We start from the raw sequence: 57,671 nt of genomic DNA, 5'->3' as shown, positions 1-57,671 counted from the left end.
TTAAACGAAACAGGATATATGCATAATCGTGTGCGTATGTTAGTAGCCAGTTTTTTATGCAAACACCTCCTTATTGATTGGCGTTGGGGTGAAGCTTATTTTGCAGAAAAATTATTGGATTATGATATGTCAGCTAATGTTGGTAACTGGCAATGGGCTGCTGGCTCTGGTGTGGATGCTGCTCCATATTTTAGAATATTCAATCCCACAACCCAGGTAGCAAAATTTGATAAAGACTTACAATACATTCGTACTTGGATCAAAGATATCAATGAACTTACGTATCCGACTCCAATAGTAGAACATAAAATGGCCAGAGAGCGATGCCTCAAAATCTATAAACAAGCTGTAGGATAATCATAAATATAACATTTTTTTAAAATTAATGAATCCATGTTTTTTGTAATTTAACAATATAAATCAATAAATTTTAAAACGAATGAATACACAAGAAGTTGCTAATCGTTTAGTAGAGCTCTGCCGCATAGGTGAAAATATGCAAGCTATTAATGAATTATATGACCAAAATATTACAAGCAAGGAAATGCCAGGTGCTCCTAATCCTGTTGTCACAGGAAAAGATGCAGTCACAAAAAAAAGTCAGGACTGGTATACTACTGTAGAAGAATTTCACGGGAGCCAGATTTCTGATCCCATTGTAGCAGATACTCATTTTAGCTGTACAATGAAAATGGATTGTACCTTTAAAGAACAAGGTCGTATGGAAATCGAAGAACTTTGTGTATATCAGGTAAATAATGGAAAGATTACAGAAGAGCAATTTTTTTATAATATGCCTTCTTAAAATCATAATTTCAAAATCTAACTCTTATGACTTAACTTCATTATTCATATATATTAAGTCTTTATACTGAACTCATCTTGGCTTTTTATTTTTAACTGAAAATGAGTAGAAATTTGTCCAGATAAGACACTTTTTGTAGTCTATAGTAAGACTACAGACGAAAAAAGTAACGAAATATGGGCAAATTTTACCTATTTTTTAGGATATAGAAAAAGTCAAGATGGGTTCACCGACAAAAACTTACGGATCTTCTCTAAAACCGGATTCCTGTTATCTTCTTTCCAAATTGCAGACAATACTGCCTTTTGAGAAATATTGGGGATCTCCAGAAACTTTACATCCAGATCAAAACCATATTGTAGGGATGTAGGCACGATAGCAACCCCTAACCTATTCTCCACCAATTTAAAAATTGTATGCGCATGCACTGACTTATGAGAAACAATAGGTGTAAAACCCTGATCTTCGCAGATACTCATAATCTTATCGTAGTATATCGAACTATAATCTGAAGAAAACAAAATAAAGTGTTCCTCTGCTACTTGTGATACCCCTTTAAAATTATTCTCATTTAATTCGTGATCTTTTGGTACCACCAATGAAAAAGTATCTGTTTCTACTGGCATAATCTTTAGACCTTCTGGTACTCTGGATAATCTTACAAAACCTATATCCAGTTCATCTTTTATAATTCCTTTTACCTGATCATAATTAGACATTTCTTCCAGGCTAAACTTTATTTTAGGATATTCTTCATCCGTTCGTATCAAAAAATCCGGTATGACCGTCTGCATCGCTGAACCCAAAAAACCAATCCGCACCTCACCTTCGCTACCACTATCTATCAAATTTACTTGCCTTATCGTAACGTCAATATGATTAAAGATATAATCTACTTCTTTTTTCAGGTACTCGCCAGCTGCTGTTAAGCTAACCTTTCTTTTATTCCTAATGAATAGTGAAGCGCCAATAATTTGTTCCATTTGCTTAATCTGCCTACTCAGACCTGGTTGCGAAATAAATAGTCTTTCTGCAGCTTTTCTAAAATGTAATTCTTCTGCTACCGCCAAAAAATAAATAAAGTGTCTTAATTCTAATTGATACCTCATAGTTATTAATCATTGATAAAATAAGTATTTATAATTATCAAAAATACAAAGTATCTTTAGGCTGTACAAATAAAAAGTATAATGTCTAAAACGATACATCATTTCCTATACGGAGAACATCATCTCACAGCCGGGATAGCTTTAAAAATTGCTCGTGGAGAAATAAAAGGTATTATTTCTGCAAATGCACGTATAAAAATAAGTAACAATAGACAGGTGGTGGATAATATCGTAGACAAAGGCAATCCTGTATATGGAATCAATACTGGGTTTGGACCGTTATGTACTACTCTGATCTCTAAAGATGAGACCAAAATTTTACAGTCAAATATATTAAAAAGCCATAGTGTTGGTGTTGGAGATCCAATTGATATCGAAATCGCTAAGCTCATGTTAATTCTTAAATTACAGTCATTATCCAAAGGATACTCGGGCATCGCAGAAAGCACACTCGACAGGATACTTTGGCATATAGACAATAATGCAATTCCCATAGTTCCCTCACAAGGTTCTGTGGGGGCTTCTGGAGATTTGGCGCCTTTATCGCATTTATTTCTTCCTCTAATCGGCTTAGGAACAGTGTCATATCAAAATAAGGTGATTACCACCAGACAGCTTTTTAAAAATACAGGCTTAGACCACCTGAATCTAGGTCCTAAAGAAGGACTGGCACTAATTAATGGAACACAATTTATAGCTGCACATGCAGTCAAAATCATAGAAAAATTACATAGCTGTCTTTCGCAGGCAGATATTATTGGTGCGATGATGATAGAAGGTCTTCAGGGATCTGTAAAACCTTTTTTCAGAGAATTACATAAGTTACGCCCTTTCAAAGGAAATATCCACGTAGCCTCCAGAGTAAAATCATTACTTAAAGGTTCTGAAATTATGGAGGATCATATTGATTGTGATCGTGTTCAGGATCCATACTCATTACGATGTATCCCACAAGTACACGGAGCCTCCAGAAATGCATGGTTACACCTTAAAGAATTAGTAGAAATTGAATTAAACTCTGTAACAGACAATCCTGTTATTATTGATGAAGAATTAACGATCAGCGGTGGTAGTTTTCACGGACAACCCTTGGCAATGGCTATCGATTATGCCTGTTTGGCAGCTTCAGAAATAGGTAATATTTCTGATAGGAGAATATATCTTGCCCTGGAAGGTAATTCACCAGGAGTACCCAAATTACTAATGAATGATACCGGTATCAACTCCGGGTATATGATTTTACAATACACAACTGCAGCATTAGCAAGTGAAAATAAAGGATTATGTTTTCCTGCCAGTGCCGATAGTATCCCTACTTCACTAGGTCAGGAAGATCACGTAAGTATGGGATCTATTGGCGGCAGAAAGGCTCTCAAAGTACTAGAAAACATCGAAAAGATATTAGCCATAGAATTATTAACTGCTGCTCAGGCTTTTGAATTTAGAAAACCCTTGAAATCTGGTATTATATTAGATGAAATTCATAGAACTATCAGAAAAGAAGTACCTTTTGCTAAAGAAGATCGGGTTTTTGCCGATGATATCAAAAAAGGTATCAATATAATACAAGAAAAGAAAATCATTTCTATAGCCAATACAGTAATTAAAAAAGAGAATTTATCGTTAGAAACTAAATTCTCTCACGAATTCGAAACCTATTAATTATGATACAATATAAACTTATAGGACCAATTACTCAATTGGTTAGTATGGATAATCTTCCATTCAAAGGGGCGATTAGGAATGATGAATTATCAAGTATAGAAAACGCTGGAATAGTAATAGAAGGTGAATATATTTATGCTATTGGTATATATTCTGAATTAAAAGAATTCATAGTAAACCTAGGCGCAGAAATCATAGAACTATCTTCTGAGCATGTTTGCTTACCTGGTTTTATAGACGCACATACACATATATGTTTTGCTGGATCCAGAGCTAATGATTATGCCATGCGTAACGAAGGGAGTTCCTATTTAGAAATTGCAAAAGCTGGAGGTGGAATTTGGGATACTGTAACCCAAACCAGAAAAGCTACCCAGCAAGAGCTCTCTCACTGTATTATGAAAAGAGCAAATTTATTACTCAAAAATGGAATTACCACCGTTGAAGTAAAAAGTGGTTATGGCTTATCAATTGATGAAGAACTAAAAATGTTAAGAGCCATTAAAGAAGCTAATTTAAATCTGGAGTCTGATTTGATACCTACTTGTCTTGCTGCACATATGCTACCTAAAGATTATACCGGTACTCATGAAATGTATCTCAATGAAATAACCTCTTCATTATTTCCTATGCTAAAAATGGAAAACCTAACCAATAGAATAGATGCTTTTGTAGAACAAAGTGCTTTTTCTGCTAAAAGTATATATCCTTATTTTTATAAAGCAAAAGAAATGGGGTTTGATATCACAGTACATGCGGATCAATTTACTGCTGGAGGCAGCGAAGTAGCCGTAAAGATAGGAGCTGTAAGTGCTGACCACCTGGAAGCTAGTACAGATAATGAAATAAAAAAAATAGCAGAAAGTAACACAATATCTGTAGCATTGCCTGGAGCTTCTATTGGTTTAGGACACTCTTTCACTCCTGCTCGCAAAATTTTAGATGCCGGTGGATCTTTAGCAATAGCAAGTGATTGGAATCCCGGATCAGCGCCCATGGGAGATCTTTTATCACAAGCTAGTATTTTAGGAACTTTTGAAAAACTGAGCAATGCAGAAATATTTGCTGGCATTACGTACAGAGCTGCTGCAGCTCTTATGCTAAAAGATCGGGGAGTATTAGCACCAAAAATGTTAGCAGATTTTTGCCTCTTCCCAACAAACCACTACAACGAGATATTATACCATCAAGGTAAATTAACGCCATCACAAGTATGGAAACGTGGAGATTTAATATATGCAGAATAAAAAATGGACCTGACTATAGCAGCTCAAAAATTATTCTTTTTCCTTCTTTTTGTAAATAACTTATTTAAATGACTTTTAAAGAACAAATACTACTAGGCATTCCTAAAAAACTTCCTCCTAAAAAAAAAATGGACACCACACTAAATCGTGCCCCCAGGAGAAAACAAATATTGTCTAAAGCAGAAAAAAAATTAGCAATTAAAAATGCATTGCGATATTTTAAGGACACTTGGCATCAGGAGTTAGCAACCGAATTTTTAGAAGAATTAAATACAACAGGGCGTATATATATGTATCGATTCATCCCTGATTATATGATATATGCAAGATCTATAGATGAATATCCTGCAAAAAGCATACAGGCAGCAGGCATTATGTTGATGATACAAAACAATCTGGATCCTGCTGTGGCACAGCATCCGGCAGAATTGATAACCTATGGAGGCAATGGTGCCGTATTTCAGAATTGGGCGCAATACCTGCTTACAATGCAATATCTGGCTACAATGACTAATGAACAAACATTACATATATACTCAGGACACCCATTAGGGTTATTTCCTTCTTCTAAAGAAGCTCCAAGAATGATCATCACTAACGGAATGATGATTCCTAATTACTCCAAACCAGATGATTGGGAAAAATTTAATGCCTTAGGGGTTACACAGTATGGACAAATGACCGCAGGAAGTTATATGTATATTGGTCCTCAAGGAATCGTGCACGGGACTACGATTACAGTGATGAATGCATTTAGAAAAATACTAAAACCAGAAGAAAACCCCTCAGGAAAGATATTTTTAACCGCTGGTTTAGGTGGTATGAGCGGTGCACAACCGAAAGCTGGAAATATAGCCAAATGTATTACTGTATGTGCAGAAGTAAATCTTGATGCAGCAAATAAAAGACACCAACAAGGTTGGGTAGACGAAATAATCAATCATTTAGATCATCTCATACCCAGAGTAAAAAAAGCAATTCTATCTAAAGAGGTTGTGTCTATAGCCTATACCGGAAATATTGTGGATGTTTGGGAACGATTTTATGATGAAGATATTTTTGTGCATCTGGGATCAGATCAGACATCACTACACAATCCATGGTCTGGTGGTTACTATCCTGTTGGATTGAGTTACAAGGAATCAAATGAATTAATTGCTAATAACCCAAAGGCTTTTAAAACAAAAGTACAAGATTCTCTGAGAAGACAGGTAACAGCTATTAACAAACATACAGCCAGAGGTACCTATTTTTTTGACTATGGTAATGCTTTTTTACTAGAAGCCTCCCGGGCAGGAGCGGATGTAATGTCTCAAAACAAAATTGATTTCAGGTACCCATCCTATGTACAAGATATTCTGGGGCCTATGTGTTTTGATTATGGATTTGGTCCTTTCAGATGGGTTTGCACCTCAGGTAAAACAGAAGATCTGGACACAACGGATCAAATTGCTTTAAAAATACTACAAGAAATTAAAAACAAAGCTCCCGAGGAGATTCAGCAGCAAATGCAGGATAATATTACCTGGATCAAAGAGGCAAAACAACATGAACTTGTAGTGGGTTCGCAGGCAAGAATTTTATATGCAGATGCAGAAGGTAGAATAAAAATTGCAGAGGCATTTAATCAGGCTATAAAAACAAAAAAAATAACTGCTCCCATAGTACTAGGTAGAGATCATCATGATGTAAGTGGTACTGATTCCCCATATCGTGAAACCAGTAACATCTATGATGGCAGCAAATTCACAGCAGATATGGCGATACATAATGTAATTGGTGATAGTTTTAGAGGTGCAACCTGGGTTTCTATACATAATGGAGGTGGTGTTGGCTGGGGAGAAGTTATAAATGGTGGTTTTGGACTAGTATTAGATGGTTCTGATGATGCCTCCAGAAAACTTAAAAACATGCTGTTTTATGATGTAAATAATGGTATCTCCCGCAGAAGTTGGGCAAGAAATGAAGAAGCAATATTTGCTATCAAAAGAGAAATGCAACGCACACCACAATTAAAAATAACTATTCCTAATTTTGTTGAAAACATATTAATAGAAAAACTCAAAATATAATATTGAAGTTCATTTTTTTGATATTTTTAAATTAAATATTACTTAGTTATAAAAAATCATTACTATCTAATGTAATGATCACATTTAATCGTCATTATCTCAAAAATGAAAAATACCATAGAAAACCACAACAATCTTACTATAGTACTTGATGATTCTGCATCCAAGGATACTCATAAAAGCAACCTTGTTATTGATAAAAAACTCAAAAAAATAGAGCAGCTTAAAAAACAGATCTCAAGAATTAACAATACCATCAATACGGCAAAAAAATTATATGATCAATATATCGAGAAGGAAGACAAAAAGCTATTAGAACTAAAAGAGCAATTTATTATCAAACTTTATGAACGATTCAATCAAAAAGCATTCGCCTTGTGGCAAAAAGAAATGATAGAATCCAGAATATTAAATGAAGTAAACGAACTGTTTTCTCAAGGATATGAATCAGAAAAAATAGCTGAAATTCATGAAGAAATCACCCGATTGCAATCGGAAAATATGGATGATTTTGAAAAAGAAATGATGAATGAAATGGCAAAAGAGTATTTAAAGAATATGGGAGTGAACATTGATGAAGAGAATTTTAACTTTGAAGACTTTGCTAACCCAGAATTTAGAGAAAAATTCCAGCAAGATTACTCAGATCAACAGACACATGAATATCATAATTTTTATGAGCAGGAACAACAACAAAAGCATCGTGAACAACAGCAAAAAGTAAAAACGACTGATAAAGATTTTCAGAAGCTATATAAAACCCTGGTAAAAAAGGCACATCCGGATTTAGTAATTGATCCCTTAGAAAAAGAAAAGAGAGAAGAATGGATGAAAAAACTATCCTCAGCTTGGGAAGAACGTAATTATTATGAATTACTGGTATTACAAAAAGAGATAGATGCCGATAGTTCTACAGAAGTTTTTCTAAATAGTGGTCAATTAGAACCATTGATAAAACAGTTAAATGAAGAGATTAGTAAACTAGAAAGTGACAAATATCTATTAAAACATCACAATCCAGACACTTCATTTTATTATGAAAGTTTTCATGCACGATCAGAAAAAGGGATTCTGAAAAAAATTATGGAAGTTAAGGGAGAAATCCATAGTGAAATTGATGCTATAAAACAACAATATACCCGCTTAAAAACTCAAAAATCAACCAAAGAGTTATTATTAGAAATCAGAGATAGTATTAGTGGTTATCATTATGGAATGGTGAATACTCTGTTTCACAAAGGAGATATAGATGATGAATATCCATTCTAATGAACAATTATAAAAAAACAAACGCCACCCTATGGAATGGACGTACCTCTGGTAATCAATTGTATCTTCATGAAAAGATACAATTGATTGATCTCGAGAACGAGGAACTCCCTTATGCTGATGCTACATCCTTTTCTATTTTAGGGTATGCCTGTGATGAAGGCGTAAAAAGAAACCAAGGTAGAATTGGTGCGGCAGAAGGTCCGGATTGTATCAGAAAGATGTTATCCCCGCTCTCTAATCATTTTAGGGAGTATGTAAAAATTATAGATGCTGGAGACATTGTCTGTAATGTAAATGATCTGGAGTATACTCAAAGTTTTATGGCTAACAAAATAAGCCAACTGTTAACCAAAAAGTATTTTAATATCATTTTAGGTGGTGGTCACGATCTCGCATACGCGCACTATAACGGTATAAAAACATATACTCCCGATTCAATCATCGGAATTATAAATCTGGATGCGCATTTTGACTTACGAAAAATTACAACTCAAGGAAACTCAGGAACTCCTTTTTATCAAATTGCAAAAGAAAGTGATATTTTTAAATACCTCTGCCTTGGGATTCAACAAGAATCAAACACCAAAGAACTATACAAAACCGCAAAAGAGTATGATGTGAAATTTATAGAAAACACACACTATACATTATCAAATTCAGCAAGTATTAAAAAGGAGATTGATAATTTTGCGTCTGCTGTTGATTATCTATATTTAACCATTGATTTAGATGGGTTTTCATCTAGTCTGGCTCCTGGTGTGAGCGCACCATCTCCAATGGGGTTTTCGTTAGACATTGCATTAAAAAGTATAGCATGGATATGCGATACCAAGAAGCTTCTCTCTATGGATATTGTAGAATTAAATCCAAAATATGATATCGATCATTGTACTGCAAGACTGGCTGCAAGACTCATTTATTTTATTATGAACTCTATTTCTTCTAATTAATAAAGAGCTCTTGTTTTACTTATATCTTTCTATCTATCTGATCCTAAATAGACGATTTTCATAATTTGAAAGATTTTTGATGAGATTCAGACTTTATTTTTTGAAGTAGATACCATAGCATCAAATAATTAACAACAATACCAGTTGCGATTTGAATTTATACCATTTTTGCTTCAAAATCGAACTATTTTTTTATAATAAATACCTCGTGGGCTTGCCCCGAGCTAGTTTACTGGAATAACAAGTTCTTTTTTTACCTTAGTTTCAGAATAAAACTAAACCGTAGCCTTGCCATAAATTATATTATTTTTCATTGTTAAAAAGATGATAAAACCTGATAAACAAAACTTTATAATTAAGTTATAATTACTGTTTTGTTATCGATTTTATCTTTAGGTAAAGAATTATTTCGAGAACAAAAACTAGTGTATTTTTTAGATAATTTTGATATAAATATTAAGCAATTTTGTTACTAAAAATATAATTTGGATACTATGGAATATACCATTTTTTTAAGGAACTAAATCAAGTAAGCCAATTCACTTTTTTTGTGTTAATCGTGTACTGTATTCTATATTTTTCTTGCCATAATACAATGCACAATACCCCTGCGAGATTCCATCGCAGGGTTTCCTTGTTGTACCAATTCCTGCTTGAATTCAACTATTCAAATGTACTCTTTTCGCTTATGCTTCAAAATAAAAAGAGACCAGCTATGGATGCTTTAATTTTATTTTTTAGTCTAAAAAATAATAATACTGCCTTCTATTCAACTAATTTTAAAACAGAAATGATATAAACTGAAAATAAATTTCTATTTTAAGTAACTTTATGAACATTCTATAGTCTAACTATTACAAACTACTTGAATAATTTATGTTTTCACTGTTAAGAGAGAATATCCGTATTGCTTTGGATTCTATAAAAGGTCAGCTTTTAAGAACAATTCTGACTGTATTAATAATTGCCATTGGTATCACTGCCTTAGTTGGTATTCTTACATTTCTGGGAGCTCTGGAAAAGACAATTACTGGAGATTTTGCATCTATGGGAGCAAACACTTTTAATATACAGCAATATGAGTTTACAACGAGAGGTAACAGGAATCGAGAGAAAATAAATCCAATTATTAATTATCGTAATGTACGCCAGTTTAAGGACAAATTCAAGTATCCATTTTCTAAAACTTCTGTTTCTTTTACCGGTACCAGAAATGCCGAAGTAAAATATGAAAGTGAAAAGACAGACCCCGAAGTCTCTGTGCTGGGAATTAATGAAAATTATCTCGAGAATACAGGAACAGAGATTGAAAACGGAAGAAATTTCACTTTCTTTGATATTGAGAACAATAACAAAGTATGTTTGATTGGTTCTGACTTTAAAAAAAACTTATTTAAAAATACAACCTCAATCGATAAGACTATCAGTATCCGTGGGGTCAAATTCAGAATCATTGGTGTTTTAGAAAGCAAAGGTGCTACATTCAGAAATAATCAAGATCTTAGGGTGCTTATTCCTTTACAAGTAGCGCGTTCTATTTTTACCTTACCCAATATTAATTATAATATCAGTGTTAAGGTCGATGACAAACAATTTCTGGAAGGTGCTCAGGATCAAGCTATCGTTACGTTTAGAAATATTCGAGGATTGAATCCTGTAGAAGAAAATAACTTTGGGCTAGAGCGGAGTGATGACCTTATTAATAGAATTTCGAGCATCACAGGATATCTTTATTGGGCTGCATGGATCATAAGCATTATTACCATTTTTGGATCTTCTATTGCACTTATGAATATTATGTTAGTATCTGTTACAGAAAGAACTCGGGAAATAGGGGTTCGCAAAGCACTGGGCGCAAAAAAGCGTACGATTTCTGGTCAGTTTTTCTTAGAAACTGTTTTGATCGGACAATTGGGTGGGCTTATTGGTATCATACTTGGTATTATCGCAGGAGGCATTGCTGCGTATGCACTTGATTTTCCGTTTGCTGTTCCCTGGTTAGCTATTATCGCAGCCGTTATCACTTCATTCTTGACTGCGGTTGTTTCGGGGTCATATCCAGCTTTAAAAGCTGCAAAACAAGATCCCATCGAATCTTTACGGTATGAATAGATATTCAATTTTGTTGACAATAATATCATCTGAGAACTGATATTATTTGTATGATGACCGAATTGAATACACAAAAATTGACAACCATCAAACAATTACACTTTGCAAAAGCAAGTATTATAAGCTTGTTGAGTTTCATTGATCGTTGAAGTGGTAATATGCTAAGAAGCCTATTGTTCATATCACCCCTTTTCTCCAACGAGGTTCTTTAAATACATATATAATTCTCCCTGAGTGATAGTGGCACCCTTTACTATAAGCTTAAATTTATCTAAATTAGGATCTTCTCCATATGCCTTGGTAGCGTTATAAAAAACAACCTGATCATCTAATAGATTATTTTTTAACCAATCATATCCTTCTCTTGTTGTAATATCTATATCAGAGGCATTCACTTTTACTGCAATAAGATGCATTTCAGTTTCACCCAAATTAAAAAGATGTATCTGATCCTTAGAAAAATGTTCTAAAAATTTTGCTTTACCTAATACACCTTCCCAAACTAAATCACTAAAAACATCTAACTCTTCTTCTGCAACTTCTGGTTTATCTTTTTTAATTGTATCCCATTCATCTGCTGTAATCGATTGTGTTGCCAGGAAATTGATAAATTCCTGGTGTAACTCTTCTAATTGCTCTTTTGTTAGTCTTTGATATTTCATCCTCTAAATAAAATTGGCTGCAAAAATACTAATAAATAAAAATCCGTTCCTAATAAATCAAGAACGGATTTTCATCCAACGATATGTAATGCTTTAGTTAAAAATATATCGAAGCCCAACTTGTGCCTGCCATCTGGAATCCAGGCTAAAATCGTTTCCAAAAGTTTTTGTTTGCGATGTATCAAAAGTGTAGGTTGGTGTATTATCATCATCTACAGAAACTCCTATTGGTTGATCGTTCACAGGTATTTCAATCACTCCCCAATCAGAATTTAATAAATTACCCAAATTAAGAATATCGATACTCAATTGAATTGTATTTGTTTTATCCCCAATCAGTAAATCATAATCCTGTAGAAGCTTCATATCCCAACGCCCTCTCCAAGGGCTTAGAATCGCATATTTTTCTGCGTACTCACCTCTTCGATCGCTTAAATATTCATCTTGTTGAATATACGCTTCAAAAGCAGCGCGTTGATCCGCTTGTTCTACAGTTGTTCCACTAAAATTATAAGTGTCCAGTTCGTCTGCTGTGGGTATATATATAAGATCATTCAAATTAGATCCATCACTGTTTATATCGCCTGCATATGTATAATTAAAACGTCCTCCGCGAGCATATTCATAAAAAGTACCTACAGAAGTCCTCCACTGTTTTCGTTTACCATAACTAAAGGATTTATTTAGCTGTCCTACTATTCGATGCTTGTCACCATATCTTGATGATGTGCTTACAGCTTTGTTTACATTACCAAAAGCTGGGTTCCTGTTAAAAGCATCACTAGAAATTTCTGCATCCAGAGAACTTGCATCTTCTGCATCCAGATAATTATAGGCTACACTTGCAAACAATCCATTTTTAAAGTTTTTTTGTAGTTTGAAGGACCAATTGAATGAATGACCAACGCTGGTATTCGTAAAAACGTATGCATTAGTAATGTCGCCAAATTCATTAACTGCCCTATCAGATGCTAAATACACAGGTCTATCATCGGCACCTCCATTAAGAATACCAGTAGGAGTACCCAAACCAAAATCCCGAACGATTTGTGCATTTATATCTTCTGTATATATCAAATCAGTAGAAGCTATGATCCCGTTTTTAAACTTATAATCAATACCTAAACTATTTCTCCATACCTGTGGAAATTGAAAATCAGGTGCTGTAGTCGTATAAAAAAAGAAATTAGGATTTGCTACTTGATTTCCTATCCATACAAAAGGCAAACGACCTGTAAAAATACCTGTTCCTCCTCGTACTTGTATCGTTTTATCTCCTTTTAGATCATAATTAAAACCTACCCTGGGAGAAATTAATAGCTTTCTGGTGGGCAGATCTAAACTATTTAACTGAACCTCACTCCCATTTTCATCAAAATATGTAATTCCTGGCTGATAATTTCCATCAGGAAAAGTACCTCCTGCTGATCTTTCTATATTTTCTGCAATTTTATCTTCTGTATCAAAAAACAGGGGTTGATCTACTCTAATACCATAGGTAAATGTAAATTTCTCATTCATTCTCCATTTATCCTGTGCATAAAATGCTAATTGCCCCACATTAGTTTCTGCCAAGGCCCAATTATCAGTTGAATTATTAGTATCAAAAACACTCTGTGCGTTTGCCAAAGCTTCTGCAATAAGACCATTATTAATAGCTTGTTCAAAACTATTAGTAGAACCAGCTGTGATACGGACACTATCAAAATCAGGGGCAAAAAAGCCTACTCCACCATCGTCATTAAAAAAGCTATATACACCTAGATTAAATGAATTATCAAATTCAAAACGCTCAAAACTAGCTCCTATCGTGACGGTATGATTTCCTGTCACTATATTTAGATTATTTGTTACCTGATACACCTTTTGTTCTAATCTGTTGTTAATTGAAAACGGTTCATGACCTCCCACAATATATCTAACTCCATCTTGTAAAATATTAATGGGTGGTGCAGGTACAGAAAAAGGATCTCTGCTATCATCAAAAAAAGTATATCCAGCCTGAAACTTGTTTGATACATTTCCAGCAAAATTAGAATTCAATTCTACAAGAAATGAATTTATCTTATTGTTAATAGTATATCCCGCATTTCTAAACTGAAGTGTCGTTAAATCTGGTCCTCTGCGGCCGGCAGCTTCTGGATTGGCAGGTAGATCTCTTGAAGCATCAAGAAAATTATAAATAATTGCCATGCGATGATTATTAGTGATATTCCAATCTAGTTTTAGAATCCCTTTAGTAGATGCTGTATTATGAGTATACCCTTCATAAGGCCCGGTTTCATAGCCTAATAAACCTAGCTGCTGCGATACATAGTCTAAATCTTCTGCACTAACCCTTGAAACATTAGCTCCTGTTAATCCAGGCCTTGCTGCCAGAAAATTAGACCCAAGGTCTTCTCTATCGTCTATTTCAAAATTACCGAAAACAAATAATTTATTTTTGATAATTGGTCCTCCAACACTTAGTCCATACTGTGCTTGTGTTAAATCGGGAACAATGATATCATCATCACCCACTTTATTACCTGTTAAATCTTGATTACGATAAAAACCATAAGCAGTCCCTTTCCATTCATTTGTTCCACTTTTTGTAACTGCATTCACCGATGCTCCGGTAAAACCTGCCTGCGTAACATCATATGGTGCTGTGGACACCTGAATCTGATCAATCGCATCCAGTGAAATAGGTTGCGCATTGGTTTGACCTCCGGGAGTAGCTGCATCCAAGCCAAAAGGGTTGTTAAAAATTGACCCGTCCAAACTAAAATTATTAAACTGATCATTTCTACCACCAAAAGAACCATTACTAGATGCTGTGGGCTCTAATCTATAAAAATCTGCTGCAGAGCGTGTAATTGTTGGCAGTGCTTTGAGTTCTCTATTTCCAATACTTGTTTCTGCCCCCGTTCTTTCACTACTAAATGTTGAATTCTTATCAATGGTAATCACTACTTCTTCCAGCCGATTATCATCCTCTTCCATTTGTACATCTACATTATATGTCTGTCCTAATTGAAGATAGACATCATCATATACCTTTTGCTTAAAACCTAAATAGCTTATTGTAATTCTATATGGCCCTCCTACTCTTAAATTAATAAGATCATATCTTCCGTCAAAATTGGTTGTTCCTCCATATGTTGTGCCAGTTGGGGAATGTATAGCTGTTATATTTGCTCCTGGTAACAATTGATTTGCACTATCATAAACCAACCCGGAAATATTTGAGGTTGTAACCTGACCACTAATCGTTATGACAACTAACATAAAAATCAGTGAGAGAAGCGTCTTTTTCATTGATTGAATTTTTTGTGTGAATAAATTTGAATTTAAATAAAAAAATCGCTCAAATGAGCGATTTTTGATATTATTATAAACCAGTTATTAACTGGATATATAATCTATATAAATCTATTTTTTAGCTTGAGCTACTATTTCAAAAGGAGCAATTGCTACTACAGCTCTATGAAGACGAACAGATGCTTCATATTGTCCTAAACGTTTTATAGTTCCTCCAGGAACAGTAATAAACTTTTTCTCTAATTCAACACCTTCTTTAGCCAAAGCTCCAGCCACATCTGCATTAGAAATAGATCCAAATAATTTATCTCCTGAGCCAGCTTTTGCAGTGATCTTTATTTCTAACCCTGCTATTTTCTTTGCTATTTTTTCAGCATCTTCGATTTCTTTCTTTTCCTTGAATGAACGTTGCTTTAAGGTTTCATTTAATACCTTCTTAGCAGATGGCGTTGCTAATACAGCAAAACCTCCAGGAATCAAAAAGTTACGTCCATAACCGTTCTTCACCTCTACTACATCGTCTGCAAATCCTAGATTCTCGACGTCTTTTTTTAATATAAGTTCCATAATGTTATGACGAGTTTTATTTTAATAAATCACCAACGTATGGCATTAATGCTAAATGTCTTGCTCTTTTTACAGCAACACTCACTTTACGTTGATATTTTAAAGATGTTCCGGTAAGACGACGAGGTAATAATTTACCTTGTTCATTTACGAAAGCCATTAAAAAGTCAGGATCTTTGTAATCGATATACTTAATTCCTGATTTTTTAAAACGACAATACTTTTTAGTCTTTGACGTATCTATATTTAATGGAGTAAGATACCTGATCTCACCATCTTTTTTTCCTTTAGCTTGTTGTTCTATAGATGACATAATTAAGCTTTTTGTTTGTTTCTATTTCTTCTCTTTTCTGCCCAGGCAATTGCGTATTTGTCCAAACGAACAGTAAGATAACGCATTACTCTTTCATCTCTTCTAAACTCAATCTCAACTGTGTTGATCGCATCACCAGGCACAGTATATTCGAACAAGTGATAAAAACCACTTTTTTTATGCTGGATTGCATATGCAAGCTTCTTAAGCCCCCAGTCTTCTTTGGATATCATCTTGGCACCGTTAGAAACAAGAATGTCTTCGTATTTCTTAACTGTTTCCTTTATCTGTTCTTCAGATAAAACGGGATTCAAGATGAAAACAGTTTCATAATGATTCATAAAAATCTATTTTTAATTAAAATTGGCTGCAAAAGTAATATATTTTTTTTGATTTTCAAACTAAAAATCACTTCGACGAAACACTCTTTTTGCCGACAAAAAGCGTGAAATGTTTGCGGAAATAATATATATTCATTAATATTGTATAGAATATTAACCTATGCATGTGGAACAATCTCAATTAAAATGCGCAGTAGTAGATGATTCGCGTCTTCAACGACTGGCTATAGTAAAACTAATAGATGAACATTCATCACTTGAATTAGTGGCTGAATGGAACAATGCTATTGAAACAAAAAATGGTTTATTAGATACTCCTGTAGATCTTTTATTCTTAGATATCGAAATGCCAATACTCACTGGTTTTGATCTTTTGGATGATCTCGAAAATAAGCCCCATATTATTTTTGTTACCGGAAAAACAAAATATGCTTTTAAAGCTTTTGACTATGATGCTATCGATTATTTAAGAAAACCTCTTAAAAAAGATCGTTTTAACGCAGCAGTTGAAAAAGCATTAAGTATGTCTCGTTTAAATTCTGAACAGGCGGCTATAGAGGATGATGACTATATTTTTGTAAAAAGTAATCTCAAAAAGCGTAAAATATTTTTAAACCAATTAAAATATGTTGAGGCGTTAGGTGATTATGTAAAACTAATTATGGAAGATGGTGATCCAATTGTTGTTCTTGCAACGATGAAATCTTTTGAAGTTGAACTTCCTTCTGAGCGCTTTCTCAGAATCCATAAGTCATATATAGTTAATCTAGATAAAGTAGAGCGTTATAATAGTCGTAATATAGAAATTGCAGACGAAAAAATACCATTGAGCAGACATAAGAAACATTCTTTAATAGAAGCTCTTAGTAATTAAAAGGATAATTAATTATATCATTTTATAAATAAAGATCCCGCTTTTATAGAGCGAGATCTTTGTTTACATCTTGTCTTTATGTTTTTACAAGCACTTAATTGCGTCATTATTCTCAAGAAATTCATTGATTAGAACAAAGTATTTTACTCTATAAAAATTTTACTGTTTTCTCTAAACAAAATATTCAGTTTAGCGGCTATACTTAGAGTATGTTTAAAAACCCTTCTGCCTGCTGGTCATTACTTTGACAACCTTGACTTTACTTCAAATAAGCAACATATCTCGATATGTCGTCGATTTGAAGTGTCGTCAGAATACCAAACTACTGACAATCAGTTTGCATTGTTTTTAAACATGCTCTTAACACAAGTTCGGTTATAAAGATTTTGAAGAAAAACTGTCAGATCTAAAAAACTAAACTTAAACAAAATATTGAAATTCCGTCCTCTCTGATCAAAAAAACCTACTATTCTTAGTGCTTCTTCCTATATCAGAAGCCTTAAACTAATATGATATTTTACTTCAAATTAGTATTGATAACAACCAATTCTGTTCTAAAAAAAACTCAAATAAATAGCGACAATTTTTAGTTTAAAAAAAAATGAAATTGACTCATAATCATTGCTCCTTTTTTATTTTGAAATATAAATTGAAAAATAAAAAATTTTAGTTCAGAATTGAATAGTATCAAAACTATCTATCAAATTGATTCTAATTAATAACCTGAAAATTATCATATAATAACTACTAGAGCATTAAATTCATAATAAATCAAAAAAAAACTATAATTTCTGAGAATAATGTAGGGTTTATTGAATTTAAATTGTTTTAGAGATATATAAACATTTTAAATATCATACAATGAAAACCTTTAAAAAAACAATTACCCAATTAGGAATGTTAAGCATGCTTACATTAGCTTTTTCTATTTTTATGACTTCTTGTCAAAAAGAAGAATTGAACTCAGAAACGGGAGCAGAAGCCGTTGAAATCCAAAAAGAGCAAGACTTTACTCGTTTAATCTATGACAACAAAAGTTATTCTTTTAATGAGGTCAAAGAAAATCCAGCATTAGCGGACTTGTTAGAAAATCCTTCGTACTATGCCGAATCTGATAATGAAGTAATCAAATATGTATTTGATACTGAAGAAGAGGTTAATAAGTATTTTGAAAGTGGAGAATTAGATAGTCAAGGTGATAAAGCTTTGAGTGTTAGATTCGCTATTGAACTTTTTAGACATACTTATCATAGAGATAGAATTTATAGAAGAGTTATCTTTTTAAACAATAATAATTTTGTCTATAATGATAACCTTGGTGGAAACATAATCAACCAGGCTTCTTCCTCACGAGTTAGAGTTACTGGTCTTGATAACACGAGAAAACTAAATGTACGTTATTTTGATAGAGCACGCCAACAAGGTCTATTAACTTCTTACGCTCTTAATCAAAACAGTAATGGGAATTTAATTCAAAATGCGGTTTTTAGAAGTTTTAATGATAAAATAAATTCATTACAAGTATTTTTAAGCCGATAAGTCAAAGAATATTATTTTCCATCTCAGAAAATAATACTTTAGTAACCTAACCAATGATAAGAGGGTGTCTTTTAGACCCCCTCTTATTTTTTTAGTGATACTATCCTTTAAATTTACCGGAATAAAAAGTCCTTTTTTCACCTTATACGATTTGTGATTAAAAAATTCGTATAAATTCATTGAATTATTTTTTCTTTATGCAAGGCAAAAAAATCAAGCATAGCTATAGCTATGGTTTATTTTTAAACGAAGTAGAAAGGAAAAAGAAACGATGAATATGCGAAATTTTTAGTTATAAATCGTATTAGTCAAAAAAAAATATAAAAGTTTTACTCATTAATGTACCCCATTTTGCACTACATCTTAAATTTATCGCAATAAAAAACTCTTTTCTGTCGATACCCCATCACAAAAATTAACTGCAGCTAATCGCTATGAAAGTTTTTCTGTTTTGGATATATAAGAAATACTGAGATGAGCCATTCTAAACAACCGAAATCCGTAGCAAAAACACCCGACAAATTAATATTAACAAATAATTTAAAATTATAATATAACCAGTGTTAAGGGAATAAACACACAATTAACCTAAAAAAAAGCACAATTTAATATGAATAATGTAGGGTTTATTAAATCTAAACTGTTTTAATTACATAAACATTTTAAATATCATACAATGAAAACCTTTAAAAAAACAATTGCTCAATTAGGAATGTTAAGTATCTTAACATTAACACTCTCTATTTTTATGACCTCTTGCGAAAAAGAGGAATTCGATTCTGAAATAGGAGCTGTTGAAATCGAAAAAGATCAAGACTTCAATAGTTTAGTTTACAATAACAAAAGTTATTCTTTTGAAGAAGTAAATAAAAATGCAACATTAGCGAATTTGTTAAAAAAACCTTCGTACTATGTCGAATCTAAAGATGAGATCATCAAGTATGTATTTGATACAGAAGAGGAAGCTAGTAAAAATTTTGAAAGCGGAGAATTAGATAGTCAAGGTGATAGGGCTTTGAATGTTAGGTTTGCAATCGAACTTTTTAGACACACGTATCATCGAGATAGAATTTTTAGAAAAGTTATCTTTTTAAACAATTTTAATTCTTTTCTCAATGCTAATCTTGCGCCTAATGTAGTCAATCAGGCATCTTCTTCACGAGTTAGAGTTACTGGTCTTAACAGCTCAAGAGCACTTAATGTACGTTATTTTGATCGAGCTCGCCAACAAAATTTACTATTTTCAGATTACATTGACCACAGATCTAATGGTGAATTAGTAGAGTTCAAGGATTTTACACCTTTAGGAATGAATGATAAAATAAATTCAATACAAGTTTATTTAAGCCTGCCATAAGTAAAGAATATTATTTTCTATCCCAGAAAATAATACTTAGTAACCATGTCGAGAGGCTGTCTTTTTAGGCAGTCTCTTTTTTTTTGGTTATATATAAATTATACTAATAATTATCCACGTTAATCAAAACCCGTACTCCGGAGAACTCTTTAATATTTCTAAAAGAATTGTAAATCTTTTTTATAACACTTTTTGTCTTTTGTAGCGATTGCCCATGAGGTATTTTGATAAGAATATTTTTGTGGTACTGATTTCTAATTCTTGATATGGGAGGAAACTCCGGACCTAAAACATGTTCCTTAAAAACATTAGACAAAGATCTTGCCACCCATAATGTGGCATCATTTACTTTATTATAATCTTTATGTTTAGCTGTGATTTTAATAATTCTGTAAAACGGAGGATATTTATATTGATATCTTTCTTCCATCTGATCTTTATACATACCCATATAATCATTCACCGATACTTGCTGTAATATTTGATGATACGGATTATAGGTCTGAATCAATACTTTTCCTCGTTTTTTTGTCCTGCCCGCTCTGCCCGACACCTGCTGCATTAACTGAAAGCTACGCTCGTGAGCTCTAAAATCTGGAAAATTAAGAAGTGTATCTGCATTCATAATCCCTACTAAGGTTACATCTCTAAAATCTAAGCCTTTGGTAAGCATCTGGGTACCTACCAGAATATCAATCTCTTTTTCTTCAAATTGATTTATAATTTTTTCATACCCATGTTTTCCCCTCGTAGTATCCTGATCCATCCTACCTATTTTATGCTCTGGAAACAATTCTTTCAGTGCTGTTTCTATTTGTTCAGTTCCAAAGCCTTTTGTAGATAATTCCGGACTCTCACAAGCCATACATTTTTGAAGCATTGCTATATGATATCCGCAATAATGACACCGCAATTGATTGCGATGATTATGATACGTAAGACTCACATCACAGTTAGGGCACTGTGGTGAATGCCCGCAAGTATTACATTCGACAACCGGAGAATACCCACGCCTATTCTGAAATAAAATCACCTGTTCCTCTTCCTTAAGCGCTTCCCGAATACTTAACAATAAAGTGTCACTGAAACGTCCGGTCATTTCTTTTTTCTTGTACTTAGTTTTTAAATCCACCAAGTTTATTTCTGGCATTAAAACATTGCCGTATCTTCTTGTCAATGTTACCAAACCATACTTTTTCTGGACAGCATTATAATATGTCTCTAAAGAAGGTGTAGCCGACCCTAAAACAACTTTTGCATCAAACATTCTAGACAAAACAATAGCAGTATCTCTTGCGTGATATCTAGGAGCAGGATCATATTGCTTAAAAGAGCTCTCATGCTCTTCGTCAATAATTATCAACCCGAGGTTGATAAATGGAAGAAATATAGAAGATCTGGCACCAATAATAACCTGAGCATTCAGGTTTGTATTTTTTACGTTATTCCAGGCCTCCACTCTTTCATTTACAGAATATTTAGAGTGATAAACGGTTAATTTTTTTCCAAAATACACCTGTAATCTCGCAATTAATTGAGTCGTTAAAGCGATTTCTGGCAACAAGTACAATACCTGTTTACCTTCTTGTAGCTGTTCTTCAATTAGTTTTACATAAATTTCAGTCTTTCCTGAGGAGGTAACGCCATGCAATAAACAAACATCTTTTTTCTTATAACAGGTTTTAATCTCTTCGAGCGCTTTTATCTGAAATTCATTTAATGCTCTTACTGCATGTTCAGACGCTTCATTGTATTGCACCCGGTCTACCTGTAAACGATATTCTTCTAGTATTTTTTTTTCTATTAATGATTTTATAATTGCAGTACTACTATTTGCGGCTTTGGCTAGATCTGTAACTTTAATCGGTTTTGAGGTTTTAGCCTGTAACATAAAAAGATGCATCAAAACCTCTTTTTGCTTTGGAGCACGATTCATAGAATCCAATAATGACTGTAATGCCGTTTCTGCAGTATAGTCCACATGTAATTTTACATACCTAACAATCTTAGGCCTATATTGTTCATAAATCTCTTCCTGAATTGTCAGTACATTTTTATCAAGTAAACGTTTTATAATAGGAAGCACATTCTTTTTACCAACTATGTCCATCACTTCCTGGATGCGAAGTAGGCTTTGATGCTGTAGTCCTTCATAAATAAGAAATTCGTCATCTTTTAGCATTGATTCATCAATCGACACAGCATCATTACGTAAAATAATAGTTTCGCTTTCTAATAAAAAAGCACTGGGCAGCGCAGCTCTCATCACTTCTCCTTTGGCACACATATAATATACTGATATCCAGTTCCATAATTCTAGTTGTCGATTTGTTACAATAGGAGCTTCATCCAGAATATGTTCTATCTCCTTAGCTTCATATACCAGAGGTGGATTTTGATGAATTTTTACGACTAAAGCCGCATATATTTTGCTCTTCCCGAATTGTACAGCCACCCTCATTCCTAGCTTCAGAAAAGCAGCTTCGTTTTTATTAATACTATAGGTAAACTCTTTATCAAGAGGAATAGGAAGAATTACATCTATAAAATAGGCCATGGACACTCGTATTACAAACAAAAATACATCTTTAATATCGAAGTATTATACCATCTTTATTCTGAATTTTGCATACTAATGACCTTGATATATATGTTACTTGCCATTTTTTGGGATAAGGCTATACTCTCATCCTCTATTTTTAATCGAATAGAGCCGTCATATTTTTCCTTATTCAGTATATAAAAAACAGTACCTAAGTTTATTTGTTTTCGATCTAATATCTTAAGAAAATCTGATGATGTATCCTTAACTCCAACAATGGTTCCTGTCCATTTTTCTTCGCAATCAGCTAATAATCTTTTCTCTATTTTGGTGAAATTCCCATTAGCATCGGGTATAGGATCTCCGTGTGGATCAATCTTGGGGTATCCCAGCATTTTATCCATAGCATTGATTAGCTTTTCACTTTTAATATGCTCTAACTGCTCAGCTACCTCATGAACCTCTTCCCAGCCAAAATGGAGTTTTTCTACCAAAAAAGTTTCCCATAGACGATGGCGTCTGATCACTAAAATGGCATGATTTCTACCATTATGAGTCAGGATTGCTCCATAATACTTCTTGTATTCGATTAACTCTTTTTTTGCCAGCTTTTGTAACATATCAGAAACAGATGCAGCTCTGGTATCCAGATAGTCAGCAATAGCACTTGTAGAAACCCCTTCTGTCGCTTCTTGTTCTAAATAAAAAATAGTCTTTAAATAGTTTTCTTCTGCAAAAGTCATTTTAATTTAGTTTAATACAAAAATACATTTTTTTTGAATAGATATTTTATTTAGATTTGTCTAAAATTTTAATTAGATTAATAAAATTAAACAATAATGCTTGCAAAAATTTTTATAAAACTGTTTTTATTACTAACAGTTTTTAAGGTGCATGCTCAGCATGACTATGTTATAATAAAAGGAAAAGTTATGTCTGGTGATCATACAGTTCCTTTTGCAAGTGTATTTGTTAAAAATGGTTCGCATGGTACTACCACCAATGTAAAAGGTATTTATGAACTAAAATTAGTAAAGGCTGATCAATACATCATAACGGTGAGTTCTCAGGGTTTTCGAACAATTTCTAAAACCATACAATATACTGATCAACAGGTAATCGACCTGGACTTTACACTTATTGAGGACGCTTTGGGTTTAGATGAAGTAGTCGTGAGTGCTACCAGAAATCGGGTAGAACGTAAAAATACACCGGTTATCGTTTCTACATTAAAACCCAGATTATTAACCGCAACACAGTCTATTTCACTAGCAGATGGATTAAACTATGCTCCTGGTGTACGGGTAGAAACAAATTGCCAGAATTGTGGTTTTACGCAAGTGAGACTTAATGGCCTTGATGGAGGATACACCCAGATACTGGTAAATAGTCGCCCTATATTCTCTTCGTTACTTGGTGTATACGGATTAGAACAGATACCTACGAATATTATCGAGCGCGTCGAGGTGGTACGCAGCGGTGGGTCTGCTTTATTTGGATCTAATGCTATTGCCGGAACAGTTAATGTCATCACCAAAGATCCGATACTGAATACCTGGGAAATTGGGACAAATTTTTCACTTGTGAATGGAGAAGTACCTGATCGCAATATTACATTCAATACCTCTGTAGTGGCCGATGATCTTACTAGTGGCGTAACTGTATTTGGGGCATATCGCAATCGAGAGGAGTTTGATGCAAATGATGATGGTTTTACAGAACTGGTCGAACTTCGTAATACAACCATAGGAGCTAAAGCTTTTGTAAAACCTACCGAAAGAAGCAGAGTATCTGTTAACCTAAACGCTATAAGAGAATATCGCCGTGGTGGTGATCGGTTGTTTTTATCTCCTCAGTTTACCGATATTACTGAAGAATTAGATCATGATACCTTTATTGGTGGAGCTGATTATGAATTGATCAGCACTGATGAATCTGTTAAATTTTCCATATACACCTCAGTTTCTCATACAGATCGTGATAGTTTTTATGGTGGTTTGGGAGGATCCAGAACGCGTCAGGATAGTATTTTGGCCAATAACTCATTTGGTACTACAAAAGATCTAGCATTGGTAAGTGGTACCCAATTAACAAAAGCATTTAAAAACAACGATATTTTAACAGTAGGAGCAGAATATCAGCTTACCCATACAGAGGATCAAATTCCAGGATACAACAGATTGATTGATCAGAACGTAAATTCTATTGGTGCCTATGCACAGTATGAATGGAAACCAAATGAAAAATTCACCACTCTTTTGGGCGCTCGTTTAGATAATGTCGCTGTAGATGGTGATTATTCTATTGGAGGCATCCGAAGAGGAGTCGATATCAGCCAAACTGCCTTTTCTCCCAGGTTAACTTTATCTTATCTACTCAGTAAAGAATTAAAATTTAGAGGTGGTTATGCAAGAGGATTTAGAGCTCCACAAGCATTTAATGAAGAATTACATGTTTCTAGTGTGGGTGGAGAACCTCAATTTGTTATCTTATCAGAAGCCTTAAATACAGAGTATTCTAATGCATATACCGGTTCTTTTAATTATTCTAAAACAACTGGACTCTTACAATTAGACTTTTTATTAGAAGGCTTTTATACTACATTAGAAGATCCATTCACATTGGTAAGTACCGGAGCAGTGCTAGAAAATGGTTCTATTCTGGAGGAAGTCAGAAATGGTTCGGGAGCTCAAGTATATGGAACTAATTTTGAATTTGGAGTATCTCCTAATCCAAAATGGCAATTTCAATTAGGAGGTTCTTATCAAAAAACAGCGTATGATGAACCTCAACTATTGTTTGAGACTGATGGAACCGCAGGAGAATCTGATATTACAATAGACGAGTTTGTAAGAGTTCCTGATTTGTATGGTTATCTTAATGCCTCCTGGATTCCTGGAGAATCGTTCAATATTGATGTAACCGGAGTTTATACTGGTGAAATGACAGTTCCAAGAGTTATTAGTGATACCGGTTTTTTGCAACTGAATGAAGTAAATTCCTTTTTTGATGCAAATATCAAGTTAGAGTCTCATGTGGATTTTAATGAAAATTTTATGATCACATTTACTGGTGGGGTTAAAAACATATTTAACAGCTATCAGGATGATTTTGAAACTGGTCCTGCTCGTGATTCTGATTATATCTATGGCCCTGGAGCCCCCAGAACTTTTTTTATTGGTGTGAAATTTGGAAAACTTCATTAAAAATCAATTGGATATAAAGATGTTATACTATTTATATTAAAAAAAAATGACTAAGATTAATCCTTTTTTACCTGTTGTCCTGTTTCTTATATTTTCGCTTACCACTAATGCGCAAGATAAAAGCATCAGGTGGTTAAGTTTTGAACAATTAGAAGATTCTCTTGCGACAAAACCCAAAAAAGTATTTATAGATTTTTATGCTGATTGGTGCTCTTATTGCAAAAAAATAGATCAAACTGCTTTTAGAGATCCAGAGGTTGTTTCCCTGCTTAACCAAAAGTATTATGCTGTGAAAATGAATGCAGAAAGTAACGACACTATTATTTTTGATGGGCAAAAATTTGTAAACAGATCGTATGGTAAAAAGCGAAACGCCACTCATGATATCCCCTTATTGTTAGCATCACGAAAAAATAGTCCATTTTCTCTACCTGCTATTATTGTTTTGGATGCATCATTTCGGGTAATCGACAGGTATTTTGAATATATTTCACCAAAAAAAATGATCACTATTTTAAACAGCAATTCAAATACATTCGCTAATTGAGAGAAGCTTTTTTATTTCAAAATAATACGATTTGTGATTAAAAAATTCGTATAAATTCATTGAATTATTTTTTCTTTATGCAAGGCAAAAAAATCAAGCATAGCTATAGCTACGGTTTATTTTTTAAACGAAGTAGAAAGGAAAAAGAAACGATGAATATGCGAAATTTTTAGTTATAAATCGTATAACATTAATGACTGTGTTCTGCCTCTCCTTTCTTCATTTCAGCTATTAAATAATATGCATTATTCATGGCATATAATGCATCTGCTACCTGAGGTTTTAAAAAACTAATGGCTACCCATTCTCGATCGCGACTGCCTGTAATTATTTCAACAGGTACAAAACTCCAATCATTACCTTCTCTAACTGCTCTAAATACAAATGATTTTTCGCCATCAATAGCAATAGCAATTTCCGGAAAAGCATCAACCAGTTTATTTTCTGTTTGTATCTGTCCCTGAATATACATTCCAGGTATTAGCTTTCCTTCTTTATTTTCTATTTCTGCATGCACGTGTAAAGCCTTTGGGTCTTGTTCAAATGTTTTCCCCACGGAGTAAATTTCTGCAGTAAGTTCTAGTCCAGGAATGGATTGTACACTAAATATAACTTTTTGTCCTTTTTTGATTTTATACACATCTTTCTCAAATACCATAAGATCTGCGTGCACATGATCAGTATTCACGATTTCTATAAGATTCGTTTGCGGAGCCACATATTGACCTGTTTTGATATAAACTTTCTCTACAAATCCCTCGATAGGGCTTCGCAGTGCCACCCGTTGTTGAATCGTACCATTTCTTACATTAGCAACATTGATATTAAGTTGTTGTAATTGTGCCTCAAATCCATTAGTCATTGCTTTTGAGGCCTTGTATTCTGATTCAGCTTTTTGAAAACTAGCTCCACTACCCACACCTGCATCATATAATGTTTTTTGTCTATCAGATTCTTTTTTTAAAAACATCTGTCTGCTATATTCAGTAAGATATGCTGATTGTTTTTTGATAAGATCCGGATGAGACAAATAAGCCAGAACCTGTCCTTTATTCACCTGATCTCCCTCAATTACTTTGATAGACATTATATTAGCACCTATAACAGATGTAATAATAGCTTCATTTTGTGGTGGTACTTCCAAACTTCCGTTCGCCTCTACATACCCGGTTATATTACGCTTCTGGAGGGTATCAATTTTCATGTGTAATGCTTCATATTGTTTTGCTGTAAACATTACCTCATCATTTTCTTTATGATGGGTATCTCCTTTTGCACTCTCCTGCTTATCATTTGTATGTTCGTGATCAGATATTTTATCTTTTCTACCTTCGCAAGATGCTATGATCAAAAAGACCAATGCAGTAGCTATCAAGGTACTTGTTTTTGTTTTTTTCATTTTTTTAAAGAGTATAATAATATTGTAGTTTAAAAAATGCTTTTAAATATTTATCAAATGCATCAATTGCTTCTGTTTCTGACTGTATTGCTTTATTAATTATATAAGTAAAAGAGAGGTAATCAATAGCACCTTCCTTATATGCCAGCAATGCTCCATCTCGTTGTTCTTTTGTAAGTGGTAATACATCATTCTTATAAAACAGCCAGGATTTTAACCATTTTTGATAAGTATGCAAGGCACGTTGATAGTTGGATTCCATTTGTTTTATGCGAAGATTAAATTGTATTTTGGCTATCTGATTATTGATTTTTGCTGCTTTTTTCTGACTCTTATATGTACCCGACAATAACGGAACTGATATCCCAGCCTGATAACTATAAAAACCGTTCTCTCCATTGACACGCTGTAAGCCTCCTTGTAAATTGAATTTTGGTAGTTGATCTGCCAGTATTACTTTATAATTGGATGTTGACTCGTCTATTTGTTTTTGTAAGAGTGATAACTGAGGGTGTTCACTAGCATCTCTTTGCGTATCTAATTGTAAAAATTGGCCCGAATCAACATCATCAGGAACCGTATAAAATGTATCACTCGATAACCAGATATTCAGCTCTTGTATTGCTACATAATAATCTTTTTCTAACTGATGTAGCTTATTCTGAACCTGAAGTGCCTGATTTTTTGCTGTAATAAATTCTAATCGAGAGATCGCCTCAACTTCCAGGTTGACTTCTATCGCTCGTAAAAATTCTGAATATACTATGGTAAGTTCCTGATATAGTATCATTTTTTGTTTATTTCTATAAGCATCAGACCAGCTACTTCTTACTTTTTCTTTTACCTCTAATTGTGATAGCTCATACGTATTTTTAGCTATATCAATTCTTTGTTTTTGTAGGCGTTTTTTTGCAGAAATACCAAAAAGATCTATATTTTGTTGTCCGATACCTATAACAGTATAAATCCCCTGATCATTGCCAATTTCTTCACCACCTGTAAAGACTTTTGTGTTTCCAAAATCATATGCGGCACTCATTAGTACATCCTCACGTTCTACTTGCAATTGATCTGATTCTAATGTTGGGTAGTTTTTTAGCGCCAGTTCTACAGCTTCATCTAATAAAACAACAGGCATTACATCTTGTTCTTCTGTTATTGCATTTTTTGAAGTTGTCTTATTCTCATATTGTGATAGGAATGTTTCCTGAGCAGCTACTTTAGAAAATGTACAAAACAGGAAAACAATCAAGGGAGTTACTACATATTTAGGATTCAATTTTATATTTTTTTGAGATCTATTTTCTATCCATTGATAAAAAATAGGTAAAATAAACAATGTTAATAATGTAGAAGTGATCAATCCTCCGATAACAACAGTTGCCAATGGACGTTGCACCTCTCCTCCTGCTGATGTAGAAACAGCCATCGGTAAAAAACCCAAAACATCAGTAAATGCTGTTAGCATAATAGGACGTATTCTTCTTTTTGTTCCTTTTATGATTCTATCTCTAAGATCAGTTATCCCTTCTTCTTTTAACTCATTGAGACCACTTACCATAACCAATCCATTTAATACAGCTACGCCAAAAAGCACAATAAATCCCACTCCGGCAGAAATACTGAATGGCATCTCACGAAACCAAAGTGCGAATACGCCACCGATAGTAGCCATAGGTATTGCCAAATAGATCATCAATGACTGAGAAAATGATTTGAGTGCGAAATAGATCAATACAAAAATCAGAAACAAGGCAATCGGAACCACTAGTTTTAAGCGATTACTTGCCCGTTTCAGGTTTTCAAAAGCTCCTCCATATCGTAAATAATAACCTGATGGTAGTTCAAAATTTTTGTCTAAACTATCCTGAATATCTTCTACAACTGATTTTACGTCTCTTCCCCTAATATTAATCCCTACATACGTTCTTCTGTTCGTATTATCGCGACTTATCTGCATAGGTCCTGGTTCATACCCTATAGCTGCAACCTCGCGAAGAGGAATCTGAGCCCCATTAGGTAAGTCAATAAACAGATTCTGAATATCACTTAAATCTTCTCTATTCTCTTTTTGGAGGCGTACCACCAAATCAAATCGTTTTTCGCCTTCAAAAATTACTCCTGCCTGCCCTCCTGCAAATGCTACCTGTATCAGGGTATTAAGCTCACGTATACTTAGACCATATTGCGCTACTTTATTACGATTATAATTAATCGTAATCTGTGGGAGCCCATCTGTAGCTTCTACTTTCATGTCTGCTACTCCAGGAATCTTTGCTATGATTTCTCCTATTTCTTCTGCCTTAGCGGTCAGTACTTGCAGATCTTCTCCAAATAGTTTGATCGCTACATCTTCTCTTACCCCTGTAAGCAGCTCATTAAAGCGCATCTCTATAGGTTGAGTAAACTCAAAATTTACTCCTGGTAGTATGCTAACTTCTTTTTTTATTTTCTCTATTAATTCGTCTTTTGAATCTGCCGACACCCATTCATTAGCAGGTTTTAAAATAACAAATACATCTGCAATATCCATAGGCATAGGGTCTGTGGGAACATCTGCTACCCCTATCCTACTGATAACAGATTGTACTTCAGGAAATTTTGTTTTAATAATACCTTCTACCCTAGTTGTAGTTTGTATGGTTTCTGAAAGAGAACTCCCTGGCTTTAACATCGCATGAAAGGCTATATCTCCTTCATCAAGTTCAGGAATAAACTCCCCACCCATATTTATAAAAGTAACTATTGCCAAAACAAAAAAACCTAAGGTAACGATCACAATAATTCTTCCTTTTTCTAGAGACCATATCAAAAGAGATTCATACTTCTGCTCAACCCAGTTTACAAATTGATCTCCAAACGATTTTTTTTCGTTAGCAGGAACTTTTAGAAAAACAGATGAAATCATAGGTACATACGTTAAACAAAGCACCATGGCTCCAATCATGGCAAAAATAAATGTCAACGCCATCGGCTGAAACATTTTACCTTCTACACCTTCTAAAGCAAGAATCGGTAAGAATACAATGAGTATAATCAACTGACCGAAAAATGCAGTATTCATCATTTTTTTTGAAGCTTTCTGTACTATTTCATTTTTTATTTTTCCACTTAAAACTTTTTTCTTTACTACATATCTGTGCATTGAAAAAACGGTAGCTTCGACAATAATAACCGCTCCATCTACTATAATACCAAAATCTATTGCTCCAAGACTCATCAAATTCGCCCATACATCAAAAAAATTCATTAATATAAAAGCAAAAAGAAGAGATAATGGAATGGTAGATGCAACAATCAGTCCTCCTCTCCAATTTCCTAGTAATAGTACTAAAACAAAAATCACAATTAGCCCTCCTTCCAAGAGGTTTCCCATTACCGTTCCAGTTGTTTTCTGAATAAGAGTACTGCGATCAAGAAAGGGTTGTATGGTAATTCCTTTTGGTAAGGATTTCTGAATTTGTTTTATACGTATAGTAACATTCTTAATTACCTCATTAGCGTTTGCTCCTTTAAGCATTAATACCATTCCTCCTACGGCTTCTCCCTTACCATCTTTGGTCAATGCTCCATAACGGATCGCATTTCCTATACTAACAGTACCTACATCTTTTATTTTTACGGGAATGCCGTTCATGGTCTTTACGACCATATTCTCAATATCTTTTACAGATCTCGCCAAGCCTTCTCCACGTATAAAATTGGCCTGATGATTTCTTTCGATGTAAGCACCTCCGGTATTTTGGTTATTATTTTCCAGCGTAGCAAATACTTCTGAAATAGTAATACCTATCGCCCGAAGATCATTAGGATCCACTGCAACTTCATATTGCTTAATAGCACCTCCAAAAGCATTTATTTCTACCACACCGGGAACCATTGCCATCTGTCTGCGTACAATCCAATCTTGTATGGAACGTAGTTGGGTCTTAGTATATATCTCTTTATATTCATCATCAACCTCCAACGTATACTGGTATATTTCTCCTAAACCTGTAGAAATAGGTCCCATAAAGGGTTTTCCGAATCCTAAAGGTATTTTTGCTTGTACTTCTGGTAATTTTTCTGCGACAAGCTGTCTTGGCAGATAGGTTCCTGTTTTGTCATCAAAAACAATTGTAACCACAGATAGTCCAAAACGGGAAATAGATCTTATTTCCTGAACGTCAGGAAGATTGCTCATCGCAACTTCGATAGGATACGTTACAAATTGTTCAATATCTTCTGTCCCGAGATTAGGAGATTGAGTAATGACCTGTACCTGATTATTCGTTATATCCGGAACCGCATCCAAAGGAATCTGGGCTGTACTCCAGATACCAGTAATAATAAGTCCCAGCGTGAATAACCCAATTATAAATTTATTATTGATTGAGAAATCAATGATTTTATTAATCATAAATTATAGTTTATTCAGTTAAAAAAATAGATTGTAGTTTCTCTATTAATATAAAAACATACAAAATATTACCTATAAACAGAAGTCTGTATAGGAACTATTATTCATGTTAAAATATTAAAACTGAATCAGGCTTTGGGTGGTTGCAGTATTAACTTATGATAGTCATGTCCAATTTTATCAAAATGCATTGAAGATTGTTGTATAACAGTTGGCTCAATAGGCACGAATGCAATTAATCGAAAATCAATAGTATGTGCCTGACAACAATGACAATAACAAAAAGGAGAACAAAGATCATCTGTATCGTGATGATGACCACTATCAGTTTCCTCGCATATTTCTATATCAAAAATTTCAGATGCACAGAACACATCATTACAGGGGACAAAATTAAGTCCTAGAAAATAAATTGTTAGTATGATAATTCTCATTTTCACAGTACAAATATAGTAGAATTATTTTGCAATTAAATCACAAAACAGATCATTTAAATAATGAACTCATCTTGAGAAATGCTTTGACCTGAAAAATTTACATTTTACATGCTAATTTTGTTTTTTCTACCGTAAATGGCTATGATGAAAAAAAATACGTCCATATAGCACAAAAGCCAAACTTTTCGTTTGAAAACCACTACGCAAGATGAGTTCAGTAGAAGACAGTAAATCTGTAGTTGTAAAAAGTATTTTTTTACGAAATATAGTAAAGAAATTAACCCAGCAGAAGGTTATATTTCTTTTAAAAACAAAAAGATAAAATGAGAGTTTATTGCATAAATTATAAAAGCCTAATCGGATAGATCGGACTTTTATATCATTTCTGTTTTACAATTATTTATCAAAACTAGTTCTTTTTTGTTGATACTTCAACGTAAAAAGAGTACCTAGAATAAATCGTGCTTTAATTTTCTTTTTATATCCAAGTAAAAAATATAATTTCTAGGTACAGATGTTAACACCAGAAATAGAAACTATATTTTGGGATACTTAAAATTTACTTCTATCCATTTTTACCTAGCATTCCTCCTTTAATAAGTTCACAGGCTGGTTCATTACCTAACCAAATTTTAAACAAAGCATATTTAAAATCTCTTCCTTCAATATAGCCAACTTCTTCTCCATTTTTAAAAGTTCGAACACCTTTTCCTTTTATATATACCAGATCGAAATAATCATTAATCTGAGTTGGTACTGCAAACAATTCCAGAAATTTATCAATTCTGGTATCAAGTGCTTGTGTATTGCCAAACATAGCATCATCAAAACCTTTTCTAAATACTTTCTGCATTCTTTTGTTCGTCACCTTTTTAGAAATAATATTCAACCGAATAGCCATACTTTCATCTGTATCAAGGACTTTTCTGTCATCTTTATACTTATTAACAGTATACAATCCCCCAGAATAAGTTTCTACTCCGAATACCTTACGAACTCCTGCTCCATTCAATGTAAGTTCTTCTCCTTCAAAAGTTACTTTGTAAGGAATAACTGCGTCTCCAACTCTAATTTGAGCTGTCATCATCGTTGTAATAACCAATAAGATAGATAGAGTAATTATATTTTTCATTGTTTAGTTTTTTTTAATTTACAAAAGTTTAGTTGACCTATTATAAAAAAACTAACAAAAAAAAATGTTAAAATTTATAAAACACTTATTTTAGAAAACATCTGATATCATACTTTGATCCATTTTTGTGTTCTATACAAAAATGCTATATACCCTCTTACATTCAACACTTTTGGATGATCTCGATCAATCCATATCTTACATCGATATACCTTTCCATTTTCTGGATCCGTGATAGTCCCATCCTCATACACATCTCCATTTTTTTGTAATTCTTTAACAATTACCATTCCTTCAATTGGTTGATTGTAATCAGAACCGCTACACTTTGAACAGCGCTTATTTCTATCGGGTTCTGTCAATATTTTATAAATTTTACCAAATACTTTATCGCCTTTCTTATAAATCTCTACAATAGAACGTGGTTCTCCTGTGGTATCATCAATAGTTTTCCACTTGCCTATAATATCATGTTGCTGTGCATTTACTATGCAAAAAAATAACAAAAAAGGAATAATAAAAATTTTAGAAATATTCATATATTTTTTATGATTTTATAATTGATACGATTTATAACTAAAAATTTCGCATATTCATCGTTTCTTTTTCCTTTCTACTTCGTTTAAAAAATAAACCGTAGCTATAGCTATGCTTGATTTTTTTGCCTTACATAAAGAAAAAATAATTCAATGAATTTATACGAATTTTTTAATCACAAATCGTATGATACTCATCTTGAATTTAGATTATCAAGATAGAAAATATGATAAAAACAAAAAAGCTATCCTTATCCGGATAGCTTTTTAATATATTTCAAGTGAAAAACTATTGTAACCCTAGCATCCCATTTTTAATTTCTTCACTAGCTGGCTCGTCTCCTAACCAAATCTTAAACAATGCATATTTAAAATCACGTCCTTCTATAATCCCGAGCTCTTTGCCATTTTTGATTGCCTTTACTCCTTTATCTTTTATGTATATAATATCAAAAACATCATTCTTCACAATAGGTTCGCTAAAAAATTTGATAAATTCATTAATCCTTTTGTCCAATGCTTTTGTATTTCCAAAAGTTGCTTTGTAAAAACCATCTCGTACGGCTTTTATCATTTTCTTTTGTGTCACAAAACCTGATACTATATTTAGTTTTATAGCCATGGTTTCATCTGCATCCAAGATTGCCCTAGGATCCTTACTCTTATTTTGTAAATAAAGACCTCCAGCATATAAATCAATCCAAAGCATTTCTCTCATACCTGCCCCATTTAATTTTAGGTCTGTACCCCCAAAATTTTCTTCATACGGTAAGACAGCCTTACCTACTCTAATTTGGGCAGTGATAGTAGTTAACGAAATAAACGCTACTATAAATAAAAAATATTTTTTCATTCGTTATAAAAGTGTTAATTGAGATGTATATTTAGGTTAATTATAATCTCATTTTTTTGCAAATGTACTGTTTTTTTCCTATGCTTGCATAGTATTTTTCCAAAAAATATATAGAAATAGTGTTTTTAAACGTTAAAAATACACTTTTTAACCTACTAAGAACCCAGCATTTCGTTTTTCAAGCCTTTATCGGCTGGTTTGTTTCCAATCCAAATATTAAATAATGCCTTTTTAAAATCTAATCCTTCTACATATCCTTTTTCTACTCCATCTTTATAGATAATACTTCCTTTTCCCTTTACATATACTATGTCATAAATTTGACCTTCTTCAATTTCTTCTTTAATAAATCCAACAAACATATTTATTCTTTTATCGAGTGAAGCAGTATTATTATTGGTAGATTTCTCAAAGCCTTCTTTTAATGCTGAAACCATTTTACTTCTAGACATCATACCTGATAGGATATGTAATTTTATTGCCATGGTTTCATCTGCCTGTGCTATATCACTTGCATTTGAGCTTTTTTTCTGGAGGTACAATCCTCCTGCATATATGTCAAAAAAGAACTTCTCTCTCAACCCTGCTCCATTAATAACCAAGTTTTCTTCATTAAAGGTTACTTGATTTGGCAATATAGCATCCCCCACTTTGGTTTGTGCATGCATTGCTGTTGTAATTACCAAAAGAATAAATAATAGATTTAGTTTTTTCATTTTTCTTAAATTAATCTGTTTTTTGTTGTTAAATATATTAAAAATTCCTTCTTAATTTAATAAGAGACGCATTTAATTCAAAACCTAATAGTAGTAAATTTGCATTAAGCCATATATATAACATCAATATTAACATTGCCCCTATAGAACCATATAATTTATTATAGTTAGAAAAATTATCTATGTATATACCAAATAAATAGGTGGTAATCATAATAAGAATCGTAGTCATGAATGCCCCTGGAGAGAGAAACCTATTCATTTTCCCTTCTGTAGTACCAAAATAAAACAAGGTTGCTATCACCAGAAAAATCATTAAAACAAATAATCCAAATTTTCCAAATTTTAACCAAAATATAGTATTATCCACTACGCCCATTTCTCCTAAATTATCCAATAAATATGTGAAATATAGGGTAACTATAATTGTAATTAACAATAAGCATGCCACAATTATTGATACTCCTAATGCCACTATATATTGTTTTACAAAATTACGATTTAAGGTAACATGATAAGAGTACTCAAAACCTGAAAAAACCGCATTAATACCATTAGTCATTAAAAACAAGGAAAGTATAAAAACAGTAGATAACAGTCCTCCTCTGGGGTTGGATGAAATATCGTTATATATTTCTTCAAAAAATTGTTTGGATTGATTTGGCAAAGCAGAATCAATAAATTCATAAAATCTCACATCAAATTTATCTATAGGAACATATGGAATTAAGTTTAAAAGAAACAACAAAAATGGAAACAGAGACAAAAAGAAACTCCAGGATATAGCACTAGCTCTAGCAGAAAATGTTCCTTTAATAATACCAATGGTATAAATCTCTATTAAATCGTAAATGGATAACCCTTCAAACCCGGGAAGGATAATTTTTTTTCCAAGTTTTACAACAATATTTAATATCGGAATTTTGGCGAGTCTATCTTCAATTGGTTTTGACATATATTATACCGCTTTCAGGCTCAAATCTAAATTATAAATAGAATGTGTTAATGCACCACTACTAATATAATTCACTCCGCACTCTGCATATGCACGTATCGTTTCTTCATTGATGCCACCACTCGATTCTGTTAAACAACTATTGCCTATAAGCTCCACTGCTTTGCGGGTATCTTTATAATCAAAGTTATCAATTAGTATACGATATACTCCTGAAGTTTGCAGTATTTCTCTTATCTCTTCAAGATTACGAGCTTCTACAATAATTTTTAAATCTTTTTGGGTATCTGTCAAATACTTTTTTGTTTTCTCAATGGCTTTGGTAATCCCTCCTGCAAAATCGATGTGATTATCCTTAAGCATAATCATATCATATAAGGCAAACCTATGATTTTCTCCTCCTCCTATTTTTACTGCCCATTTTTCTAAAGCTCTAATGCCAGGGGTTGTTTTTCTTGTGTCAAGAATTTTGGTTCCTGTTCCTTCCAATAATTGCACAAAATGATTCGTCTTAGTAGCAATTGCACTCATACGCTGCATTGCATTCAATACCAATCGTTCTGCTTTTAATATAGATTGAGAGTTCCCCGAAATATAAAATGCTACATCCCCATAAACTACCTTGGTACCATCTTCTAACAATATTTCTATGTCTAGAGTTGGATCCACGTAATTAAAAACTTTTTTGGCAAAATCAATTCCTGCCAGTATCCCTTTGTCTTTTACCAGTAATTTGGCTTTACCAGTGGTTGTATCTGGAATACACGCTAATGAACTATGATCTCCATCACCTACATCTTCTCTAATCGCATTAGCTATTATTAAATCAACTTCTTTATCAAATTGAGCTTTTGTAATCATATTGAATGGTTATTTTTGCTAAAGTAAAAAAAGAAGTCGGAAATTTACTTCTTCGGCGTTTTTTTAAGTCAATCTGCTGTATGAAAGCTTAAAACAAATAAAATGACCATCAAGTTAATTGCCGTTGGCAAAACAGATCATAAACTATTAGAAAATCTTATAAATGATTATGTAAAGAGGCTCGGTTTTTATATCAAGTTTACTTTTGAAATTATCCCGGATATTAAGAATACTAAAAATCTTAGTGAAGTTGAGCAAAAAAGTAAGGAAGGGAAACTTATTTTAGACAAAATAAATACGGCTGATGTATTAATTCTATTAGATGAAAATGGTAAACAATATGATTCTGTTTCTTTTTCTGAAGTACTGCAGAAATATATGAATAGTGGTCTAAAACAATTGGTTTTTGTTATTGGAGGACCTTATGGATTTAGTCCTGATGTCTACAATCGCTCGAATACGAAACTCTCATTATCAAAAATGACATTTTCACATCAAATGATTCGATTATTTTTTATCGAGCAATTATACCGCGGGTTTACCATTTTAAGAAATGAGCCTTATCATCATAGATAATATCAATTCTGACCAAGCGCTATATAGTTTTGACTGTGATTCTAACAAAAAAAATATAAAAAACTAAAAAACTACTACTGATTAAAAGCACAGTAGTAGTTTTTTAACTTTCTAAGTATATTATTCTACAACGATTCTTTGTTGTTTATCAATAGTACCTCCCTTAATATGAACGATATAAATCCCTTTTGACAAATCTTGAGTTTTTATCGTTTTATCTAACATCTTTCCATAAAATTGTCTAAATACTTCCTGACCTTTTAAATTGGTAATAGTTACCTGAATATTTTCTATTTCCTTTTTAAAATTAAAGTTTAGTATTCCATCTTTTACAGGATTAGGGTAAAAAGTTACTCCAGTTTCTTCTGTTAAAGATTCTTCCTGCTCAGGAGAAAAATCGCGTCCAAAATTTCCCAATATATTAACTCTAAACTTTTCCCACTCTCCAACAGAAGTTCTATTACATATCATCGGTAAAGTTCCATTTTGTGAGCTTACATATTTGTTGTTATTACCTTTAAAAGAAATCTGACCATTTCCTGAATCAATTACAGTAAACTTCTCCCATGACCCGATAGAAGATCTGTTACTATTCATAAAGAAATTTCCATTTTCTGAACTTATGTATTTGTTATTATTATCTAAAAGAGCAATCATATCATTTCCAGCATCAACTACTGTAAATTTTTCCCACTCTCCAACAGAAGTTCTAAGACAAGTCATTGGTAAAATCCCATTCTCTGAACTTACAAACTTGTCGTTATTACCTTTTAGAGTTATTATAGAACCAATTGGAAGAATATCCTCTGTTCCTGATATGCAATCTGCCGGAGTGCTAAACTGTACTCCTGTATCAAAATCCTGATCGACGTTAATAGGTACATCATTTATTACCAATTGTTCTCCAATATCAGACGTAATCCTTAAACTCATCGGAGATTCTATCCCAGTTGGCTCGATAAAAAAGTTATATAATTCTCTGTTTACATTTACCCAGCTACCATTCTTTAAATATTCCATTTTAGACATCCCTCTTTTGATATCTCTAAACTGTATTGCTGTCCAGTAGATACTAGATCCAGTTTTAAAATTAATTTTAATAGTGTTATTGGACAATGGACAAGGAACATATTTCCAACTAATAGGTACTATACCATCTATTGGGTTTGCTATCATAGCAAAAGCTTCTTGTGAGAGGTTTACATCCCCTTCTTTACACTCTGGACATCTATCCACTACTTTTACAATAGCACTACCACTAGACCCTGTTACCTCCAGACAAGCTCCGCAAGCATTACTCCCATCATAATCTACGGTATTTAAGGCTGCATGCATAAAATCATCAATCGCTACTGGTAAAGAACAATTACCCCCGGAGCTGCCTGATACTCCTCCATAAAAGGTAGCTTCTCCATTTTTTATTCCATCGTTACACTGGGCAATCGAATTGTAAAAAAATAGGCAAAAGACACAAAAAATAGCATTAATAGTTCTCATAATTTAATTGGTTTTAAAAGATTATATAAATAAAAACAATAAAATAATTAAATACCCTATTACACCATTTAATAAAGTCTCCCCGCTTAACTTACAAATCACTAGTTATAAATTTATTAACCCGCATATTACATTAATTAAAAATTTCAAGCAGACCTCTACGAATTCTATAATTCAAAAATAATTATCACAAACAAAAGAATATTTATACGTCAATATTCTATGTTCAAACCATTAAATCACAACTTGTCATTACCAATACCATATTTTAATTTTTACTACTGAATCATTAATCAATATTGTATAAAAATCTCGTCTCAATTCATTATAAATAATGAACAATTTTCTAATACTACGCAACATATTGAACAAATTAAAATGTAGGAGATTCATGTACAATCACAACTCGCAAATTTATTAGATATATTTCTAAAAAAAATAGTCTAATTTCCAGAATATTGTTCATTCCAATTCTTCTAATAGTAATGAACTCATCTTGGCTTTTTATTTTTAACATAAAATGAGATAAAATTTGTACAGATGATACATTTTTTTGAAAAGCATCGCCTAACTACGCCTGAAAAAAATAAGGAAATATGAGTCAATTTTATCCATTTTTCAGGAAATAGAGAAAGTAAAAATGAGTCCAATTTCTAAAAGAATCAAAAAAACACCCTCCAGAGAATTACGCTGAGGTTATTAATAGTTGAACTCAAAAAAAATTACCTTATTGATGTGACTTATATTTTTATTTTTTAGCCTCTAGTTTCTCTAATCTTGATTGCAATTCTAGAAACTTTTTATTTTGCAATTTTAATTTTTCAATTTCTTTATGCTGCTGTATTGTATACAAAGTCAATTCTTCAATCTTCTGAAGTAGTTTAGCGTTCATCTTTCCCAAAAAGATTCCATTTTTCTCAACTTCAACGGCACTTGGAATATCTTTTAAATGCCCTTTTTCTTTTATATGATTTTCTACTTCTGCAAGCGTAGGTAATTCATAGTCCTTGTAAAAGACAAAATCAGACCAACCTGTCTCCACCTTAATCTCTTTTGCTCTTATATTACCATTCACAGCTAGTTTCCACGAACCGGGAGATAATGTACCTATACCAACATTACCATTATCTCTAATCAATAATTTTACTTCATTTGATGAATTTCTAAACTCTAATTGCCCATAACCAGACCAAATTCTAAAATCTGCCGGATTACTTCCTTTTCTGGTCAATCTTAAGTTTGCATAACTATTTTCGTTCTCTATCGTCAATTTATCACTGGGCATAATGGTTCCTAACCCTAAATTTCCATTATCATCCAAAGATAATTTTACTTCATTTAATGAATTTCTAAACTCTAGCTGCCCATAACCAGACCAAATTCTAAAATCTGCCGGATTGCTTCCCTTTCTTGTTAATCTTAAGTTTGCATAACTATTTTCACTCTCTATTGTTAATTTATCACTGGGTGTGAGAGTTCCGACACCAACATTTCCTGTTGATTCTAGCCTATTTTGAGCACTTAATCCAAAAGTAACTCCGAATCCAATCAATAAAAGTATTTTTTTCATTTCTGTTTATTTATCATTTCTAATTAATGTCATAAGTATTTAAAATGTTACCCTACTTTTTATATTTTTTTTCAAATATCCCTTAATTATTCAATTCTAACCTAAAAAATATCTATTCAAATTTGTTACCTGTTTTTGTACTTCAAAAAAATGTTTCTTTTCATTTCAGTATTTTTAAAGCAGAATTGGTAGTATTCTACACAATAAACTTTATTCCTAAAGAATGAGTCAAAAACGAATAATACTGCCAAATTTTATCCATCAACAACAATTGACTCATACGGTTTAGAAAAGATTAATTATTACATTTGCGGACTAATTGATTTAATCCTTTTTATGTATCCATTCTTAAAGCTTATCAAATTTGATAACCTATTCCTTATCGCTATTGCACAGTTATGTGTGAAATATGGTCTTTTTGACCCTTTTGGTATCGATATTACTTTAAATGGTTTCGGGATTACCCTATTGGTATTGTCTACTATATGCATTACTGCTGCCGGAAATATTGGTATCGAAATTTACACCTCTGAGCATACTAATGGCTTACTAAATGGGGTTATTTCAGAAAAAGCTGCTAATCTATGGTTTATTATATTCAATGTTATTGGAGTATTGATCGGGTTTTATATGAGTAATTTAATTGGCAGACCTGGTTTTGTTGCTTTATTTATAATTATTTCTGGAGTATTCTATATATATGCCTCTTATCTGAAAGAAATAATAATTCTAAAAAATCTGATTATAGGAGTACTCATAGCTTTAAGTCTCATTGTAATTCCTATTTTTGACTTATTACCTGCCATAACAGACAAAAACAGAGCTTCTCAAACCGTATTTTTTTCTATCGTAATGGATTATGCAATATTCGCATTCATTATTACTGTCATAAGAGAGATTACTAAAGATTGCATCACCATGGATAAAGACCATAATGCAGGGTTAAACACGATTCCAATTACGCTGGGAAAAGACCGAACGGTAAAACTTATAAGCGGATTAATTATTATTCCTCTGGGATTTGTTATTTATTACATCTACACCTATCTCTTTAGCAATACCATAGCTGTTATTTCGGTTTTAGGATTTATAATTGCGCCCTTGTTACTATTTATGTTTAAAAGCTGGAACGCAGAAACTAATAAGCACTTTAATATACTTAGTGTTATTCTTAAAATTGTATTATTTACGGCTTCGCTATCATTATTACTATACCAATTTATTTTAAAATAAACTATGCTAAAAGAAGTACTTAAAGATTATAATCTTATACTTGCATCCGGATCACCTAGAAGACAGCAATTCTTTAAAGACTTAGGCTTGAATTTTACAATTCGGCTAAAAGAAATTGATGAAATCTATCCTGACAACTTACAAGCTGAAGAAATATCAGATTATCTTGCCAAATTAAAATCAGACGCTTTTACCTCTCTAAAATCAAATGATATTTTGGTAACTAGCGATACTATTGTATGGCATAAAGATAAAGCTATAGGAAAGCCAAAATCTCACGCGCAAGCTAAACATATGATAGCCTCTCTATCTGGTGACACCCATCAGGTAATTACCTCAGTATGTTTTAAAACAATCAATACAACTAGGATTATTAATCAAAAAACCGAGGTCACATTTAAAGAACTTACTCAGGAAGAAATAACATACTATGTAGATAATTTTTCTCCATTAGATAAGGCCGGAGCGTATGGGATTCAGGAATGGATTGGTTATATTGGTATTACTCATATTGATGGCAGTTATTTTAATGTAATGGGATTGCCTGTTCAACTTGTTTATGATACGTTAATTGAAATTGTAAAATCATAGCCTTATATCCAACCTAAAATACTGTAGGTTGGATATAAGACTATTGAATATTAAACGTTAACAAGATTAGAAAATACCCCCGTTATTACAATTTTCTGCTATCAAACTAATTGACCTTGCAGTACTGATCAGACCACTCGCACTAACTGCTTTGACTGAAACAATATATTCTCCTGGTTGATTCACTTCGACTAATGCTGTAGCTGGATGAACTGGACTTTTTTCTAGTTTAATACCAAAACCTGATGGACTGATTGTCCATATATAATCTACTGCACATTCAACATTAGATACCCAGAGTGCATTTGATACGGTATTAGTACAAAAATCGCCATTATTAGGTCTTGATCCCAAAAATATATCAAAAGTTATTGCTCCTGGTCTGGCGGGTGCAGTATTTGGAGGGCATTCTACTACTCCGCAGGAACTTAATTCTAATATTGAAGTACAATTTCCTACTATTACTTGTATTTCTCCACCTCTAAATTGACTAGTAAACCTTATAGTAACAAAATTACTTGTGGCAGAGCCAATAATAAAAACTCCATTACCACTTCTTATTGACCAACGGATTGCTGCTCCATCACCAAAAGAATGTCTAACCGAATATTCTCTATCACCTGTAAAGCATACAGGGTCTGGTGATCCAACTATTCTAGTGCATTCAGGATCACTAATAGTTTTTTCAATATTGATATTATTATTGGATAATTCGATCTCATTTTCTTCAACTAGCTCATATTCATTTACCTCACAAGAAATGAATATTGAAATAAGAAAAAGAATCCCTAAAGATTTAAAAAAAGTTTTCATAATAATACATTTTTAAAAGTTATTTTATAAATCGACAATTATTTTTAAGTCAATTCTTCAATAATTAATGTCTTTACTATCGGATTTGTTACCTCTAAAATGCATCAAACCTTTTTTTAAAAGCAGAATTATTTAAGAAACAGTCGTTACCAAAACGTTAATTGAAATTGCCAGCTCATAGCTTTATTGTAATTTGCCATGTTAAAGATTTTAAAAAAATTATAGTATGAAAAAGTCACTGCTATTATTTGGAATATTAGGCATATTAGTAATTATTGCTTGTAGTAATATAAAAGCGGATAAAGCAATCAAAACTACTACCGAAAAACCTGTGCAAATCAAAAAACCTGCTAAAGAGCTTTCTGAAGATTTCAAAAAATATTGGTACTCAGGTACTGCAGAAATAACGTCATATCAGCTTGAGCAAGCCAGATATGGAGAAATTAGAAAAGGAAAAACTGTACTTATCTATGTCACAGAAGATTTTTTGTCCAGAGAACAGGTAAAAGCAGACGATCAAAATGATACAAATATCCCTGTGCTTAAACTCAATGCCACTAAAAAATTTAATACGGGCATTTATCCGTACTCAATTATGCAAAGTACATTTTATCCTGTATCAGATAATCAACATGCACTTAAGATTTCGAGCTCTATGCAAGAATGGTGCGGACACGTATATGCACAGCTAAACAATCGTGAACAATATGAAATATTGTCTCACTCCTATTTTCAAGGAGAAGCGGATCAGGAATTTAGTCTGAACAAAACTATCCTAGAAAATGAACTGTGGACAAAAATAAGAATTGATCCAGATAATTTACCCAAGGGAAATATAGAGATTATACCTTCTTTTGAATATTGCAGGCTTAGACATAAAGAAATTAAAGCATATAGTGCCATAGCCAACTTACAGAACGAAAATGATTTTTATACATATACCATTGAATATCCAACTCTAAGCAGAACAATAAATATTACCTTCAATAAAACTTTTCCCTATGAAATCGAAAGTTGGAGTGAAACATTCAAAAGTGGTTTTGGAGCTAGTGCTAAAGAATTAACTACAAAAGCTATTAAAATTAAAAGAATTAAATCACCGTATTGGGGTAAAAACAGTAATCATGATGAAGTTCTTAGAGAGGAATTAGGCTTAAAATAAAAATGGACTACCCTAAATTGAAATAAAACATAAAAAAACACTAATCATACCGAACATGAAAAAGCTATCAGAACAAGAAATACAGGAACGTCTAAAAAGTATTGATGGATGGGAATATCAAGATAACGCAATACATACAACCTTTGAATTTAATGATTTTAAAGATGCTTTTTCTGTAATGGCACGCATCGCTTTTGAGGCTGAAGCACAGCAACATCACCCCGATTGGGCTAATGTTTACAATAAACTAGCAATCAGCTTGTCAACTCACGATGCAGGAGGTGTTACAGAAATTGATTTTGCACTTGCCAAGACAATTGATGAAATCATCGTAGGAGATTCTTAAATTCATTCTCATTGAGTTTGTTAAAAAAAACCATTCTACTTATGTTTGTATTTTAGATCTTAAAATTATATTATGGGAAGAGCTTTTGAATTCAGAAAAGCACGTAAAATGAAACGCTGGTCGGCAATGGCCAAAGCATTTACGAGAATAGGTAAAGACATTGTAATGGCTGTAAAAGAAGGAGGACCTGATCCTGCTTCTAATTCCAGACTAAGAGCAGTTATACAAAATGCTAAGTCTGTGAATATGCCAAAGGATAATGTAGAGCGTGCTATCAAAAAAGCTTCGGATAAAGATCAGGGAGATTATAAAGAAGTGTTGTTTGAAGGTTACGCTCCCCACGGTATTGCAATTCTGGTAGAAACAGCTACGGATAATAATAACAGAACTGTAGCAAATATCAGATCGTATTTTAATAAATGTGATGGAAATCTCGGTACATCGGGCTCGGTAGAATTTATGTTTGATCATACCTGTAATTTCAGAATCAATGGTGAAGGTCTTGATCCAGAAGAATTAGAACTCGAGTTTATTGATTTTGGAGCAGAAGAAGTTTTTCAGGATGATGATGGTATATTAATATATGCGCCTTTCGAGAGTTTTGGTGCTATCCAGAAAGAGCTAGAAAGCAGAAGTATCGAAATTCTATCCTCCGGTTTTGAACGTATCCCGCAAGTCACTAAAAAAATATCTGCAGAACAAGCTGCCGATGTAGAGAAGTTATTAGAAAAGATTGAAGAAGATGATGATGTTCAAAATGTATATCATACGATGGAAGAATCTTTTTCTGAGAGCTAAAAAACAAAATAATTGTAATTATTAAAGAGATTACCTTAATAAGGTAATCTTTTTTTGTTATGTTTATTGTAATGTTTCGACAGAAATAAAAATTAGCACTACTATGAAGCAACTGATTTTCATTGCCTTATTCTCTATTAGTTTATTTTCTTATTCCCAACAGCACATGAATAATGATGTCCTTGGTGAAATTATAACTAAAAATGCAGATACCCTTGGTGGAGTGACTGGTAACTGGCAATTCGTGTATAAAGAAGTACCGATGCTTTGTATCACTGATGCTACTAATAATCGCATGCGAATTATTGCACCTATTACAGATTCCGGGAATTTGGATAAAGATTTATTGTTAGATTCTTTGACAGCTAATTTTCACTCTGCACTGGATGTTAAATATGCTATATCTAATGGGATTCTATGGTCTGCATATGTTCACCCTTTAAAAGAGCTCACTCCGGAACAAGTAGAAAGCGCAATTTCGCAAGTATATTTGGCTACTAAAACTTTTGGAACTACCTTTTCCAGTACTGAATTAATTTTTGGAGGAGGAAATGTTGAAGAAAAAACCAAAGAGAAAGAAGAAAAGCAAGAGATTAAGGAAGAAAATACACGAAAATTCTAAGTATCTGGAGTAAAACTATATTCTGGAATTTTTCCTTTTACATCCTTAAAAAAACTATACATGAATTGAAGATCTTGTTCAATATCATCTGTTGGATAAAACGGTGCTGAAATTACGTTTTGCTTTTTCCCAAAGTCGAATGTTACCATAATAATGGGGACATTGGCTGCTTTTGCTATATAATAAAATCCGGTTTTCCAAGATGATACTTTCTTTCTGGTCCCTTCTGGCGCCAATGTAAGTCTAAGTTCGTTTCTTTTCTCAAACTCTTTAGCTATTGCATCTACCTTATTCTGACCCGAAGTTCTATCTAGCGGTATACCTCCTACTCTTTTAAAATACCATCCTAACGGCCATCTAAATAGTTCTTTCTTGCCCATAAAACTAATCTTAATATCATCTACCTGACGAATCAACAGTCCCATATAAAAGTCATGCCAGCTTGTATGAGGTACAGCGATAACAACACACTTTTTTATATTTTCTTTGTCAAAATCGCCTATCATCTTCCATCCCAGAATCTTATGATAAATAAAAGATGAGAGTCGTTTCATAATAAACTTTAGATAATTTTTGAAAAGATAAAATTACAATGTACGATAAATTGCTTTAAGAATATCTGCGTTTATTTCATCTTGCCAGTTTTTACCCAATGCATTCTCCCATAATGGCACCAACCCAAGTGCTACAGATACCATTGTATCCAATTGCTCTTCTGTTACATTAGTGCAGACACCTGTAGGAAGATGAATATTATGAATCTCTTTCATTCTCTTAAATAGAGCCACTCCTTCAGGGTAGTATTTACCTAACTTATCAAATACTATACAATTACCTATCCCGTGTTTAGTGCCCAAAACATATGCAAGCCCATAACTCATAGCATGAGCAACTCCTACCTGAGAATAAGCAATGCTCATACCACCATGCCAAGAAGCCATCATTAGTTTTTCGCTAGCCTCCATCTTATCCAACGTATCTTCTAAAAAAATTTCTTTGCACAAATCAAAAGCCTTTTCGCCATAACTTTGGCTAAAAGCATTCAAAAAAGTACCATTTAACGATTCTATACAATGTATATAACAATCCATACCTGTATAAAACCATTGATCCTTAGGAACATTTATTGTCAATTCAGGATCTAATATTACCTGATCAAAAGGTGTAAAATCAGAATTAATACCCAGTTTACGTTCTGGACCTGTAAGCACTGTAGTGCGTGACACCTCTGCTCCTGTTCCCGAAATAGTTGGAATACCTACATGATATACTGATCTATTATGAACTAGATCCCATCCTTGATATTTAGTCGCACTTCCTGGATTATTAAGCATTATAGCTACTGCTTTTGCCAGATCCATAACAGATCCACCACCAATACCAATAATACCACTGGGTAAAAATGAAAATTCGTCTTTAATTTCAGAAACCAAAATATCTACTTGAGCCGTTTTTGGCTCTTCTTCTGTTGAGACATATACTATTTTGTCATTACCAGATAATTGTATTCTATTCTCAATAAATACCGTATTATTTTTAAAAACATCATCGATTAAATAAATAAACGGTGCTCCATTTTTGCGTTCAGGAGAAATAATTTCTTTCAATTGATCAAAAGAACCATTTCCAAATACTACTCTTGGTACCATCGGAAAATTCTTGTGAATAGATTGTTTTTTCTTCGTAATTGTAGCTTCTATATTCAAAAAAGTTTCCTTATTTATTATTTTTTTTGCTTTTTCCAAATCTTCCGGAGTATCTATTTCTACACCTTCGTGCTTCGTTTCTACCATTTTGATATTTTTACCATACTCCAGAAATCGTATACATTCGATTTTTTCTGAAGCTTCTAATGTCCTCATGGGTAAGTGGTAAAAATCTAATATCGCTTGTTTTCTAAACGCATAAATTCCCTTATGCTTATAATATGTATGATGTATTTTTTTATCTCTGGGATATGGTATAGGAGCACGAGAAAAATACAAAGCATAATTATCTCTATCTACAATTACTTTTACACTATTAGAATTCACGATATCATCCCAATCATTCATAGGAGTCATTAGGCTTGCTAAATCAATCCGATCTGCATCGTCTCCTTTAAAGACTTCTAGTACTTTCTCCAGACTTTCTCTCTCGGTAAATGGTTCATCTCCCTGGACATTTACAACAATGTCAATATCCATTTTTTCAACAGCCTCTGCTATTCTATCACTTCCGCAATCATGCTCTTTAACACTCATGATAGCTTTTCCACCATGAGAAGAAATTTCATCAAAAATGATTTCATTATCTGTAACCACATAAACATCATCAAATAGTGATGTACTAACAGCGGCTTCATACGTTCTTAGAATAACTGTTTTCCCACCTAGATCCTGCATCAACTTTCCAGGAAACCGAGATGCGGCATATCTCGCGGGAATCATCGCGATAGTTTTCAGCTTAGTTTTGTTCAAAATTGCTTGCTTTTTTGCAATGTCAAAAATAACTTTTTTATATCTATTTTCAAGAAGACCTTGAAAATAGTTTTTTATAAACTTTTCTTAATCCAAATAATATCAATACTACTAAAATAATTGCCAACGGGGCTAAAAAAATAGAAAGTACCGACATTATAGAAGCAGTACCTGTTTCAATAGTTGCTAGTAAAGGATTTGCTAATCCTCCTGTTGTAACTGTTGATGTTAATCTGGATGCACTCATAGTACTTTTTACAGTTGCAGCCGTACCTCCACCAGCAATGATAGCTAATGCCCAAGTAACTAAAGGGCTCACATCAACTAGCGTAGATACCATCACGGCAGTTCCTGCTATTGCTGCTAACGGAATTGCAATGGTATCAAGTAAATTGTCAAACCATGGAATGTAGTAAGCAAAAATCTCGATTATCGTTGCTATAGATAAAACGATTAAGGTTACAGTACTCCCTACCCACTGCCAATCAGAATTTAGTGGAATTACACCATAATATCCTGCTATGCTTACTGCTAACAATGGCAAAAACACTCTAAAACCGGCAGATGCTGCCAATCCTATACCCAAACAAATACTCAAAATAGTTTCTTGCATATTCTAAAACATATCAGTTTTCTGTAAAAAAATCATCTTTAAAACCAATAAGATATAATTTTTCTTTTGCGCGTGTAACTGCCGTATACAACCACCTTAAATAGTCTTTATTAATAACTCCGTCTGGAAGATATGGTTGCTCAATAAATACAGTATCCCATTGACCTCCTTGAGATTTATGGCAAGTAATTGCATAGGAAAATTTTACCTGTAACCCGTTAAAAAACTTATTATTCTTTACTCCAATAAATTTTTTATATTTTGATTTTTCATCTTCAAAATCTTTCATTACCTCTTGGTACAATTTGTTTGATTCCTCATAAGACAGTGAAGGTGTCTCTGATGTCAAGGTATCCAGTATCAATACAGTTTCTATATGTTTTTGATCAGGATAATCTACCATCGCCATCTTAACTTCAGCAAAACGAAAACCGTATAACTCCTTAATAGCATAAATTTCTAATATTTTAATTATATCGCCATTGGCAATAAAACCTGCCTCACTTTTAGTGTCTAACCAGAAATAATTATTTTTAACGACCATTAAATAATCGCCTGCAGAAAGTTCTTCTTCTTGAAAAAGTATTCTGGAACGAATTTGTTGATTATAAATATTAGCTCTTTTATTAGAACGCAAAATAATAACTGATTCTTCATGCCCTTTACTGGCATATGATTCATTGAGTGCGTCCATAATATCATGACCATCTACTAATCTGATAATATCTACATAATCTGAAATATCAAATTGAAAAGAATCATAGAACCCTTCATTTAAAATATCTCGTAACGATGTTGCGTTCATTAAAATCCCACTATTCTCTGCTTGCCTTACTACTTCGTCTAATTCGATCTGTGTTACATCTTTATGAAATCCCAGGGATAATGTATCTGGATCTAATGCAGGGCTTACTTCAAGTTTTACTGGTGGTAATTGGGCTGTATCTCCAATAAAAAGAATCTTACAGTTATGACCAGAATATACATATAGCATTAGATCATCTAATAATGATCCATTTTCGAATAGTTTATTATCACTCGGAGTGTCAGGAATCATAGACGCTTCATCAACAATAAAAATCGTATTTCTACTTTTATTTTGTTTTAGCTGAAAAGCCATCCCTCCATTAGTATTCTTTTTTGGATAATATATATTACGATGAATTGTCTGTGCCTGTCTCCCAGAATAATTACTAATCACCTTTGCAGCACGACCGGTTGGTGCTAATAAAACAAAATTTAATTTAGCTTTCCAAAGGTTTTTTACTAAAGTACCTATTAAAGTAGTCTTCCCTGTTCCTGCGTACCCTTTTAATAAAAAAAGGGAGTTTTTATCCTCAGACAGTATAAACTGAGATAGCTTTTGAAGCACAATATCCTGTTTTACAGTTGGTTCAAAAGGAAAATCGTCTTTTAAAAACTGATAAAATTCTGTTTCCCTCATGAAAAATCAATACCCATTAAATTCATATTCTGTTAATAAATCAAAGATAACAATGATTTTTTGGCTTTAAACTTTTACGATTAAAAAAAAATTGTAGATTTGCGTATACACTAATGTCTAAAAGCTAAATTATAAAATGAAAATTGTTCTTCAATTAGTTCTATGGGTAGTCATCGCAGCCTTAGGATACATGGTATATAATTCTATTATAGGTCCTGTAAAATTTAATAAAGAGAAAAAAGCACGCTACGCACTAGCTATTAAGAGTTTGAAAGATATCCGACAAGCAGAATTAGCTCATAAAACAGTTACTGGAAAATTTGAAAAGGATCCGACCAAGTTAATTACTTTTATAGATACTGCTAAGTTTACACTTACCCAGCGAAGAGATTCTAGTTTTATCAGGTTTAATAAAGTTTTGCAAATTGATGAACCTAGAGATACTGTGGTGGTTGATACTCTTGGCTATGCGTCTGTAAAAGATTCTTTGTTTAAAGGAACAGATCGTTATAAAAATATGATGACTGTACCTGTAAAAGGTAAGGATGCAAAATTTGAACTGGATGCTGGTTTTATCGATAAGAATGGGATCAGAATAAGTGTTTTTGAAGCTAAAGTATCTAAGGATATTCTGCTACATGATCTTGACAAAGACTTATTATATCAAGAAAAACAATTAGTATCTGTAGAAGGTGTCGATGGACCATATCTATCCGTAGGTTCTATGGCAGAGGTAAATACTACAGGTAATTGGCCTAAAACCTATGACTCAAACGATAAAAAAGAATAATATTTCAGAAATTACAAACTATATATTGTCCATTCAGGTAAGTCTGAATGGACTTTCTTTTTGTGTCCTAAATCAAGAAAATGAAGTTCTTGTGCTGGACTATGACAATTTTGGGATACAATTATCTCCGCAACAGGTACTTGACAAAATAAAATATACTCTTGACCACCATCCAAAACTAAAATATGAATTTAGTACTATCGAGATTATTTATCAAAATGATCTTTATACCTTTGTTCCCAAAGCCCTTTTTGACCCACAATTATTAAATGAATATCTTTCATATAACATAAAGATTCTGGATAGTGATTTTATTGCTTATGACGAATTAGAACAACATGATATTGTTACTGTTTATATTCCTTATACAAACATTAACAACTTCTTTTTTGAAACATTTGGTTCTTTTACATTCAAACATTCTTCAACTATATTAGTGGATAATATACTTACCAAAGAAAAAAATAATGAATCAATTTTAGTGTATTCACACATGAATTTCAAATATTTTGATTTGGTTGTTGTTAATAAGGGAAAATTAATATTAAGTAATTCATATATTTATGAAAACAAAGATGACTTTCTCTATTATTTGATGTTTACAGCAGAACAGCTTAGATTGAATCCCGAAGAATTTCAACTAATATTTTTAGGCAATATTTCTAAAAATAGTGACTATTATACCATTGCTGATAAGTATATTCGAAATATAAATTTTGGACATAGAAACCACACATATAAGCTACCAGAAACTATGCATACAATAGAACCACATCAACATTTTGTTTTACTAAGTCATTTTTAATATGCGCATTATTTCAGGAATATATAAAGGTAAAAGATTACAAGCCCCAAAAAAACTACCAGTTCGTCCTACCACAGATATGGCAAAGGAAGGCTTGTTTAATATTTTAAATAATCAGTATACCTTTTCTCAGACTTCATTATTAGATCTTTTTTCTGGAACAGGTAATATAAGTTATGAATTTGCATCTCGTGGATCAAATAAAATTACTGCTGTAGATTCTCATTATGCCTGTGTCAGTTATATAAAAAACACTGCTCAAGAACTTAATTTTGAAATAGAAACTATAAAAAGTGATGTCTATAATTACCTGGAGAAGGTAAAACAAAAATCAGATATAATTTTTGCAGACCCACCTTATGACTTTACCGCAACGCAGTTTAAAAAAATTGCAGAATTAGTTTTTCAAAATAATCTTCTTAATGAAGATGGAGTACTCATCATAGAACATTCTAAACATACAAAAATAGAAGATTCAAATCATTTTAGTCACTCCCGTAGATATGGAGGCTCTGTTTTTAGTTTTTTCGAAAAATAGTTATTATACAGTTACTATTTCGCAAACCGTTATTATATTTCTCCAATCCCCTTACAGTATCGTTATACCTCTAAACAAAACAGATGGTTCATTGTTATTGGTTATGCCGTTCTCAAATGAAATTATCTACTAATACGATTTACGGGTGAGAATTTCGTAAAAATAATGGCAAGGATTTTTCGCTAGATTGATGAATCAAATTAAAGAATAGCCATAGCTATTGTTTCATTTTATGAAGAAAATATAGTAGAAAAAGAATGTCATTAGATGCGAAATTTTTATTCGTAAATCGTATAATACTATCAATTTAATAAATTCTTAATCTTAGTAAAATAGCTCAGGGCAGGCCTACCAGGCATTTATTGAAAAAAAAATGATTTTGAAGCAAGCCTCCATCTAAACTCTCTATCATCGAGTAAATATAATATAGGGATTTACTGAGTAGAAAAAAATTAGCGTACTTTAAGCTAAAACCAGCTCAATTACATCCGGAAAAAAAGATTTGTAAACTTATTTTAAGTATAATTTATAAATACAAATAAGAAAGTTTAATACTACACTAATTAATAATAATCACTAAATAATAGTTTTTAATCATAAAAAAAGGCATTTAATCTGTTGTTTTTGTTATTTTTTAATATATTTGTTTACCCCAAAATTGAAATAGATAATGAAGAATTTTAAAATTCTCAAATATATATGTTTTATATATATGCATTTATTTTATGTCGTTGTATATACGCAACAATATGAGGAAATGTCATTTCATGAACTAAAGAGTGCAATCATACATACAGAAGAACATTTAAATTCAATAGGTAAAGCTAATGGTATTAGGATTATTGAATCAATAATTGATATCTCAGAAAAATTTAATTCTAAACAAGAATATTATTTAAAAGGGTATTCTTATAATTTTCTTGGAAAAATACACTTTTCAACCAAAGATCATAAAGAAGCACTTAAAAGTTATAAAATTGCAGAATTGTTTATAAAAGAGCTCAAAGACTCTCCAGAATTGACAATAGACATAAATAATAATATTGCTTTGGTTTACATAAATGGATTTAATAAACCTAGAAAAGCTCTTAAAAGAATAAAATATATACAGGATAATTTTAATGATTTAAATGAAAAAACTCAACATCTTATTGCATTAAACCTTGCAAATGTTTATATAAAAACAAAAGATTATAATGAAGCACATCATTTACTCGAAAAATGTGAAAAATATTTTATTAGTCGAAGACAATATATTTCAGAATTGGTTACTACGTACACTAGCTATGGAGATTATTATCATCACAAAAGCAAATACAACAAGGCCATAAAATATTATGAATTAGCCGCTACTATTGCAGAAAATAATCAGCTTTTTAGGCAAGCAATGACTATTTACAAAAAGTATGAATATCTGTTAGTCAAAATTGGTAAAGAAGATAAAGCATATAAAATTCTTAAAAAATACACTAAACATCATCAAACTGCCCTTGATATAGAAAAATTAGAAGCAGAACAATACAAAAAGCAGTTAATAGTAAGCGAAGAAAAAAATACTATAGAAACACGAAAAGCAAAACAATCTCAAACCATCTCTATATTTACTATATCTCTTCTTTTACTATGTCTAATATTCTTTTGTTTCTTTATATATAACCATAGAAAAACAAAAGTTCTGGGAAAATCTCTGACCTTAAGAAATAAACAGCTCAAAATTGCAAAAGAAAAATCTGATCGCCTTGCAGAGGTTAAAACAAAATTCATTTCTACTGTAAGTCACGAACTTAGAACTCCATTATACGGAGTTGTAGGATTATCATCAATTTTAATGGAAAGAATTAAGGATGAAGAAAACCATCGGTTTATAAAATTAATGAAGTTCTCAGCAGATCACTTACTTAATTTAATAAATGATGTGCTTCAGGTTTCTAAAATGGAATCGTATGAAATACGTCTAGACAAGTCCCTATACAATATTAAAAACCTTGCAGACGATATTAAAAATTCATTTGAATATCAGACAGAAAAAAATGGAAATGTATTGCATCTTAATTTTGATAGTGATATCCCAAACTTATTGATTGGAGATTCAGTACGATTATCGCAAATCTTCATTAATCTTATTAGTAACGCTAATAAATTCACCAAGAATGGAAATATTTGGTTGAATTTCATTAACCCAGTTATTACCAATAATAGGGTCAAGATTACTTTTGAAATAAAAGATGATGGAAGAGGAATTCCTATAGATAAACAAGAAGTAATTTTTGAAAAATTTTCCCAAGCTAATTCTAAAGATCATACTACAGGAACAGGTCTTGGATTACATATCGTAAAAAACCTTGTTCAGCTCCATGGAGGGGATATTAAAATAAAAAGCGCTCCTGGAAAAGGAACCACCTTTTATTTTTCAATTTCTTTTGAAATTGACTTAACCAACAAAACGAATAATAAGTTAGAAACAGCTAAGAATTGTATCACTATTTTAAACACTAAAACTTATAACATTCTAATTGTTGAAGACAACAAAATAAATCAAATAGTCACACAAAACATTCTCAAAACAAAAGGTTATTATTCTGAAATTGCAAGTGATGGACTTATAGCAATAGAAATGGTTAAAGAAAAAAGATATGACCTTATATTAATGGATCTAAATATGCCAAATATGGGCGGTATGGAATCTACCAAAATGATTAGAAAATTTAATCATAATGTTCCTATTATAGCATTGACAGCATCAGATACTCAGGATACAGTCGAAGCAATTCTTCATCCAGATTCAGGTTTCAATGATTTCTTAAGAAAACCATACAAAAATGAAGAGTTCTTTCGGAAAATTGAAACAAATATTAACGGTAAAATTTCAAAAGCTTCATAATAATATTAATTATTCAGTAAAATCTAACACTTGTGCTATATATTTAACAACTTAGCATCAACCAATATAACTTTGATCTATATTTATAGTACTCATTGAACTATCACTAAGAACACTTCATTTTTAATCGCATATTCAGGCTAAATTTTAGCGTGTGGCTTACGCTCTTACCACTGATAAAAGGACAATGATACGTATCTGAATAGAAAAAAATCTTTGAGCAAAATTTATTAATGTTAATTTAAGTATTAACTATTAAAATAAATTATTGTGCACAAAAAAAATAACAATTAAAGCTAGTCAAAAATTTACAAAGAAAGAACAATCCTATGTCCTCAATCAATGTAGTTCAAATGGCCCATGAAATACTGGAGAAAGTTGTACAAATGAATCACAATCCACTTCCATTACTCCCAGGATTTCCTGTTTCTTGTATGAGAAATTTCAGAATGTTATGAGATTCATTCAATGAAAAATTATCAAATCTCATGTAATACGATTTATAACTAAAAATTTCGCATATTCATCGTTTCTTTTTCCTTTCTACTTCGTTTAAAAAATAAACCGTAGCTACAGCTATGCTTGATTTTTTTGCCTTGCATAAAGAAAAAATAATTCAATGAATTTATACGAATTTTTTAATCACAAATCGTATAATACAAATTACGGTTATCTATTTCGCATAAAAAGCATTTAGATAGTGATGATTTCCAACAATAGATTTTATTGTTTCTTGTCTCATACTTTCAACAAATTGCTTCAGCCAATCTTTTAATTCTTTTAAATTATTATACGTTTTATTTTTGAACCTCTTTTTTATATAAGAGTATGTTTAAAAACCCTTCTACCTGCTGGTCATTACTTTGACAACCTTGACTTTACTTCAAATAAGCAACATATCTCGATATGTCGTCGATTTGAAGTGTCGTCAGAACACCAAACTACTGACAATCAGTTTGCATTGTTTTTAAACATGCTCTAAGCCCAGACTTGCTCACAAGGATTTAATTCGGGAGTATATGATGGTATTCTGAGGAGTTTAATATTTTCAGGTATTTCCATATCTTTTGTAGAATGAAATCCAGCATTGTCAATGACCACAATTTTTAACTCATTAGGCTTATGTTCTGATAATTGCTTTAAATAATTATGAAAAATATCT

The 57,671-nt window shown here is 32.5% G+C and carries 48 protein-coding genes and 2 pseudogenes (1 of these 50 running past the window's edge); 24 read left to right on the top strand and 26 right to left on the bottom strand.

The genetic code is table 11. The features are described from left to right. Positions 1 to 357: the 3' portion of a deoxyribodipyrimidine photo-lyase gene (locus F0000_RS15315; RefSeq protein WP_149625603.1), read on the top strand. The gene continues 957 nt to the left of window position 1, outside the view; the window shows 357 of its 1,314 coding nt (coding positions 958–1,314); its start codon lies beyond the left edge, outside the window; it ends in the stop codon at positions 355 to 357. Between the two features lie 82 nt (positions 358 to 439). Beyond that, positions 440 to 805 carry a SnoaL-like domain-containing protein gene (locus F0000_RS15310; RefSeq protein ID WP_149625602.1) on the top strand — a complete coding sequence of 122 codons (366 nt, stop codon included), beginning with the start codon at positions 440 to 442 and terminating at the stop codon, positions 803 to 805. A gap of 215 nt (positions 806 to 1,020) precedes the next feature. On the opposite strand, the gene F0000_RS15305 is transcribed toward F0000_RS15310, so the two are convergent. After that, complete coding sequence (locus tag F0000_RS15305; RefSeq protein ID WP_149625601.1) at positions 1,021 to 1,914, bottom strand: LysR family transcriptional regulator; 894 nt, start codon at positions 1,912 to 1,914, stop codon at positions 1,021 to 1,023. A gap of 81 nt (positions 1,915 to 1,995) precedes the next feature. Between F0000_RS15305 and hutH the strand changes: the two genes are divergently transcribed. The 6 genes from hutH to F0000_RS15275 all read left to right on the top strand — a co-directional run bounded on the left by hutH (position 1,996) and on the right by F0000_RS15275 (position 11,232). Beyond that, positions 1,996 to 3,576 (top strand): histidine ammonia-lyase, encoded by a 1,581-nt coding sequence (gene hutH / locus F0000_RS15300; protein WP_149625600.1) that lies wholly within the window; start codon positions 1,996 to 1,998, stop codon positions 3,574 to 3,576. A 2-nt stretch (positions 3,577 to 3,578) separates the two neighbouring features. Beyond that, on the top strand, positions 3,579 to 4,826 hold the full coding sequence (gene hutI / locus F0000_RS15295) for an imidazolonepropionase (protein WP_149625599.1): 1,248 nt from the start codon (positions 3,579 to 3,581) through the stop codon (positions 4,824 to 4,826). 68 nt (positions 4,827 to 4,894) lie between these two features. Continuing rightward, the gene (locus F0000_RS15290) at positions 4,895 to 6,898 is read left to right on the top strand and encodes a urocanate hydratase (protein ID WP_149625598.1); all 2,004 of its coding nucleotides are present in this window, start codon (positions 4,895 to 4,897) and stop codon (positions 6,896 to 6,898) included. Positions 6,899 to 7,003: 105 nt separating this feature from the next. Further along, complete coding sequence (locus F0000_RS15285; RefSeq protein ID WP_149625597.1) at positions 7,004 to 8,167, top strand: hypothetical protein; 1,164 nt, start codon at positions 7,004 to 7,006, stop codon at positions 8,165 to 8,167. Further along, positions 8,167 to 9,120, top strand: coding sequence for a formimidoylglutamase (gene hutG / locus F0000_RS15280; protein WP_149625596.1), 954 nt, complete (start codon positions 8,167 to 8,169; stop codon positions 9,118 to 9,120). The genes F0000_RS15285 and hutG overlap by 1 nt, the downstream gene beginning before the upstream one ends. Before the next feature lie 876 nt (positions 9,121 to 9,996). Continuing rightward, positions 9,997 to 11,232 carry an ABC transporter permease gene (locus F0000_RS15275; RefSeq protein WP_149625595.1) on the top strand — a complete coding sequence of 412 codons (1,236 nt, stop codon included), beginning with the start codon at positions 9,997 to 9,999 and terminating at the stop codon, positions 11,230 to 11,232. Positions 11,233 to 11,414: 182 nt separating this feature from the next. Here F0000_RS15275 and F0000_RS15270 read toward each other — a convergent pair whose 3' ends face one another. From F0000_RS15270 to rpsF, 5 genes are all read right to left on the bottom strand, one after another. After that, positions 11,415 to 11,894 carry a DUF6495 family protein gene (locus F0000_RS15270; RefSeq protein WP_149625594.1) on the bottom strand — a complete coding sequence of 160 codons (480 nt, stop codon included), beginning with the start codon at positions 11,892 to 11,894 and terminating at the stop codon, positions 11,415 to 11,417. A gap of 93 nt (positions 11,895 to 11,987) precedes the next feature. Then, on the bottom strand, positions 11,988 to 15,194 hold the full coding sequence (locus F0000_RS15265; RefSeq protein WP_149625593.1) for a carboxypeptidase regulatory-like domain-containing protein: 3,207 nt from the start codon (positions 15,192 to 15,194) through the stop codon (positions 11,988 to 11,990). A 114-nt stretch (positions 15,195 to 15,308) separates the two neighbouring features. After that, positions 15,309 to 15,764: a 50S ribosomal protein L9 gene (gene rplI, locus F0000_RS15260; RefSeq protein WP_149625592.1), complete on the bottom strand. Its 456-nt coding sequence runs from the start codon at positions 15,762 to 15,764 to the stop codon at positions 15,309 to 15,311. 16 nt (positions 15,765 to 15,780) lie between these two features. Beyond that, the gene (gene rpsR / locus F0000_RS15255; RefSeq protein WP_174412104.1) at positions 15,781 to 16,080 is read right to left on the bottom strand and encodes a 30S ribosomal protein S18; all 300 of its coding nucleotides are present in this window, start codon (positions 16,078 to 16,080) and stop codon (positions 15,781 to 15,783) included. Beyond that, the gene (gene rpsF / locus F0000_RS15250; protein WP_149625591.1) at positions 16,080 to 16,418 is read right to left on the bottom strand and encodes a 30S ribosomal protein S6; all 339 of its coding nucleotides are present in this window, start codon (positions 16,416 to 16,418) and stop codon (positions 16,080 to 16,082) included. The genes rpsR and rpsF overlap by 1 nt, the downstream gene beginning before the upstream one ends. Positions 16,419 to 16,578: 160 nt before the next feature. Here rpsF and F0000_RS15245 point away from each other — a divergent pair, with 160 nt between their 5' ends. The 3 genes from F0000_RS15245 (at position 16,579) to F0000_RS15235 (ending at position 20,188) form a co-directional block, all read left to right on the top strand. Then, positions 16,579 to 17,292, top strand: coding sequence for a LytTR family DNA-binding domain-containing protein (locus tag F0000_RS15245; RefSeq protein WP_149625590.1), 714 nt, complete (start codon positions 16,579 to 16,581; stop codon positions 17,290 to 17,292). A gap of 861 nt (positions 17,293 to 18,153) precedes the next feature. Further along, on the top strand, positions 18,154 to 18,831 hold the full coding sequence (locus tag F0000_RS15240) for a hypothetical protein (RefSeq protein WP_149625589.1): 678 nt from the start codon (positions 18,154 to 18,156) through the stop codon (positions 18,829 to 18,831). A 676-nt stretch (positions 18,832 to 19,507) separates the two neighbouring features. Then, complete coding sequence (locus F0000_RS15235; protein ID WP_149625588.1) at positions 19,508 to 20,188, top strand: hypothetical protein; 681 nt, start codon at positions 19,508 to 19,510, stop codon at positions 20,186 to 20,188. A 103-nt stretch (positions 20,189 to 20,291) separates the two neighbouring features. On the opposite strand, the gene priA is transcribed toward F0000_RS15235, so the two are convergent. Both priA and F0000_RS15225 read right to left on the bottom strand, forming a co-directional pair. Beyond that, positions 20,292 to 22,745, bottom strand: coding sequence for a primosomal protein N' (priA, locus tag F0000_RS15230; protein WP_149625587.1), 2,454 nt, complete (start codon positions 22,743 to 22,745; stop codon positions 20,292 to 20,294). A 56-nt stretch (positions 22,746 to 22,801) separates the two neighbouring features. Continuing rightward, positions 22,802 to 23,473 carry a metal-dependent transcriptional regulator gene (locus F0000_RS15225; RefSeq protein WP_149625586.1) on the bottom strand — a complete coding sequence of 224 codons (672 nt, stop codon included), beginning with the start codon at positions 23,471 to 23,473 and terminating at the stop codon, positions 22,802 to 22,804. 96 nt (positions 23,474 to 23,569) lie between these two features. On the opposite strand from F0000_RS15225, the gene F0000_RS15220 reads away from it, so the two are divergent. Next, positions 23,570 to 25,936 (top strand): TonB-dependent receptor, encoded by a 2,367-nt coding sequence (locus F0000_RS15220; RefSeq protein WP_149625585.1) that lies wholly within the window; start codon positions 23,570 to 23,572, stop codon positions 25,934 to 25,936. A 46-nt stretch (positions 25,937 to 25,982) separates the two neighbouring features. Next, positions 25,983 to 26,483: a thioredoxin family protein gene (locus tag F0000_RS15215; RefSeq protein ID WP_149625584.1), complete on the top strand. Its 501-nt coding sequence runs from the start codon at positions 25,983 to 25,985 to the stop codon at positions 26,481 to 26,483. 190 nt (positions 26,484 to 26,673) lie between these two features. Here F0000_RS15215 and F0000_RS15210 read toward each other — a convergent pair whose 3' ends face one another. The 9 genes from F0000_RS15210 to nadC all read right to left on the bottom strand — a co-directional run bounded on the left by F0000_RS15210 (position 26,674) and on the right by nadC (position 37,771). After that, a complete protein-coding gene (locus F0000_RS15210) occupies positions 26,674 to 27,882 on the bottom strand; it encodes an efflux RND transporter periplasmic adaptor subunit (RefSeq protein ID WP_149625583.1) in 1,209 nt (402 codons plus the stop codon). Positions 27,883 to 27,886: 4 nt separating this feature from the next. Continuing rightward, entirely contained in the window at positions 27,887 to 32,281 is a 4,395-nt protein-coding gene (locus tag F0000_RS15205; RefSeq protein ID WP_149625582.1) for a CusA/CzcA family heavy metal efflux RND transporter, read from the bottom strand. Positions 32,282 to 32,409: 128 nt separating this feature from the next. Further along, on the bottom strand, positions 32,410 to 32,715 hold the full coding sequence (locus F0000_RS15200) for a DUF6660 family protein (RefSeq protein ID WP_149625581.1): 306 nt from the start codon (positions 32,713 to 32,715) through the stop codon (positions 32,410 to 32,412). A gap of 568 nt (positions 32,716 to 33,283) precedes the next feature. After that, positions 33,284 to 33,850, bottom strand: coding sequence for a chalcone isomerase family protein (locus F0000_RS15195; protein ID WP_149625580.1), 567 nt, complete (start codon positions 33,848 to 33,850; stop codon positions 33,284 to 33,286). A 107-nt stretch (positions 33,851 to 33,957) separates the two neighbouring features. After that, a complete protein-coding gene (locus F0000_RS15190; RefSeq protein ID WP_149625579.1) occupies positions 33,958 to 34,389 on the bottom strand; it encodes a DUF2147 domain-containing protein in 432 nt (143 codons plus the stop codon). A 286-nt stretch (positions 34,390 to 34,675) separates the two neighbouring features. Beyond that, positions 34,676 to 35,239 (bottom strand): chalcone isomerase family protein, encoded by a 564-nt coding sequence (locus F0000_RS15185; RefSeq protein ID WP_149625578.1) that lies wholly within the window; start codon positions 35,237 to 35,239, stop codon positions 34,676 to 34,678. A gap of 155 nt (positions 35,240 to 35,394) precedes the next feature. Further along, on the bottom strand, positions 35,395 to 35,955 hold the full coding sequence (locus tag F0000_RS15180; RefSeq protein ID WP_149625577.1) for a chalcone isomerase family protein: 561 nt from the start codon (positions 35,953 to 35,955) through the stop codon (positions 35,395 to 35,397). Between the two features lie 37 nt (positions 35,956 to 35,992). Beyond that, entirely contained in the window at positions 35,993 to 36,910 is a 918-nt protein-coding gene (locus F0000_RS15175) for a YihY/virulence factor BrkB family protein (RefSeq protein WP_149625576.1), read from the bottom strand. Between the two features lie 3 nt (positions 36,911 to 36,913). Continuing rightward, positions 36,914 to 37,771: a carboxylating nicotinate-nucleotide diphosphorylase gene (nadC, locus tag F0000_RS15170; RefSeq protein WP_149625575.1), complete on the bottom strand. Its 858-nt coding sequence runs from the start codon at positions 37,769 to 37,771 to the stop codon at positions 36,914 to 36,916. 102 nt (positions 37,772 to 37,873) lie between these two features. Here nadC and rlmH point away from each other — a divergent pair, with 102 nt between their 5' ends. After that, positions 37,874 to 38,347, top strand: coding sequence for a 23S rRNA (pseudouridine(1915)-N(3))-methyltransferase RlmH (gene rlmH / locus F0000_RS15165; protein WP_149625574.1), 474 nt, complete (start codon positions 37,874 to 37,876; stop codon positions 38,345 to 38,347). A gap of 120 nt (positions 38,348 to 38,467) precedes the next feature. Here rlmH and F0000_RS27785 read toward each other — a convergent pair whose 3' ends face one another. Beyond that, positions 38,468 to 39,844, bottom strand: coding sequence for an expansin EXLX1 family cellulose-binding protein (locus F0000_RS27785; RefSeq protein ID WP_188112135.1), 1,377 nt, complete (start codon positions 39,842 to 39,844; stop codon positions 38,468 to 38,470). A gap of 748 nt (positions 39,845 to 40,592) precedes the next feature. Next, the gene (locus tag F0000_RS15155) at positions 40,593 to 41,414 is read right to left on the bottom strand and encodes a hypothetical protein (protein ID WP_149625573.1); all 822 of its coding nucleotides are present in this window, start codon (positions 41,412 to 41,414) and stop codon (positions 40,593 to 40,595) included. Positions 41,415 to 41,750: 336 nt separating this feature from the next. Here F0000_RS15155 and F0000_RS15150 point away from each other — a divergent pair, with 336 nt between their 5' ends. Further along, positions 41,751 to 42,647 (top strand): geranylgeranylglycerol-phosphate geranylgeranyltransferase, encoded by an 897-nt coding sequence (locus F0000_RS15150; RefSeq protein ID WP_149625572.1) that lies wholly within the window; start codon positions 41,751 to 41,753, stop codon positions 42,645 to 42,647. Between the two features lie 3 nt (positions 42,648 to 42,650). After that, on the top strand, positions 42,651 to 43,238 hold the full coding sequence (locus F0000_RS15145) for a Maf-like protein (RefSeq protein WP_149625571.1): 588 nt from the start codon (positions 42,651 to 42,653) through the stop codon (positions 43,236 to 43,238). A 66-nt stretch (positions 43,239 to 43,304) separates the two neighbouring features. Here the strand turns inward: F0000_RS15145 and F0000_RS15140 are convergent, their stop codons facing one another. Beyond that, positions 43,305 to 44,051, bottom strand: a complete 747-nt coding sequence (locus tag F0000_RS15140) for a hypothetical protein (protein WP_149625570.1) — start codon at positions 44,049 to 44,051, stop codon at positions 43,305 to 43,307. A gap of 226 nt (positions 44,052 to 44,277) precedes the next feature. Here F0000_RS15140 and F0000_RS15135 point away from each other — a divergent pair, with 226 nt between their 5' ends. From F0000_RS15135 to F0000_RS15120, 4 genes are all read left to right on the top strand, one after another. Next, positions 44,278 to 45,213 (top strand): septum formation inhibitor Maf, encoded by a 936-nt coding sequence (locus F0000_RS15135; protein ID WP_149625569.1) that lies wholly within the window; start codon positions 44,278 to 44,280, stop codon positions 45,211 to 45,213. Positions 45,214 to 45,268: 55 nt separating this feature from the next. After that, positions 45,269 to 45,559, top strand: a complete 291-nt coding sequence (locus tag F0000_RS15130; RefSeq protein WP_149625568.1) for a 4a-hydroxytetrahydrobiopterin dehydratase — start codon at positions 45,269 to 45,271, stop codon at positions 45,557 to 45,559. A 72-nt stretch (positions 45,560 to 45,631) separates the two neighbouring features. Next, complete coding sequence (locus F0000_RS15125) at positions 45,632 to 46,357, top strand: YebC/PmpR family DNA-binding transcriptional regulator (protein ID WP_149625567.1); 726 nt, start codon at positions 45,632 to 45,634, stop codon at positions 46,355 to 46,357. A 103-nt stretch (positions 46,358 to 46,460) separates the two neighbouring features. Beyond that, on the top strand, positions 46,461 to 46,979 hold the full coding sequence (locus tag F0000_RS15120) for a hypothetical protein (RefSeq protein WP_149625566.1): 519 nt from the start codon (positions 46,461 to 46,463) through the stop codon (positions 46,977 to 46,979). On the opposite strand, the gene F0000_RS15115 is transcribed toward F0000_RS15120, so the two are convergent. The 5 genes and pseudogenes from F0000_RS15115 to F0000_RS15100 all read right to left on the bottom strand — a co-directional run bounded on the left by F0000_RS15115 (position 46,976) and on the right by F0000_RS15100 (position 51,495). Then, complete coding sequence (locus F0000_RS15115; protein WP_149625565.1) at positions 46,976 to 47,533, bottom strand: 1-acyl-sn-glycerol-3-phosphate acyltransferase; 558 nt, start codon at positions 47,531 to 47,533, stop codon at positions 46,976 to 46,978. The two genes, F0000_RS15120 and F0000_RS15115, sit on opposite strands and share 4 nt — an antisense overlap. A gap of 33 nt (positions 47,534 to 47,566) precedes the next feature. Further along, positions 47,567 to 48,607: pseudogene (locus tag F0000_RS28305) on the bottom strand (iron-containing alcohol dehydrogenase family protein); the annotation flags it as partial. A gap of 96 nt (positions 48,608 to 48,703) precedes the next feature. Next, positions 48,704 to 49,408 (bottom strand): annotated as a pseudogene (gene kdsB / locus F0000_RS28300) (3-deoxy-manno-octulosonate cytidylyltransferase); the annotation flags it as partial. A gap of 79 nt (positions 49,409 to 49,487) precedes the next feature. Next, positions 49,488 to 50,051, bottom strand: coding sequence for a DUF4126 domain-containing protein (locus F0000_RS15105; RefSeq protein WP_149625564.1), 564 nt, complete (start codon positions 50,049 to 50,051; stop codon positions 49,488 to 49,490). 13 nt (positions 50,052 to 50,064) lie between these two features. Then, positions 50,065 to 51,495 carry an ATP-dependent RecD-like DNA helicase gene (locus F0000_RS15100; RefSeq protein WP_149625563.1) on the bottom strand — a complete coding sequence of 477 codons (1,431 nt, stop codon included), beginning with the start codon at positions 51,493 to 51,495 and terminating at the stop codon, positions 50,065 to 50,067. A 136-nt stretch (positions 51,496 to 51,631) separates the two neighbouring features. Between F0000_RS15100 and F0000_RS15095 the strand changes: the two genes are divergently transcribed. The 4 genes from F0000_RS15095 (at position 51,632) to F0000_RS15080 (ending at position 56,509) form a co-directional block, all read left to right on the top strand. After that, positions 51,632 to 52,285, top strand: a complete 654-nt coding sequence (locus F0000_RS15095) for a hypothetical protein (RefSeq protein WP_149625562.1) — start codon at positions 51,632 to 51,634, stop codon at positions 52,283 to 52,285. Beyond that, positions 52,260 to 53,090: a DUF3822 family protein gene (locus tag F0000_RS15090; RefSeq protein ID WP_149625561.1), complete on the top strand. Its 831-nt coding sequence runs from the start codon at positions 52,260 to 52,262 to the stop codon at positions 53,088 to 53,090. Before F0000_RS15095 ends, F0000_RS15090 begins: the two co-directional genes overlap by 26 nt. 1 nt (position 53,091) lies before the next feature. Then, positions 53,092 to 53,628: an RsmD family RNA methyltransferase gene (locus F0000_RS15085; RefSeq protein WP_149625560.1), complete on the top strand. Its 537-nt coding sequence runs from the start codon at positions 53,092 to 53,094 to the stop codon at positions 53,626 to 53,628. A 670-nt stretch (positions 53,629 to 54,298) separates the two neighbouring features. Further along, positions 54,299 to 56,509 (top strand): ATP-binding protein, encoded by a 2,211-nt coding sequence (locus F0000_RS15080; protein WP_149625559.1) that lies wholly within the window; start codon positions 54,299 to 54,301, stop codon positions 56,507 to 56,509. A 978-nt stretch (positions 56,510 to 57,487) separates the two neighbouring features. Here F0000_RS15080 and F0000_RS15075 read toward each other — a convergent pair. Beyond that, positions 57,488 to 57,671: transposase (locus tag F0000_RS15075; protein ID WP_255452765.1), on the bottom strand; the 184-nt coding region annotated here is incomplete at its 5' end.

It is taken from the genome of Aquimarina sp. RZ0 (assembly GCF_008370685.1).
Lineage (GTDB): Bacteria > Bacteroidota > Bacteroidia > Flavobacteriales > Flavobacteriaceae > Aquimarina.
Note: the sequence above shows the minus strand (reverse complement) of the source record. Positions and strands in the feature narration are given on the sequence as shown.

Bases quoted from the DNA above. Each gene is read 5' to 3' on its own strand.
- F0000_RS15145 (WP_149625571.1), top strand. From the start codon at position 42,651: ATGCTAAAAGAAGTACTTAAAGATTATAATCTTATACTTGCATCCGGA.
- F0000_RS15130 (WP_149625568.1), top strand. From the start codon at position 45,269: ATGAAAAAGCTATCAGAACAAGAAATACAGGAACGTCTAAAAAGTATT.
- F0000_RS15155 (WP_149625573.1), bottom strand. From the start codon at position 41,414: ATGAAAAAAATACTTTTATTGATTGGATTCGGAGTTACTTTTGGATTA.
- nadC (WP_149625575.1), bottom strand. From the start codon at position 37,771: ATGATTACAAAAGCTCAATTTGATAAAGAAGTTGATTTAATAATAGCT.
- F0000_RS15285 (WP_149625597.1), top strand. From the start codon at position 7,004: ATGAAAAATACCATAGAAAACCACAACAATCTTACTATAGTACTTGAT.
- F0000_RS15205 (WP_149625582.1), bottom strand. From the start codon at position 32,281: ATGATTAATAAAATCATTGATTTCTCAATCAATAATAAATTTATAATT.
- hutG (WP_149625596.1), top strand. From the start codon at position 8,167: ATGAACAATTATAAAAAAACAAACGCCACCCTATGGAATGGACGTACC.
- F0000_RS15235 (WP_149625588.1), top strand. From the start codon at position 19,508: ATGAAAACCTTTAAAAAAACAATTGCTCAATTAGGAATGTTAAGTATC.
- F0000_RS15080 (WP_149625559.1), top strand. From the start codon at position 54,299: ATGAAGAATTTTAAAATTCTCAAATATATATGTTTTATATATATGCAT.
- F0000_RS15105 (WP_149625564.1), bottom strand. From the start codon at position 50,051: ATGCAAGAAACTATTTTGAGTATTTGTTTGGGTATAGGATTGGCAGCA.
- F0000_RS15310 (WP_149625602.1), top strand. From the start codon at position 440: ATGAATACACAAGAAGTTGCTAATCGTTTAGTAGAGCTCTGCCGCATA.
- F0000_RS15100 (WP_149625563.1), bottom strand. From the start codon at position 51,495: ATGAGGGAAACAGAATTTTATCAGTTTTTAAAAGACGATTTTCCTTTT.
- F0000_RS15085 (WP_149625560.1), top strand. From the start codon at position 53,092: ATGCGCATTATTTCAGGAATATATAAAGGTAAAAGATTACAAGCCCCA.
- rpsF (WP_149625591.1), bottom strand. From the start codon at position 16,418: ATGAATCATTATGAAACTGTTTTCATCTTGAATCCCGTTTTATCTGAA.
- F0000_RS15140 (WP_149625570.1), bottom strand. From the start codon at position 44,051: ATGAAAACTTTTTTTAAATCTTTAGGGATTCTTTTTCTTATTTCAATA.
- rplI (WP_149625592.1), bottom strand. From the start codon at position 15,764: ATGGAACTTATATTAAAAAAAGACGTCGAGAATCTAGGATTTGCAGAC.
- F0000_RS15245 (WP_149625590.1), top strand. From the start codon at position 16,579: ATGCATGTGGAACAATCTCAATTAAAATGCGCAGTAGTAGATGATTCG.
- F0000_RS15220 (WP_149625585.1), top strand. From the start codon at position 23,570: ATGCTTGCAAAAATTTTTATAAAACTGTTTTTATTACTAACAGTTTTT.
- F0000_RS15135 (WP_149625569.1), top strand. From the start codon at position 44,278: ATGAAAAAGTCACTGCTATTATTTGGAATATTAGGCATATTAGTAATT.
- F0000_RS15185 (WP_149625578.1), bottom strand. From the start codon at position 35,239: ATGAAAAAATATTTTTTATTTATAGTAGCGTTTATTTCGTTAACTACT.
- F0000_RS15090 (WP_149625561.1), top strand. From the start codon at position 52,260: ATGACTCAAACGATAAAAAAGAATAATATTTCAGAAATTACAAACTAT.
- F0000_RS27785 (WP_188112135.1), bottom strand. From the start codon at position 39,844: ATGAGAACTATTAATGCTATTTTTTGTGTCTTTTGCCTATTTTTTTAC.
- F0000_RS15095 (WP_149625562.1), top strand. From the start codon at position 51,632: ATGAAAATTGTTCTTCAATTAGTTCTATGGGTAGTCATCGCAGCCTTA.
- F0000_RS15240 (WP_149625589.1), top strand. From the start codon at position 18,154: ATGAAAACCTTTAAAAAAACAATTACCCAATTAGGAATGTTAAGCATG.
- F0000_RS15265 (WP_149625593.1), bottom strand. From the start codon at position 15,194: ATGAAAAAGACGCTTCTCTCACTGATTTTTATGTTAGTTGTCATAACG.
- F0000_RS15275 (WP_149625595.1), top strand. From the start codon at position 9,997: ATGTTTTCACTGTTAAGAGAGAATATCCGTATTGCTTTGGATTCTATA.
- F0000_RS15270 (WP_149625594.1), bottom strand. From the start codon at position 11,894: ATGAAATATCAAAGACTAACAAAAGAGCAATTAGAAGAGTTACACCAG.
- F0000_RS15120 (WP_149625566.1), top strand. From the start codon at position 46,461: ATGAAGCAACTGATTTTCATTGCCTTATTCTCTATTAGTTTATTTTCT.
- F0000_RS15150 (WP_149625572.1), top strand. From the start codon at position 41,751: ATGTATCCATTCTTAAAGCTTATCAAATTTGATAACCTATTCCTTATC.
- F0000_RS15115 (WP_149625565.1), bottom strand. From the start codon at position 47,533: ATGAAACGACTCTCATCTTTTATTTATCATAAGATTCTGGGATGGAAG.
- rlmH (WP_149625574.1), top strand. From the start codon at position 37,874: ATGACCATCAAGTTAATTGCCGTTGGCAAAACAGATCATAAACTATTA.
- F0000_RS15225 (WP_149625586.1), bottom strand. From the start codon at position 23,473: ATGACTTTTGCAGAAGAAAACTATTTAAAGACTATTTTTTATTTAGAA.
- F0000_RS15175 (WP_149625576.1), bottom strand. From the start codon at position 36,910: ATGTCAAAACCAATTGAAGATAGACTCGCCAAAATTCCGATATTAAAT.
- F0000_RS15290 (WP_149625598.1), top strand. From the start codon at position 4,895: ATGACTTTTAAAGAACAAATACTACTAGGCATTCCTAAAAAACTTCCT.
- F0000_RS15190 (WP_149625579.1), bottom strand. From the start codon at position 34,389: ATGAATATTTCTAAAATTTTTATTATTCCTTTTTTGTTATTTTTTTGC.
- hutH (WP_149625600.1), top strand. From the start codon at position 1,996: ATGTCTAAAACGATACATCATTTCCTATACGGAGAACATCATCTCACA.
- hutI (WP_149625599.1), top strand. From the start codon at position 3,579: ATGATACAATATAAACTTATAGGACCAATTACTCAATTGGTTAGTATG.
- priA (WP_149625587.1), bottom strand. From the start codon at position 22,745: ATGGCCTATTTTATAGATGTAATTCTTCCTATTCCTCTTGATAAAGAG.
- F0000_RS15210 (WP_149625583.1), bottom strand. From the start codon at position 27,882: ATGAAAAAAACAAAAACAAGTACCTTGATAGCTACTGCATTGGTCTTT.
- F0000_RS15180 (WP_149625577.1), bottom strand. From the start codon at position 35,955: ATGAAAAAACTAAATCTATTATTTATTCTTTTGGTAATTACAACAGCA.
- F0000_RS15125 (WP_149625567.1), top strand. From the start codon at position 45,632: ATGGGAAGAGCTTTTGAATTCAGAAAAGCACGTAAAATGAAACGCTGG.
- F0000_RS15305 (WP_149625601.1), bottom strand. From the start codon at position 1,914: ATGAGGTATCAATTAGAATTAAGACACTTTATTTATTTTTTGGCGGTA.
- F0000_RS15195 (WP_149625580.1), bottom strand. From the start codon at position 33,850: ATGAAAAATATAATTACTCTATCTATCTTATTGGTTATTACAACGATG.
- F0000_RS15215 (WP_149625584.1), top strand. From the start codon at position 25,983: ATGACTAAGATTAATCCTTTTTTACCTGTTGTCCTGTTTCTTATATTT.
- F0000_RS15200 (WP_149625581.1), bottom strand. From the start codon at position 32,715: ATGAGAATTATCATACTAACAATTTATTTTCTAGGACTTAATTTTGTC.